Below are 48,497 nucleotides of genomic sequence, written 5' to 3' on the forward strand. Positions count from 1 at the left end.
ACGGGGACGGAGAGAATTGGACTCGCGGAGAGTCCCCCTCACCCGGAATTCAAGCGAAGCTTGAATTCCGACCTCTCCCCGCAAGCGGGGAGAGGTGAAGACAGAGAAACACTGGAGCCACCACCATGAACATCCAAGCGCCGGTTAAAGTGGACAAGGCCGAACGCATGCGCAGGGCCCGCGAGGAGGCCTATGCGACGCCGCTTGCGCAATTCCACCCCGGCGCGCCCAGGCTGTTCCAGGACGACACGCTGTGGCCGTGGTTCGAACGGCTGCGCAAGGAAGAGCCGGTGCATTACTGCACCAATGCGCCAATCGATCCGTACTGGTCGGTGGTGAAATACAACGACATCATGCATGTCGACACCAGTCACGGCGTCTTCTCCTCGGACTCGACGCTCGGCGGCATCGGGATTCGCGACGTGCCGCAGGGCTATGACTGGCCGAGCTTCATCGCGATGGACCAGCCCACGCATTCGTCGCAGCGCAAGACGGTGTCGCCGATGTTCACGCCGACGCATCTGGACGAGCTGGCAAAACTGATCCGCCAGCGCGCGCAGGCCGTGCTGGACAATCTGCCGCGCAACGAGACCTTCAATTTCGTCGAGCGCGTCTCGATCGAGCTGACGACGCAGATGCTGGCGACCCTGTTCGATTTCCCCTGGGAAGAGCGGCGCAAGCTGACACGCTGGTCGGATGTCGCGACCGCGCTGCCCAAGAGCGGCATCGTTGCGTCGGCCGAAGAGCGCCGCCGCGAGATGGACGAATGCTACGCCTACATGTCGAAGCTGTGGAACGAGCGCGTCAATTCCGCGCCGCGCAACGATCTCTTGTCGCTGATGGCGCATAACGATGCCACGCGCTTCATGGATCCCGACAATTTGATGGGCAACATCATCCTGCTCATCGTCGGCGGCAACGACACCACCCGCAACACCATGACCGGCTCGGTGCTGGCGCTGAACGAGAATCCGGACCAGTACGAGATGCTGCGCGCCAATCCGGAGCTGATCGATTCCATGGTGCCGGAGGTGATCCGCTGGCAGACGCCGCTGGCGCACATGCGACGCACGGCGCTTGCCGACACCGAGATCGGCGGCAAGCAGATCAAGAAAGGCGACCGCGTCGTGATGTGGTACGTCTCCGGCAATCGCGACGACGAGATGTTCGAGCAGCCGAACGACTTCATCATCGACCGCCCGCGGCCACGCACCCATCTTTCATTCGGCTTCGGCATCCACCGCTGCGTCGGCATGCGGCTGGCCGAGCTTCAGTTGAAGATCGTCTGGGAGGAGATGCTGAAGCGCTTCGACCGGATCGAGGTGGTCGGCGAGCCCAAGCGGATCTATTCGAGTTTCATCAAGGGATATGAGTCGCTGCCGGTGCGGATTCCGGGCTGAGCTCTATCCTCCGTCATTGCGAGGAGCCCTTGCGACGAAGCAATCCAGACTGCCACCGCGGAGGGCTTCTGGATTGCTTCGCTACGCCCGCAATGACGAGTTATTGGATGCGCATGCGCGTCACGGCCGCATCGGCAAGCGCGGCGATGGACCAGCTATAAAATTCCGGCATGACAGGTCGCGCAAGATGCGAAGGCAAACTCGCGCGCGATTGTTCTACCACACGGCATCTAACTCAACTTGATGTCCCAAACCCCTTCCTTGCGGCAGGCGGCGACCTCCTCGCGCAAGAGCGTTGTGACCGCCAGCGAGGCCGTCGAGGCCGGGCGGTCGATCGGAGAGGCGAAAATGAGCTCGCGCGTCATCGGCTTCGAGACGACAGCGGTTTCCAGCCGTCCGTCCGCGACCTCGCCATGGACCGACGAGGGCGGCAACAGCGCAAAGCCGAGGCCTTCCTCGACCAGGCTCGTCAGCACGCGAAACGAATCTGCTTCCAGCTGGACGTTGAGCTTGATCTTGCGCTGCGCGGCGGCGTGCTCGATCAACGCGCGGAGGCCGTGGGAATGACTGGGCAGCACCAGCCGCTGCCGCAGCAGCCAGCCAATGTCGACGTTCTTCTTGCGCGCGAGACCGCAGCCACGCGGGCCGACCGCGACGATGTTGTCGCGGCCGAGGCTCTGTACGTTGAGATGCAGATCGGCGGAACGGCCGTAGAGGATGGCGAGATCCATCTCGCCGCGATGCAGCCATTCGACGATATGACCGCTGTAGCTCTCGACGATGCGCAGCGAGATGCCGGGATATTTTTCGACGCAGCGCCGCGCGAAGCGCGCCGACAGCACGCAGCTCACGGTTGGAACGAGGCCAAGCACGACCTGGCCCGACGGCGGCCCCTTGGCCGACTGGATGTCATCGCGGATCTGGTCGAGTTGCCGCACGATGCCGGAGGTGCGCGCCAGCAGCAGGTGCCCGGCCTCGGTCAGCACCATGCCGCGGCCGTTGCGTGTGAACAGCTCCACGCGCAGCTCGTGTTCCAAAAGCTTGATCTGCCGGCTCAGCGCCGGCTGCGCCACGCGCAACGTGTCGGACGCCTTGCTCAGACTGCCGAGCTCCGCCACGCAACTGAAGGTCCTGAGCTGCCGGAAATCCATGCTTGCCAATCCTGGAAGGCTACTTCATACGCTATAGCAAATGAGCATAGGGGGCTGGCGATGTTTTCACAACGCCAGAGGATTGGCCGGCGTTATCTTGACTGCCGCCATCGATGGGAAACGCCATGAGTGAAGACCACCACACCGAAGATCATTCCGACATCCGCGAAGCCGTCGCAAAGCTTTGCGCGCAGTTTCCCGGCGAATATTGGCGCAAACTCGATCGCGAGATGGCCTACCCCAAGGCCTTCGTCGACGCGCTGACTGAGGCCGGCTATCTCTCGGTGCTGATCCCCGAGGAATATGGCGGCGCGGGCCTGAAGCTTTCGGCCGCGGCGGCGATCCTCGAAGAGATCCAGCGCGCCGGCTGCAATGGCGGCGGCTGCCACGCCCAGATGTACACGATGGGCACGGTGCTGCGGCACGGCAGCGACGAGCAGAAGGCAAAATATCTGCCGAAGGTCGCGAGCGGCGAATTGCGGCTTCAGGCGTTCGGCGTCACCGAGCCGACCAGCGGCACCGACACGACCTCGCTCAAAACGTTTGCACGCAAGGACGGCAATGCCGGCTACATCGTCAACGGCCAGAAGATCTGGACGAGCCGCGCCGAGCATTCCGACCTGATGCTCCTGCTGGCGCGCACCACGCCGAAGGACGAGGTCAAGAAGCGCACGGATGGACTCTCCGTGTTCATCGTCGACATGCGCGAGGCCAAGAACAAGGGCCTCGAGATCCGCCCGATCCGCACCATGATGAACCATGCTACCACCGAAGTGTTTTTTACCGACATGAAGGTGCCGGCGGAGAATCTGATCGGCGAGGAAGGCAAGGGCTTTCGTTACATCCTCTCCGGCATGAATGCCGAGCGCATTTTGATCGCGGCCGAATGCGTCGGCGATGCAAAATGGTTCATCGCGAAGGCGACGAACTATGCCAAGGAGCGCGCAGTGTTCGGCCGGCCGATCGGGCAGAACCAGGGCATTCAATTCCCGATCGCCAAGGCTTACGCCGCGATGCGCGCGGCCGAATTGATGGTGAAGGAAGCGACGCGCAAATACGAAGCTGGCCTGGACTGCGGCGCGGAGGCCAACATGGCCAAGATGTTGGCGGCGGATGCGTCATGGGAAGCGGCGAATGCCTGCGTCCAGACCCATGGTGGCTTCGGCTTCGCGGAGGAATACGACGTCGAGCGCAAATTCCGCGAGACGCGGCTCTATCAGGTGGCGCCGATCTCGACCAACCTGGTGCTGTCCTTCATCGCCGAGCATGTGCTCGGCATGCCCCGCTCGTACTGAGGTCGCACCATGGGAGCACTTGACGGGATCAGGGTGATCGCGGTCGAGCAGGCGGTGGCGGCGCCGTTCTGCTCCTCGCGGCTGGCGGATGCAGGCGCGGAGGTGATCAAGATCGAGCGGCCCGAGGGCGATTTCGCCCGCGGCTATGACGCGGCGGCCAAGGGGCAGAGCAGCTATTTCGTCTGGCTCAACCGCGGCAAGCAATCCGCCGTGGTCGATCTCGCCACGAAAGAAGGCTGCGCCGAGCTGGAGAAGCTGATCGCCAGCGCCGACGTGCTGATCCAGAACCTCAAGCCGGGCTCGATGGACAAGCTCGGCTTTTCGCGCGAGCGTTTGCTAAAGGACTATCCGAAGCTGATCTCGTGCACGATCACCGGCTATGGCGATGAAGGTCCTTATGCGCATCGCAAGGCCTATGATCTCTTGATCCAGGCCGAGAGCGGCCTTGCCTCGATCACCGGCAATCCGGATGGCGCCTCGCGCGTCGGCATGTCGATCGTCGACGTCGCGACCGGCGCGACTGCGCATGCGGCGATTCTGGAGGCGCTGATCGGCCGCGGCCGCACCGGCAAGGGTGCCGACATCCGCATTTCCATGTTCGACGTGATGGCCGACTGGTGCACGGTGCCGCTGCTCAACTCCGAGGCCGGCAATCCGCCCAAGCGCATGGGCCTGCGGCATCCCTCGATCGCGCCCTATGGCGTGTTCACCTCCAGCGACGGCAAGGACATCCTGATCTCGATCCAGAGCGAGCGCGAGTGGAAGACACTTTGCGTGAAGGTTCTGGACCAGCCCGATCTTCCGGCCGATCCGCGCGTCGCCAATATGGTCGAGCGCGTGCGCAATCGCGACTTCACCGACACGACGGTCGCGGATGCCTTCGGCAAGATGACGCGCGACGAGCTGCTGAAGCGGCTGTCGGATGCCGACATCGCCTTTGCCGAGGTCAACACCATGGCCGACCTCTCCAACCATCCGCATCTGCGCCGCATCGAGGTCGACACGCCGCAGGGGCGTGTCAGCTATCCCGCGCCGGCGCCGATCATCGTCGGCGAGACCCGCGCCTACGGCGCCGTGCCCGCCATCGGCGAACGTCCCAAGAAGTAACAGAGCGAGGCGTCATGACCGAGAAGCTCGACATCGATCATCTCAGGCAATGGATCGGCCGCAGCACCGAGGCCACCGACATCGTCACCGCGCAGCTCGTCATGGGTCTGCGCGCGACACTGTTCCAGGACGTCGGCGAACCCAAAAAGGGCGATGCCGCGCCGCTTACGGTGCACTGGTGCCTGGCGCAGCCGGTGTTTCCGATGTCGATGCTCGGCCCCGACGGCCATCCGACCCGCGGCGGCTTCCTGCCGCCGGTGCCGCTGCCGCGCCGGATGTGGGCCGGCGGCGAGATCGAGTTCTTGCAGCCATTACAGGTTGGCGATGAATCGACGCGGACCTCGCGGATCGCCGATGTGCAGGTGAAATCAGGCTCGACCGGCACGCTGTGCTTCGTCTCGGTCGAGCACAGCATCTCCTCGCCGCGCGGCACAGCCATCCGCGAACGGCAGGATATCGTCTATCGCGAGATGACGAGCAGTGCGCCCGCCGGCGGCAAGGCCCCGCCACCGCCGCCAACGGCGCAGCACCGCGAGACGCATGTGTCGGACCCCGTGCTGCTGTTTCGTTATTCGGCGCTGACCTTCAACGGCCACCGCATCCATTACGACCGCGATTACGTGACCAAGGTGGAGGGCTATCCGGGCCTGATCTTCCACGGGCCGTTGCAGGCGGCGCTGATCATCGAGATGGCCGCGAAGCTGCATGGCGGCGAGGCGCCGAGGAAGTTTACCTATCGCGGCTTGCAGCCGCTGTTCGAGGGCACGGAGTTCTCCGTCAACGCCAACGAGACCGAGGCGGGCATGGAACTGTGGACCGCGAACGCGGAAGGACAGCCGACGATGAAGGGCACGGCGGTGTGGTGACGCTCTCTCCTCGTCATTGCGAGGAGCTCTTGCGACGAAGCAATCCAGACTGTCACCGCGGTGACACTCTGGATTGCTTCGCTGCGCTCGCAATGACGGGGTGGGGCTGATAGCGTCGATACACAACAGGGGACGGAAACCATGTCAAAGAACGGCAAGACCGGCAGCAAGTCCGTCACCGTCAAGCAGGCGACTCTCGACCTGCTGCGCTCCTTCGGCATCAAACGCGTGTTCGGCAATCCCGGCTCGACCGAGCTGCCGTTCCTGAGCGACTGGCCCGACGACATCGACTACGTGCTGGCGCTCCAGGAAGCCTCCGCGGTCGGCATGGCCGATGGCTACGCGCAAGCGACGCGCAATGCGGGCTTCGTCAATCTGCATTCGGCGGCCGGCGTCGGCAATGCGCTCGGCAACATCTACACCGCGCATCGCAACCAGACGCCGCTCGTGATCACCGCGGGCCAGCAGGCGCGCTCGATCCTGCCGCTGCAGGCCTTCCTCTATGCCGAGCGGGCCTCGGAGTTTCCGCGGCCTTACGTCAAATATAGCGTCGAGCCAGCGCGGCCCGAGGACGTGCCTGCGGCGATCGCGCGGGCCTATTACACCGCGATGCAGCCGCCCTGCGGGCCGACCTTCGTGTCAGTGCCGATCGACGATTGGGCGCATGCCACGGTGCCGGTCGAAGCACGCAAGGTCAGCCGCGAGATCGGGCCGGAGCCGGACGCGATGAAAGCGCTGGTCGCAGCGCTCGGCTCCGCAAAACACCCTGCGCTCGTCGTCGGCCCCGGAATCGACCGCGCCGGCGCGGTCGATTTGATGGTGTGCGTCGCCGAGAAGACGAAGGCCAGCGTCTGGGTCAGCCCGTTCTCGGCGCGCTGCTCCTTCCCCGAGCGGCATCCGCAATTCGCGGGCTTCCTGCACGCTTCACCCGCGCAACTGTCCGATGCGCTACGCGAGCACGATGTGGTCGTCGTCATCGGCGCGCCGGTGTTTACGTTCCACGTCGAAGGCCATGCGGCGATCTTCGACGGCGGCGCGACGATTTTCCAGATCACGGATGATCCGGATGCGGCGGCGGTCACGCCGGTCGGCACCAGCATCATCGCCACCATGAAGCCCGCACTGAGCATGCTGCTCGACCTGCTGCCGGAGAGCAAACGCACGACGCCAAAAGGCCGCACGCTTCCGCCGGCACCGCAGGCCGCCGATCCGTTGCCGGTCGACTTCCTGCTGCATTCCCTCTCGCAGGCGATGCCGGATGGTAGCTCGCTGGTCGAGGAAGTGCCCTCCCACCGTCCGGCGATGCAAAAGTTCATGCCGATGCGCGGCCAGGACAGTTTCTACACGATGTCGAGCGGCGGCCTCGGCTACTCCCTGCCCGCCGCCGTCGGCATGGCGCTGGGCAAGCCGAACAGCCGCACAGTCTGCCTGATCGGCGACGGCTCGGCGATGTACTCGATCCAGGCACTGTGGACCGCAGTCCAACGAAAGCTGCCACTCACGATCGTCGTCATCAACAATTCCGGCTACGGCGCGATGCGCTCGTTCAGCCAGGTGATGCAGGTGAGGAACGTGCCGGGACTGGAACTGCCGGGGATCGATTTCGTGCGGCTGGCCGAGGGCATGGGCTGCGATGCGGTGCGGGTGAGCAAGGCCGCGGAACTCGGCGAGGCGCTTAAGCGCGGGATGGCGTTCAAGGGGACGAGCCTCGTGGAGGTCGTGGTGGATTCGGCGGTGCCGGTGCTTTACGGACAGAAGCATTAGGGCATTACGACGCCAAAAACCCCCCGTCCGCCGCGAGCACGTGTCCGACGATGTAAGACGACGCGTCGGACGTCAGCCACACCACGGCCTCCGCGACCTCCTCCGGGCTCCCCATGCGCCGCAGCGGCAGGCCGGCGCTCACCGTCGCGATGTCGCCGACGCCGGCGCGCAGCATCATGTCGGTGACGACGCGGCCCGGCGCGATCGCATTGATGCGGATGCCGCGCGGCGCGTTCTCCATCGCCGCCGACCGTGTCAGCGAGATCGCGGCGGCCTTCGAGGCCGAATAGAGCGAAAAGCCGGGATTGGGATTGCGCACGCCGCTGACCGAGGCATTGACGACGATGCTGCCGCGTCCCTGCGCCAGCATCGCCGGCAATTGGTGGCGCAGGCACAGGAATAGCGCGCGGACATTGGTGTCGAACACGCTGTCATAGATATCCATGCCCTGCTCTTCCAGCGGCGCACGGCGCTCCTGGAAGCCGGCATTATTGAAGGCGACGTCGAGCCGGCCGCAACGCTCAACCGCCGTGCCGACGAGGCGCGCGACGTCGTCCTCGCGCGTGATGTCGGTCCTGATCGCAATCGCTTCAGCACCAAGTTCGCGGCACGCCGCGGCGGCAGTCTCGATCTCGGCCTCGCGGCGGCCCGCGACGATGATCGCGTCCGCGCCTTCCGATGCCATTCGAAGCGCCGTGGCGCGGCCGATACCGCTGCCGCCGCCCGTGACGAGGCAGACCTTGCCCCTCATCCGCTGACCGGCCGGCAATGTTCCGCTCATGACCCACTCCAAAACGCTTGCGCGCGGCGTTGCGTGCATATAGTTGTATGATACAACTATATGCCTGGAGTCAAGATGGCCGAGCTTTCGCTGATCGACGACATCCGCGCCGCCTCGCGCCTGATGGTGCGCGAGCTTGGCTTCATGGATGCGACGGTGGCGGCCTCGGACTATCCGCCATCGGCCGTGCATACCATTCTGGAGATCGGCATTCGCGGACCGTTGACCTCGGGCGAGCTCGGTGATTTCCTGCGGCTGGAGAAATCCAGCGTCAGCCGCTTGGTGCGCAAGCTGGTCGATTGCGGCGAGCTCAGGGAGACGCCGGACGAGCTTGATGCCCGCAGTAAGCTGCTGTCGCTGACGGCGAAGGGGCGCCGCACGCTGGAGGCGCTGCACACATTTGGCCGGCAGCAGGTGAGCGGTGCGTTGGCCGTGCTGTCGGACGCGGAGCAGCTCACGGTGCGCGAGGGGATGATGCTCTATGCGCGGGCGTTGCGGCAACGCCGCGACGAGAACGAAGCGGAGGCGGCGGCTTAGTCACACTCTCGGTGTCATCGCCCGCGAAGGCGGGCGATCCAGTACTCCGAAACGGTTGTGGTTGAACCGACAGGCCGCGGCGTACTGGATGCCCCGCCTTCGCGGGGCATGACAGGGTCAATCGCGGAAACTACGTCGGCTACTTCCCAAACTCCTCCCGCATCCTGGCCTGGATCTTCGCCATGCCGCCGATCCAGCGGTCGTAATTTTCGGTCTTCTTGCGCATGTAGCCGAGCACTTGCGGGTGCGGCAGGATCAAAAACGTCTCCTGCTCGAGGCCGGCGAGCACGTCTTTCGCGACCTGCTCGGGCGTGAGATCGCCGTCGCCGGATTGCGGGCCCTTGGGGATCGAGCGCAGCATGTTGGTGTCGACGCCCTGCGGGCACAGGACCGAGACACGGATGTTGTGCGCCTTGTGCGAGATCGCGAGATTCTCCGCAAAGCCCACCGCGGCGTGCTTGGTGGTGGAATAAGCGGGACTGCCGACCTGCGACAGCAGGCCTGCCGCCGAAATCGTATTGAGGAAATAGCCGCCGCCGCGTGCCTTCATGCGGGGGATGAGATGCCGCGCGGCGTAGACATGCGCCATAACGTGAATCGCCCAGCTACGCTGCCACGGCTCGTCCGAGGCGCCGCCGGCATTGACCGACATCGGATCGAAGCCGCCGCCGATGCCGGCATTGGAGCAAAACAGGGCGATCGGGCCGAACTGCCGCTCGGTCTCCTCGATGACATGGGCGATCTCTTTTTCCTGCGCGACGTCGCATCTGAAAGCGGCGCCATCGACCGTGGCCGCGACCGCCCTCGCGTTGGCGGCGTCCATGTCGGCGACGACGATTTTGGCGGCACCCGCTCTATGAAACGCTTCGCACAGCGCCTTGCCGATGCCGTTAGCGCCGCCCGTGACGACCACGACCTTGCCGGTCACCTGCATGCGACGTCTCCCCTCTTTTCATACAGCGCTTCGCTTGTATGCCGCTTGCTTATGCCGCTTCGCGGAACTTAGCTCAGCTCAACACGAGGTCGAGCACCGCGGTATAATGGCATGCGGCGCCGGCCAAGACAAAGCCGTGCCAGATCGCATTCTGGAAGCGCAGCCGCCGCCAGGCGTGGAAGATCACACCAAAACTGTAGAGCAGACCGCCCGCAACGATGAAGTCCAGCACCAGCGCAGGCAGCGCCTTGACCACGCTGTCGTAAAGCATGACGCCGCTCCAGCCCATGGCGAGGTAGATGCCGACGGCAACGCGGTCGAACCGCCCGGGATAGCGAAGCTTCAGCACGATGCCCAGGATCGCCACGCACCAAACGCAGACCAGCAGCGCCAGCGCGAACACGCTGTCCTTCAGCTCCAGGATGAACGGCGTGTAGGTCGCGGCGATCAGGAGATAGATGGCGGAATGGTCGAACCGCCGTAGCGCCCATTTGACGGGCGAGACCGGCCAGAGATTATAGGTCGCCGACAGCACCAGCATCGAGAGCAGGCCCGCGACATAGATCGAGACGCCGACGATGTCGGTGGCGTCGGCATAGACCACCGCCAACACCACCAGCACGGTCGCGGCGACGATGCCCGAGAGCACGCCGATGGCGTGGATGACACCGTCGGCGACCAGTTCCGCGCGGTCGTAATGCCAGGCCACCGCGTCGGCCGCGGCGTGGACGGAATGGGATGCGAGTTGTTTCAATCTGAAGACGGTCATGGCAATCCACAAGGCAAATACAAGGCCACTCTTCTATCGGTCTCCGCAGACCGCCGCGTCGTTCAATCGGCTGATTTACCGACAAAGGCGGTGGAAGTATGAAGCTTGATTTTCCCGATGCAATTGCCACTTTTGTGAACAGTCTCACATTTCCGCCCGCCCCGGGATCCTCAGCGTTCACATGGCATTCACTTTCCAGGATATGGTCGAAGAAGCGCGCCTGTCGGCCCGGGCGCTGATCGACTATGGCGAGCACTTCTTCAACCCGACGGTGCGGCTTGGCGTCACCGGCCTGTCGCGGGCCGGTAAGACCGTATTCATCACCGCGCTGATCCATGGCCTGACGCGCGGCGGCCGGTTTCCGGTGTTCGAGGCCTATGCCTCGGGCCGGATCGCGCGGGCAAATCTGGCACCGCAGCCCGACGATGCCGTGCCGCGCTTTGCCTATGAGAACCATCTGCGCGCGCTGATCGAGGAGCGGCGCTGGCCGAACTCGACGGTCGACATCAGCGAGCTGCGCCTCGTCATCGACTACCAGCGCCCGAACGGCGCCGACCGCACCCTGACGCTCGACATCGTCGACTATCCCGGCGAATGGCTGCTCGACCTGCCGCTGCTGCAAAAGAGTTTTGAGCAATGGTCCGCTGAAAGCCTGGCGCTGTCGCGCGAGACGCCGCGCGCGCATCTTGCCGCCGACTGGCACGCGCACCTTGCAACGCTGAAGCCCGAGGCGCGCGAGGACGAGCAGGCGACGCTGACGGCCGCAAAGCTGTTCAGGGACTATTTGCAAGCCTGCCGCGACGAGCGTTTTGCGATGAGCCTGCTGCCGCCCGGCCGCTTCCTGATGCCCGGCAATCTCAAAGACACACCGGCGCTGACCTTTGCGCCGCTCGACGTCCCCCCAGGCGGCCAGGCACCGGAGGGATCGTTATGGGCGATGATGGTGCGCCGCTATGAGGCCTACAAGGACGTCGTGGTGCGGCCGTTCTTCAGGGATCATTTTGCGCGGCTCGATCGCCAGATCGTGCTGGCCGATGCGCTCGCCGCGTTCAACTCCGGCCCCGAGGCGCTGCACGATCTCGAAGCCGCGCTTGCCGGCATTCTCGATTCCTTCCGCATCGGCCGCAGCACCTTTCTCTCCAGCATGTTCAAGCCGCGCATTGACCGCGTCCTGTTCGCGGCGACCAAGGCGGACCATCTGCACCATTCGAGCCACGACCGGCTCGAGGCCGTACTGCGCCGGGCTGTGACCCGCGCTGTTGCGCGCGCGGAAGATACCGGTGCGCAGATCGACGTCGTCGCGCTCGCCGCCGTCCGCGCCACCCGCGAAGCGCAGGTCGCGCATGGCGGCGACAAATTGCCGTCGATCCTGGGAACGCCGGCGGCCGGCGAAAGCGCCGGCGGCGCATTCTTCGACGGCAACACCGAGGTGGCGACCTTTCCGGGCGACCTGCCGCTGGATCCCGAACCGCTGTTCAACGGCACCGATGCATTCCGCGGGTTGTCGACTGAAGCCGCCGAGAAGAGCGATTTCCGCTTCCTGCGCTTCCGCCCGCCAAAGCTCGAACGCGAGGGCAATGACGAGCCGACGCTGCCACACATCCGCCTCGACCGTGCCTTGCAGTTCCTGATCGGAGACAGGCTGTCATGAACGACCGATCAAAGCCACGGCGGCCGGCGACGTTCCGGCTCGACGATCCCGGCGTCGTCGTCACCGAGGTTGACGAGGCGGCCCGGCTCGGCCGTACCACCATCCAGATCACGCCGGAGCACGATCCATCAACGCTGCCGGTGCCGATCGATCCCGCGCTTCCGGCGCGGCGCGGCTTTCCCTGGGGCGCGCTGTTCTGGTGCGGGCTCGCCGGGCTAACGCTGCTCGGCACCGGGCTTGGCGTCGTGCATCTGATCGAGGATCTGTTTGCGCGCAGCGAAAGCCTCGGCTTCGTGGGCGTTGCCTTCGCCTTCGTCACCGCGCTCGCACTCGCGGTGGTAATCGGACGCGAGGCGTTTGGGCTGGCGCGCCTTGCCACCATCGAAAAACTGCATCAGCGCGCGGCCGCCGTCCTGGCCAGCGACGAGCGCAGGGAGAGCCGGATCATCGTGCAGGACCTGCTCAAGATCGCGCACCAGAATCCGCAGCTCGCGCGCGCCCGCGCCACGCTGGAGAGCCACGCCGGCGAGATCATCGACGGCGCCGACATGATCCGGCTCGCGGAGCGCGAGTTGATGTCACCGCTGGATGCGGAGGCGCGGCGGCTGGTATCGTCAGCCGCGCAAAAAGTCTCGATCGTAACCGCGGTGTCGCCGCGCGCGCTGATCGACGTGCTGTTCGTGTTCGTGGCGTCGCTCCGCCTGATCCGCCAGCTCGCCTTTCTCTATGGCGGCCGCCCCGGCGCGCTCGGCATGATCCGCCTGCTCCGCCACGTCATCGCCCATCTCGCCATCACCGGCGGCATGGCCGCGAGCGACAGCCTGGTGCAGCAGATGCTCGGGCATGGGATCGTGGCGAAGCTGTCGCAGCGGCTGGGCGAAGGCGTGCTGAACGGATTGCTGACGGCGCGGCTGGGTTTGGCTGCGATCGACGTAACACGGCCGCTGCCCTTCGCGGCGTTGCCGCCGCCAAAACTGTCGGATCTCGCGACGGATTTGTTGCGGAAGAAGGACGAGGAGGAGTAGCGGACGCCACGCGCTCGCTGCACCCTCGCCCCTTGTGGGAAAGGGTGGCCCGCCGCATAGCGGCGAGACGGGTGAGGGGTCTCTCTCCGCGAATACAGATCTATCCGTATGGATAGATACCCCTCATCCGGCGCTTCGCGCCACCTCTCCCGCAAGGGGAGAAGGAAGAAGCGCGCCGCGCTAGGCGAGCGAACGCCCTTCAATCTCCCCCGCCAGCACGCGCCACCAAAACAGCGGCGAGTCCTTCGGCGGTGACAGCTCCGGGGTCCAGCCGGTGAGCTTTTCAATCACATAGGTATCGGTCAGAACGCCGCGCCAGCGGCGCTCGACCTGGCCGAGCTGCGCGCGCTTGGCGGGGATGTTCTCCCACACAGACGCGCGATTGTCCGGCTCGCGGCCGACATAGATTCCGGCGTGCTCCTTGATCCGATCCATGCCGGGATCGCCAAACTCCTGGAAGCGGCCCCGTTCGCTGATCTCGATGACGGGCACCCGGCCCCGGAACAGCCAGCGCATCATGGCGTAGGTGCGATAGTCCGTGGTGGCGATCCAGGTCGCGCCGGTCTCATCCAGTGCCGCCTGCGCACGCGCCGCGACCTGCTCGTAGCCGGCTTCGGCGCCTACGGGATCGATCTTGCCGAGGAAATTCCAGGGCGCGGCGACGTAATATAGGAACACGATGACGACGAAGGCGATGCCCGACACGACGGCCGTGTTGAGCCAGAACAGGCTCGACCGGATCAGCCGCGCCGGCCAGTTTTCACGTGACAGCATGACGAGGTTCACGGCCGCAGCGGCAAAACCGACCGGCCACATGAACATCGGCCAGGTGTCGCCGACCCTGAGCGTCAGCGACTTGAAGAGGAAATAGAGAAACGGCACCAGCACCGCGGTCGACAACAGGATCGCGACCGGCTCGCGCGTGCGATAGCCGCGCCATGCCGTCAGCACCAGCCCTGTCAGCACCACCGGCAGCATCACGAATCCGACCAGGCCGAACTGCAGGCCAATGTAGTCGCCGACAGTCCGCCATGAGATGCCGTAATTGGCGGTGGCGCGCACGCCCTGAAAACGGAACGAGGCCCAGTCGTGCTGCGCGTTCCAGATCAGCACCGGCGAGAACATAGCGATCGCGACCAGCACTGCGAGATAAGGATACGGGCTGCGCAGCCAGCGCCAGCGCCAATCCGGCACCAGCAAAAAAGCAGCCACCGCGGGCGCGAACATGATGGCGGTGAATTTCGACAGCATCGACAGCCCGGCGAACAGACCGGCCGCGAGCCACCAGCGTCCGTCGCCGCTCTGCGCGAGCCGCACCAGCGACCACATCATCGCCACCGCGAACGGGATCATGGCGACGTCGGGCGCGACCTTGGCCATCAGCAGGCCGTAATAGAGCGCAGCCTCCGGCATCAGCACCGCAAACATCACCGCGCGTGCATCATGGGTGAGGCGGCGGACGATGTCGGCAAGCAGCAGCTGCGTCACCAGCATCGCGACGATGCCGCCAAAGCGCACGCCAAGCACGGTGTCGCCGAAGATCGCGGTGCCGAAGCGGATGAACCAGGCGATCATGGGGGGATGATCGAGGAAGCTCAGCGCCGTCTCTTTCGACCAGGTCCAGTAATAGGCCTCGTCGGTGCGCAGCTCGAGTCCCGAGGCGTAGACGATGCGCAGCAGCGTCATCGCGGCGATGACCAGCACGGCGATGACGAGGGGCCGGCGCGCGGCGCCGCCGGGGGGCATGGTGATGTCAGGAACTGTCGTCACGGCCGCGCTTTTCGCCAACCTGGGAGGGGGAGTCAATGTCGGGGGCTCCACATGCGATGTCGTCCCGGGCAAGCGAAGCGCAGACCCGGGACGACGGCGGGGGCTTGCCGCGCATGTGATCCCCGAACCTGTCCACCCCCGGAATTAAACGCTAGGCTGGCTGTTCTCCTTCTTGAACTGATACAAGCGAATCATGGCCGCCACCGCATCCTCACGCTTCTCCGAACTGTCCCGCGCCACCAGCGTGCGGCAGGTGCGGCTGGTCTGCGGAATCATCCTGTTCGCCTATGTGGTCAGCCATTTCCTCAACCATGCGCTCGGCAACATCTCGGTCGATGCCATGGAGATCGGGGTCTACTACCACACGCTGTTCTGGCAGTTCCTCCCCGTCGCGATCGTGTTCTACGCGGCCGCGCTCACCCACATGGGGCTCGGCGTCTACGCGTTGTATCAGCGCCGGCAGTTCCGCTGGCGGACGGTCGAACCGCTCCAGCTGGTGCTGGGCTTGAGCATCCCCGCCCTCGTCATGGCGCATGTGATCGGCGTGCGGCTCGGCCAGACGCTGTACGGGCACCAGAAGCTCTATCCGCAGGAGCTCTATCTGTTCTTTGTCGCGTCGAACCGCATCTGGACCATGACGATCCTGCTGATCATCGCTTGGGTGCACGGCTGCATCGGCATCTATTTCTGGCTTCGCCTGAAACCGTTCTTCAAGCGCGCGGCGCCCTATCTGCTCGCGGCCGCGGTGCTGATCCCGACCCTGGCGCTGCTCGGCGTCTACCAGGGCGGCCGCAGTGTCCAGATCGAGGCCGACGACGGAGAGTGGCGTACGCACAATCTCACCCGCCGCCAGCTCGGCACGACGGCTGAGGCCGAGACGCTCGACCGCATCACCGGCGGCCTCACCATCGGCTATGTCGGCCTGCTCGCTTTGGTGCTGGCGGCGCGCGGCGTGCGTGCCTGGCGCGAACGGCGCGGCGGCATGATCGCGCTGTCCTACGGCAACGGCAAAACGTTGCGGGTCCCCAAGGGCCTCTCCGTGCTGGAAGCGAGCCTGCGCCACAACGTTCCCCATGCCAGCGTCTGCGGCGGCCGCGCCCGCTGCTCGACCTGCCGCATCCGCATCATCGGCGATCATGGCGCCCTGCCCGAGCCCTCGCAGCGCGAGGCCTTCGTGCTGACCCGCGTCGGCACCACCGATCCCTCGATCCGGCTTGCCTGCCAGCTCCGGCCGGATTCCGATCTCTCGTTCTTCCAGCTGTTCACGCCGCAGACGCTGTCGGCGGACGGGCAGGCCTCGACATCAGCCAGGATCGGCCAGGAGCGCTATCTCGTTAGCCTGTTCGTGGACATGCGCGGCTCGACGCAGCTTGCCGAGAAGCGGCTGCCGTTCGACACCGTCTTCATCGTCAACCGCTTCCTCGGCGCGGTCTCGCAGGCCGTGATCGAGAATGGCGGCCAGCCGAACCAGTTCGTCGGCGACGGCATGCTGGCGCTGTTTGGGCTCACGGCCGATCCGCAAGACGCCTGCCAGCAGGCGCTGAAGGCTGCCGGCAGCATCGCCGTGCATATCGACGAGCTCAATGAGCTCCTGAGCCACGATCTGCGCCAGCCGATCCGCTTCGGCATCGGCATTCACGGCGGCGAGGTCATCATCGGCGATATCGGCTATCGCGATCACATCGTGTTTACGGCGCTCGGCGATGCCGTCAATGTCGCCGCCCGGCTCCAGGACATGACCAAGACGCTGGCCTGCGAGGCCATCGTCTCCGAGGAAGTCCGCCGTACCGCCGGCCTTGCCGACGATTCGCTGCCGCAACAGGAGGTCGCGATCCGCGGCCGCGACGAACCGATGGCCGTGCGTGTGGTGGCGGACGCGAGGGGGCTGGCGGCGCTGGTCGATCACGGCGCGCGCGTCGCGGCATGAGGCGCGAACCAGGTAAGAGGTGCGCTCCCTCTCCCGCTTGCGGGCGAGGGAGCGGCGAGTCTGCCGCGCCATTGATCCGCCGCACGAGAGTAATCATCGCGCAACACCGGCTTGCTGCAATGCAACGGCATGGGCCTGCTGCGAAAGCACGAATTGACTTCAACTGAGTCGTTGCGACAGATGGACACAGGATCGCGGTGATGACCGCTGGTCCAACGAAAAGCTCCGGGAGGAGAACCAATGTTCGATCGACGCGACCTGCTCAAAGGGGCGGGCCTGGCCACACTTGGGGCCACACTGAATTCCAGAAAGGCGCTGGCACTCGACACCGTGACGCTGCCCTTCGCCAATGGCGAACGGCCGTTGGTGAAATTTCCGCAGAAGCGGCCGATGATCGGGCTGACCAGCCGGCCGCCGCAGCTCGAGACGCCGTTTGCGATCTTCAACGACGGCCCGCTGACGCCGAACAATGCGTTCTTCGTGCGCTATCATCTGTCCGACTTGCCCTACAATCTCGACCCCGACACGTTCACGCTTCAGGTCAAGGGCAAGGTCGACAAGCCGCTCAAGCTGTCGCTCAAGGACATCAGGAAGATGAAGGCGACGGAGATCGTCGCCGTCAACCAGTGCTCCGGCAACAGCCGTGGCCTCGTAGAGCCGCGCGTTGCCGGCGGCCAGCTCGCCAATGGCGCGATGGGCAATGCGCGCTGGCGCGGCGTGCCGCTGAAGACGGTGTTGGAAATGGCGGGCGTGCAGAGCGGCGCCAAACAGGTGACGTTCGGCGGCATGGATGGTCCGGTCAGCGACAAGACGCCCGACTTCGTCAAGGCGCTCGATCTCGATCACGCCACCGACGGCGAGGTGATGCTCGCCTATGGCATGAATGGCGAGGATTTGCCGTTCCTCAACGGCTTCCCGCTCCGCCTGGTCGTGCCCGGCTATTACGGCACCTACTGGGTCAAGCACCTCAACGAGATCACCGTCGTCGATAACGTGTTCGATGGCTTCTGGATGAAGTCGGCCTACCGGATTCCCGATACGCCGAACAATGCGATCGAGCCGGGCACTGCGCCAAAGGCGACGATCCCGATCAACCGCTTCACCATCCGCTCCTTCATCACCAACGTGCCCGACGGCGCCAAGCTGAAGGCGGGACGCACGACCTTGCGCGGCATCGCGTTCGACGGCGGCAAGGGCATCAAGGATGTCCAGGTCTCGACCGATAGCGGCAAGACCTGGACGAGCGCCAAGCTCGGCAAGGATCTCGGCAAATACTCCTTCCGCGAATGGATGCTGCCGGTGAAGCTCGCGGCCGGCCAGGCCGAGCTGAAGGTTCGCGCCACCGGCAATGGCGGCGAGACGCAGCCGGATACGCCGCGCTGGAATCCGGCGGGTTATCTGCGCAACGTCGTCGAAACCGTCCGCGTCAGCGTGGCCTGAGGGAGAATGATCATGCAGCGCACCGTTCTCCTCGCCAGCACGCTCGCCTTCGCCGCCTGGTCAAGTTCAGCACTCGCGGCACCGGTCAATTACAAGACCCCCGATGAGGTCGCGGCGTTCAAGCCCGGGCCCAATCTCGAAATCGTGCAGGGCAATTGCACCGCCTGCCACTCGTCCGACTACATCAACACGCAGCCGCCGATGAAGGACAAGAAGGCCTTCTGGCAGGCCGAGGTGACCAAGATGATCAAGGTCTATGGCGCACCGATCGACGATGCCGATGTCGGCAAGATTGTCGATTATCTGGCCACGACGTATTGACGGATGGCGCGCTTTCTTACCCTCCCCTGGAGGGGGAGGGTCGATCGCGCGTAGCGCGAGCGGGGTGGGGTGATCTCTCCACTCGGGCAGTGCTCACCGCGGATAGACCGTCACCCCACCCCGCTGCGCATTGCGCTTCGCTCCATGCGCAGCGACCCTCCCCCTCCAGGGGAGGGTAAGGAAGAACCGCGACTCTCGTCCTACAGCACTGCGCGTGCCGTCTCGGTCAATTGACCGCGAAACGGGCAAAACCGGTAGAAACGCCGCGAAGTTGAGCGGAATTCGGCGAAAGGCAGATGTGGTTTGAGCTACCAAGCCGACCACAATCCGCGTATCCTGTTAGGACCGAACCGGCCGGTTGGCGGGGACTGGCGGTTCGAGATCTCGGAGGAAGACCCGCGGAGAAGACGTGATGCCCAAAGGTACGGTCAAGTGGTTCAACCCGACGAAGGGTTATGGATTTATCCAGCCTGCGTCGGGCGGCAAGGATGTGTTCGTGCATATCTCGGCAGTTCAGAAAGCCGGTCTGTCGTCCCTGAACGAAGGACAGACGGTGGAATACGAAGAGATCGCTAACCGAGGCAAGAGCTCCGCAGAGAACCTCAAAGTATAAGCCCATCGGCTTTTGCCGCCTCCCGGATCGATCCGCGAGCAGGGCCAAGAAAATTTTAAAAGACGGTCAGTGCATTCGACGACAGGCGTTGCGACTGCACACGGAGAGGTATTTTGTCCGCGAAGACCGCCCGTTCAACGCCACGGCAATGACAATCGCGACGGCATTTCCCTAGCCCACCGGCAACGGTGCGTCGCGCTTGATCTCTTCCATCACCGCATAGGTCCGCGTCTCGCGCACACCCGGCATCGACAGCAGGGTCTCGCCGAGGAAGCGTCGATACGCCGTCATGTCCGCGAGCCGCGCCTTCACAAGATAGTCGAAGCCGCCGGCAACCATGTGACACTCCAGCACTTCGGGCGCGAGTTTCACCGCGCGCGCGAAACGCTCGAAATTATCCGGCGTGGTCTTGTCGAGCAGCACCTCGACGAACACCAGAAGACCGAGGCCAAGCCGGTGCGGATTGAGCCGCGCGCCGTAGCCCTCAATAAAGCCCTCCCGCTGCAACCGCTTCAGCCGCTCGCCGATCGAGGTCGGCGACAGCCCGATGCGTTCGGCGAGCTCGACATTGGCGATGCGCCCATCTTCCTGCAAAATAGAGAGGATTCTCCGGTCGATGCGATCGAGTTCCATATTTTATCTGGCTGGAGCGATGTCTATCTTCATTTCCTAAGGCAAACCGGCTAATTTGTCTATCGAACTACGGTCACACGGGCTTTATCCTGCGTTTCGATCACAGGACACGCCATGCCGAACATCCCGCCGCCCTTCACCGCCGCTTACGCGCCCGATGATGCCGAGATTGCCGCGCGCCTGCTGCCGGCCTCGCATCTCGGCCCGCCGCAGGAGGCGCGGATCGACAAGACCGCGACGCGGCTGATCGAGGCGATCCGCAAGCGCGACGATCGCTTCGGTGGGGTCGAGGACATGCTGCGGGAGTTCGCACTCTCGACCAAGGAAGGACTGGCACTGATGGTGCTGGCCGAGGCGCTGCTGCGCGTCCCGGACGCGCGCACCGCCGACCAGTTCATCGAGGACAAGCTCGGCGAGGGCGATTTCATCCATCACGAGACCAAGTCCACCGCGTTCCTGGTCAACGCATCGGCCTGGGCGCTCGGCCTGTCGGCGCGGGTGATACAGCCCGGCGAGACACCCGACGGCACCATCGGCCGGCTGGTGAAGCGGCTGGGCGCACCCGCGGTGCGCACCGCCACGCGCCAGGCCATGCGGCTGATGGGCAATCATTTCGTGCTGGGCGAGACCATCGCGCAGGCACTGGAGCGGGGTAAGCCGCGCTCGGGTGAAAGGCCGCGCTATTCCTTCGACATGCTAGGCGAAGGCGCGCGCACGGCCGCGGACGCCAAGCGTTACTTCGACGCCTATGCGAGCGCGATCGAGACCATCGGCAAGGCGGCAGGCAACCATCCCCTGCCCGACCGGCCCGGCATCTCGGTCAAGCTCTCGGCACTGCATCCTCGCTTCGAGGCGATCAGCCACCACCGCGTGATGGCCGAGCTGGTGCCGCAACTGCTGGACCTCGCGCAACGCGCCAAGGCCTATGACCTCAACTTCACCGTCGATGCCGAGGAAGCCGACCGGCTGGAGCTGTCGCTCGACGTGATCGCGGCAACGCTCGCCGATCCCTCGCTGAGAGGCTGGGATGGATTTGGGCTGGCGATCCAGGCCTATCAGAAGCGCGCCAGCGCGGTGATCGACTATGTCGATGCGCTCGCCCGCGCACATGACCGCAAGCTGATGGTGCGGCTGGTCAAGGGCGCCTATTGGGACACCGAGATCAAGCGCGCGCAGGAGCGCGGGCTCGACGGCTATCCCGTGTTCACGCGCAAGGCGATGACGGATCTGAATTACGTCGCCTGCGCGTCAAAACTACTGGCCTTGCGACCGCGCATCTTCCCGCAATTCGCCACCCACAATGCGCTGACGGTCGCGACCGTGCTGGAGCTTGCCGGGAACGACGGCGGTTTCGAATTCCAGCGCCTGCACGGCATGGGCGAAGCGCTCTACGAGCAGCTTGCCAAGGATCACCCTGAGATCGCCTACCGCACCTATGCGCCGGTCGGCAGCCATCGCGATTTGCTCGCCTATCTGGTGCGGCGGCTGCTTGAGAACGGCGCCAATTCATCGTTCGTGGCGCAGGCGGCCGATTATCGCGTCCCGCTCCCGGCGCTGCTGCAGCGCCCGGCGGATGCCATCGTCCGGCCGCAAGCGGCGGCGCATTCGAAGATTCCGCTGCCGGGCGATCTGTTCGCGCCGGAGCGGCGCAATTCACGCGGCGTTGAATTCGGAGCCCGCACCGCGCTCGATCAGTTGCTGGCAGACGTCAAAGCCGAGACGGCCGACCTCAAGCCGGTCGCCGATGCAACGCCGGATCAGGCCAATGCGGCGGTGACCGCAGCACGCGCAGGCTTTGCCGCCTGGAGCCGGACGCCGGCAGCCGTACGTGCGGCGGCGCTGGAGCAGGCCGCGCATCTGCTGGAGAACCGCAGCGCCCATTTCATCGCGCTGCTGCAGGCCGAGGGCGGCAAGACGCTCGACGATGCGCTGTCGGAGCTGCGCGAAGCCGCCGACTTCTGCCGCTATTATGCCGCGCAGGGCCGAACACTGTTCGGCAGCGAGACGGCGATGCCGGGACCGACCGGCGAGAGCAATGCGCTCGCCATGCGCGGCCGCGGCGTCTTCGTGGCGATCTCGCCCTGGAATTTTCCGTTGGCGATTTTCCTCGGCCAGGTCACGGCGGCGCTGATGGCCGGCAACAGCGTGGTGGCAAAACCCGCCGAGCAGACGCCGCGCATCGCGCGCGAAGCGGTAGCCCTGCTGCACGAGGCCGGCATCCCCAAAAGCGCGCTGCATCTCGTCACCGGCGACGGCCGCATCGGCGCTGTCCTGACCGCGCACGCTGACATCGCCGGAATCGTCTTTACCGGCTCGACCGAGGTCGCGCGCCTGATCAACCGGACGCTCGCCGCCAAGGACGGGCCGATCGTGCCGCTGATCGCGGAGACCGGCGGCATCAACGCCATGATCGCAGATGCGACCGCACTGCCCGAGCAGGTCGCCGATGATGTCGTGACGTCCGCATTTCGTTCCGCCGGCCAGCGCTGCTCGGCACTACGGCTGCTGTTCGTGCAGGAAGATGTTGCCGACCGCATGATCGAGATGATCGCGGGCGCGGCGCGTGAGTTGAAGATTGGCGATCCCTCTGACGTCGCAGCCCATGTCGGCCCGGTGATCGACGTTGAGGCCAAGCAGCGGCTCGATGCGCACATCGCGCGGATGACGAGCGAAGCGCGACTGCATTTTGCAGGCTCCGCGCCGGAGGGCTGCTTCGTCGCGCCGCATATCTTCGAGCTCAGGGATGCCGCAGAGCTCACCGAGGAGGTGTTTGGCCCGATCCTGCATGTGGTGCGCTACCGTGCCGAGAATCTCGAACGCGTGCTGCAAGCGATCGAGCGCACCGGCTACGGTCTCACGCTCGGAATCCACTCCCGCATCGACGACACGGTCGAGGCCATCATCGACCGCGTTCAGGTCGGCAATATCTACGTCAACCGCAACATGATCGGCGCCGTGGTCGGTGTGCAGCCATTCGGCGGGAACGGCCTATCCGGAACGGGCCCCAAGGCCGGCGGCCCGCATTACCTCGCGCGCTTTGCCACCGAGCAGATCGTGACGATCAACACCGCCGCAGCCGGCGGCAACGCCGCACTGCTCGCGGGCGAGGAATAGCTCACAGACAGGTATCGTCCTTGCCGCCGCCCCCGGAACTTCCGCAGGGGGTGCGCTTCGAAAGCTGCTGGATCTTCAGCTTGGATTGGGTCTGGGCCGCGATATCGAACACGTTCGCCGGCGTCATCTGGATCGCGCTGCGATAATCGTCCGCGGCCTTGTCGAGATCGCCCTTGGCCTCATAAGCCGTGGCGCGCGCGACATAGCGCTCGATCATCGGCTTCTGCGTGATCGCCTTGCCGAGATCGTCCAGCGCCTTGTCGTATTGCTTCATCGAGGTGAAGGCCATCCCGCGCAGGCTGAGCGCATCCGGATCGTTCGGCCGCGCCCCCAGCACCAGATTGAGATCGGTCATGGCGCCGGCCGCGTCTTTCTTGCCGAGATAGGCGCGCGCACGCAGCGTGCGCACGAAAGCGTCGGAGGCGAGCGTCTTGCCGACGAGCTGATCGAGCGCCACGATCGCGCGGTCATATTGTCCTGATAGCAGCATCGCCAATCCCTGGCCGAGCTCGGCGACTTGATTGTTCGGATTGCGATCGAGCGCGTTCTTGACGTCGACCAGGCCTTCGGCGCTATTGCCCTTCAGCAGCAACACGAGCCCGCGCGAGGCACGCGCCGTGTCGTTGACGGGATTGAGCACCAGCGAACGGTCGAAATCGACGACGGCCTTGTCGTTCTGGCTCAGTCCCATATAGGCTTGGCCGCGCTCGGAATACGCCAGGTAATCCTTGTCGTTGAGCGAGATCGCACGGTCGAAATCGGCAATGGCGTCCTGGAATTTTCCGGTCAGCCGGTACGCCATGCCACGGCAGACATAGGCCCCTTCATTGTTCGGATTGGCCTTGAGCGCCTGATTGGCGTCGATCATGCCCTGGTCGAGCTGCTTCATGCCGATCGAAGCCACGGACCGCGAGGCCAGCAATGGCGAGTCGTTCGGCTTCATCCTGAGCAGCGCATCGAGGTCGTTCCGCGCCTCCGCAAACCGGGCCGTCGACAGCAGTGCAGCGACGCGCAGCTTGAGTGCGGGCTCGTTACGCGGATTGCCGGACAGGATGGTGTTCAGCTTCGGGATCGCTTCTGCGTACTTCTTCTGTGTCACCAATTGCTGCGCCCCGCCCAGGCCCGGAGGCGGCGCCGAGAATGTCCCTTGCGGTATCGTCGCCATCGGCACCGTGGCCGGTGGGATCGCAGGTGCCGGAGCTGCCGGTGGCGGCGCTGCGACGGCCTGCCTGGGCGCGACAGGCGCAGGCACAGGTGCAGGTGTCGGTGCGCCTTGCACTTTCGCAAGCTCGGCCTGCATCGCAACCGCAGCCTGCCGCTGCTGCTGGGCCATCTGGTCGTTCGGAGCGATCGACAGCACCTTGTCGAAATCCGCGATCGCACGCGCATAATCGCCCTTGGAGCTGAAGCTCTGCCCCCGCGCGAAATAGCTGCCGCGATCGGGGTGCGGCGCCTGCGCGATCGCGCGCGAGAAGTCCTCGATGGCGTGGTCGAGGTCGCCCTTGCGGCGATAGACCTGGCCGCGCCAGAAAAAGGCGCCGGGCAGGCTCGCATTCAGCGAGATCGCCGTGTTGACGTCGGTCATGGCCGGATCGAGCTGCGAGGTCTCGATGGAGGCACGCGCGCGCCCGACATAGGCCATGGCATAATCCTGCTTCAGGCCGATCGCCTTGGTGAAATCCGCGGCCGCTTCGGTCCATTGCTTCCGGTCGAGCTTCAGGCCGCCCCGCGCCGCATAGGCGTTCGGACTGTTGGGATCGAGCTCGATCGCGTGGTTCATGTCGGCGAGCCCCCCGTCGAAATTTCCCTTGCGCTGCCGCGCATAGCCGCGCGCCACCAGGGCCGGCACGGATTTCTCGTCGAGCTGGACCGCCGCATCCGCATCCGCCAGACCGGCGTCGAGATTGGACCGGCTCATGAACAGGCGCGATCTGCTCACATAGGCACGCAGCCGTTCATCGGCGGCGCGCGACTGGTCGTTGATGATGGCGGTGCAGGCGGGCTCTATTTTCGCGGGCAGCGGGCCATTGCAGTCTTCGAGGTCGCCTGCCCGGGCTGAACCTGGCACGCCGCATGACATCATGAACGCGGTTGCGGCCATCAGGCGGACGAACGGCATCGACATGGCCGGCAGATCCTTCGAAACGAAAATGCGCCGGCCCGGGACGATCTGGCAGGCGGAGAAGCTGTACAACCGGGACGAGCGGATTGCCATAACCGTCTGGCATGCCGCTCCCGGGAAAGCGCCGGCCGGAAGCCGTTGCATCCCGCCGAAACATCGGTCAAATGGCTGTGCCGTCAGGGATTATGAAATTCCAGCCAACGGAAACAACAAGAGCGAGGGAGTAACGCCGCGATGGAAAAAGGCATTTTTGCAGGCCTGAAGGTTCTGGACTGCGCGAGCTTCATCGCCGCCCCCGCCGCCGCGACCGTGCTGTCGGATTTCGGCGCCGATGTCATCAAGATCGAGCCGCCCGGCGCCGGCGACCCCTACCGCAATCTGCCCAACATTCCGGGCTATCCGAGCAGCGAGCACAATTTCGCCTGGCTGCTGGAGGCCCGCAACAAGAAGAGCATCGCGCTGGACCTCGCAAAGCCCGAGGCGCAGGCCGTGCTCTACAAGCTCGTGGAAGAGGCCGACGTCTTCATCACCAACATGCCGCCGCCGGTGCGCAACAAGCTCGGCATCACCTATGACCACCTCGCCCATCTCAACGACCGCCTGATCTACGCCTCCTTCACCGGCTACGGGGAAAAGGGCGAGGAGGCCAACAAGCCCGGCTTCGACAGCAATGCCTATTGGGCGCGCTCGGGCCTGATGGACCTCGTCCGCGCCGACACCAACACCACGCCGGCCCGCTCGGTCGCCGGCATGGGCGACCATCCCTGCGCCATGGCGTTCTACGGCGCCATCGTCACCGCGCTCTATCAGCGCGAGAAGACCGGCAAGGGCTCGCATGTCGCCTCCAATTTGATGGCGAACGGGGTGTGGGCGGCGAGCGTGCTGGCGCAGGCAAAACTCTGCGGCGCCAAATTCGCCGAGCGGCGTCCGCGCGAACGCGCGCTCAATGCGGTCGCCAACCACTATCAGTGTAAGGACGGCCGCTGGCTGATCCTGTCGCTGCTGAGCGAGGAGAAGCAGTTTCCGACGCTGGCCAAATGCCTCGGGCGCGAGGATCTGATCACCGATCCGCGTTTCGCCACCAAGCCCGACCGCCACGCCCGCTCGATCGAGCTGATCAAGATCTTCGACGAGACTTTTGCCACCAAGGACCTCGCCGAATGGCGGAAAATCCTCGACGGCAACGGCCTCGTGTTCGGCATCGTCGGCATTCTGGACGACATCCCGAACGACAAGCAGATGCTCGACAACGAGGTGCTGGTGCCGTTCGAGAACGACACCATGCTCACCATCTCCAGCCCGATCTGGATCGATGGCGCCAAGAAGGTCCAGCCGCGCAAGCCGCCTGGCGTCGGCGAGCACAGTGACGAGATTTTGCGCGGGGCGGGATACGACGAGAAGGCGATCAAGCAGCTGCGGTCGTCGGGGGCGGTCGGTTAGAAGCGCCCGCTCTAACCCCGTCATTGCGAGCGCAGCGAAGCAATCCAGAGTCCCTCCGCGGATGCATTTCTGGATTGCTTCGCTGCGCTCGCGATGACGAGGTGGGACGATCTCGCTATAAGCTCACAGCAACATCCGTGAGGTCCCATGCCCAGCTACCGCCTGCACTACTTCCCCGAATCCGGCAACAGCTACAAGCTGGCGCTGATCCTGACGCTGTGCGGCGAGACGTTCGAGCCGGTCTGGACCGATTTCGGCGGCGGCGTCACGCGCACGGCGGAGTGGCGCAAGGCCGTCAACGAGATGGGCGAGATTCCCGTGCTCGAGGTCGACGGCGTGAAGATGACGCAGACCGCACCCCTTCTGCTGAAGCTCGCCGAACAATACGGGCGCTTCGGCGCCGAGACCGCGGAGGAAAAGTTCGAGCTGCTGCGTTGGTTGTTCTGGGACAACCACAAGCTCACCGGCTACATGGCGACTTATCGCTTCATGCGCGCCTTCACCGAGAAGAACGATCCGCAGGTGCTGAAACATTTCCGGCGCAGGCTCGAGGATTTTCTCGGCATTCTCGACGAGCATCTCCGGCACAATGAATTCGCCATCGGCAAGAGGCCAACGGTCGCCGATGTCTCGATGATGGCCTATCTGCACTATCCGAGCGACGAGCACGGTTTTGATTTCGCGCAGAGCCATTCGGCCATCCACGCCTGGCTCGGCCGCATGGCCGCCCTGCCCGGCTGGAAACCGGCGTATGAGCTGCTGCCGGGAAAGCGGATGACGAATTACGCGAAGTGAGGGTGCCCGCTACTTCAGCGCCAGCCATCCCAACGTGAACAAGATCCCCCCGACGATCACGACCACCGCGACCGCCCAGGTGCTGACACGGATGCTGCCGGTGACTTGTTTGGCTTCCTCATTGCGCGCGATCTCGCGATTGCGCTCCTTGTCGGCTTCGCTCGTGTCCGTCATTGGTCATCCAAATCGGCTGGAGGCGGCCTAACGCGTCTTGATGAAGCACATGCCGATGCGGCTCGAGGCCGCGGCAGCCTGACAGGTCAGACCTTTAGCACAGCTCCATGACGTAAAACTCTTGTCCCGCGTTTCCGATCCCGCATTTTGCAGGGAACAATGCGCGCCCCAGCCGTCCTGATATTCGGTGCCGGCGAGCTCCGCGCTGCCGCGGGTCTGCGGCCGGCTGGCAAATCCGCGTGAGAAATCAGGGCGTTTGCCCGCGGCGAACGCGGCCAGGATGTCGCGGCGGCGGACCTGGTCGCCAAGGAAATGCGGCGAGGCCGGCACGATGGTGGAATTCGACGGCTTGTCGGCCAGCCAGTCCACGCCCGGGAAATGGAAGCCGCCGATGCCGCGGGTCTGGTGGCAGCCGGCACAGGTGACGTCGTTGAGACGGCGCTGGAAGCCTGCGACCGAGCGGATGTTCTGCATGTCACCACGCGCCGCGGCCGACTTCAGCGCGCCGATCACGTCATTGTCGGTGAAGACGGGATTGTCCTTCCCCTCCACTTTTCCCTCCCCCTGCATCATGCCGAACTCCGGCTGCAGGGAGGAAGCATCGAGGCCGGCCGGCGTGGGCACCACCGCGACCTTGGCCAGAAATTTCTCCGGGATCAGTACCGTGCCGCGATCGAACTCGCGAAGATTCTCCGGCGCAAGCAGCCAATCCTTGAAGTCGCGCCGAAGATCATTGTCCGCAAGGATCCTGTTACGGTCGATCTGGTTCTCCAGCGTCGATTCCTCGAAGGTCTTCGTGGCAGCGTCATACTTGAACACCTTGAGCAGATAGTCGGAACGGAAATCGTGCAGCGCCGATTTCGGCGCGATGGAGATCTGGATGTTGGTCTCGATGCGGTCGAGCATGGCATCGTAGGGAGAGAAGGGGCTGCCGATCAGCCCCTGCCAGTCGCCATTGTCGAGCCAGCGCCGGGCGATCTCGGCGCAGGTGACCGGCTTTCCGTTCGCATCCATCTGGCGTGCATCACGCGCCTTCATCACCAGATTGAACGTCATCGGCAGACGCGTTGCGCTGCTGCCGCCATCCGGCTTGGTCTCGAAACGCGCGAGACGGTAGATCAGCCGGATCTCGCCGCAGGAGTCTTCCGAGACGTAGGCGCGGTCCATGCGGTTGACGATGCCGGCCAGCACGAAACGGGTGTCGCGTGATTTCAGATTGGCCCGATCGAACAATTGCACGTCAAAGCCCTCGCCGATACCGATGGTCTCGGTTGGCGAAGCCGCCTCGTGCTCTGCGATGTAGCGATCAATTTCGGCGTCGATTGCCCTCGGGATTTCCTTGAGCTGCGACAGCCACGAGAACATCAGGTCGGTCGTCAGCGGAAAATTCGCGTTCCGCTCCGGCCACAACAGACGCGAGATCGTGAACGCGTCATTCTGATCGAGCTTGCGCAGGAGATCGGGATCGGTGATCGCCGTGCCGCGCGCGAGCTGTGCGTTCTCCGTCGCCGATAGCGACACGACGCCGCCGAACAATACGACGACAGCAACGAGAATTCGCAACGCGCGGCTCATGCCTTCAGTAACACCGCGCGGGGACACCTATTCAAGTAAAAAGGCGCCTCACATGGTGGTGAAGCGCCTCTTTGGAAGTCGGATATCGAACGCTCAGCGCGAGACGATCAGGCCCTTGCTGGTGACGACCACCCAGCGGCCGTCCTGGCGGCGGATGGCGTCGACGCGGCCAACGCCTGGGATCGGGTCGCCGGCGTAGACCTCGTAGAGACCGTCGCGGCCCTCGATCAGCGCACCGCCATTGGCGACGTCGCGCAGCCTCCAGCCTTCGAGCGTCGGCAACCGGCCGATTTCGGTCTTGGGCGCGGCGGGCACGGGAGCCGGTGCGGCAGCAGCGGTCGCAACCTGGGTCGGTGCGATCGAGCCGGTGGTCTCCTTCGCGGGCGCTGCCGCAGCCTGCACGGGGGCGGCCGGCGGCGTGGCACGGAGCTTGTCGACGCTCTCGGACAGCTTTGCGATTTTGGCCATCGGCTCGGCCTGCGCCTTCTCGAGCTTGTCGAGACGATCGTTGGCGCGGTTGGACTGGCTGAGCCCGGTTTTGGAGGTGTGCTCGACATTCGCCTTGAGCGCGACCAGATCGGCATCGATCCGGGCAACGGAGGCGTCCAGCGCGCTGGTATCGGCGACCTGTGCCGGCGCGGCAGCCGGGGCTGCAAAGTGCATCATGCCCGCAGTCGCAAGCGCACCGCTGATCGCGCCGACGCTGGCCGCAATCGCCACCACCGCGGCCATCGCCGACAGGCGGCGCTTGCTGCCGGTCTCGCGCGGCTCGTCCGCCTTCACGTGCGGGGCGAACTCTTCGCGCTTCCAGGAGCCCTCTGACGGCGCCATGACGATGAGCTTGCCGAGCTTTGGCTCGGGCTTGGTCTCGGTCTTCGGCACCGCGATCGGGGGCGGCTCGACCTTGGGGGCATCTGCTTTCACCGGATCCGGTTTGGGCATCGTCTCGTGGTCCGGGGCAATCGAGGGGGCCTCGATGCCGGCAGCCTCGACGGCCTGCGGCGCGGTCGCGGCAGCTTCGACGACGCTCGTCTGCTCACCGGTCTTTTGGGCAGCCTGCTCAGCCATTGGTTCGCTCACGGTTCGAATACTCCACTCTGGATTGACCTTTTGGTAACTTTCATTGCTTGCGAAATCCTTACCTCGGGACCCGCTTACCGAAATTTTAGGAACTCGTCCGAGGCCGAATTGGGTCGGGAAAATGGAACCGGTGTGGCGGCGTGCAACAAATTGTCAGCTCATGCTGCCCTGCGGTAGCCGCCCGGCTCAGCCGAAGGGGTTGTTTGCCCGTCACGGATCCCCCGCTAACATGGCTTGGCCCGTCAGTCAGAAGGCCTTTTGGGGGTGTCATGACGATCGAGAAATGCATCAACGCGTTTGGCGTCGATGACGTCATCTTCGAAGAGGGCTCGACCGGCCGCGAGCTGTTCGTCGTGCTCGACGGCGAGGTCGAGATCGCCAAGATGAACGGCGCCAGCAAGACCAGCATCATCAAGCTCGGCAAGGGCGAGTTCTTCGGCGAGATGGCCGTGATCGACGGCTCGGCGCGCTCGGCAACCGCGATCGCTTCGGCGCCGAATACCAGGGTGATGCGGATCAACCACGCCCGCTTCGTCTATCTCGTCAGCCAGCAGCCGGCGTTCGCGCTGATGGTGATGGACGCGCTTTCCAAGCGGCTGCGCGTATCCAACGCCGTCACCTATGGGGCGGCACAGTCATGAGCGAGCGCAAGCCCACTTCGTTTCCGATCCTGATGAAGAACGACATTTGTTCGCTGATCCAGGCCGCGGACGACGTCTTCCAGCTGCGCTTCTCCAATCGCGCCGCCAACGCTTACCTCGTGCGCGGCTCTGCGCGCACGATCCTGATCGATGTCGGCCTGTCCTCGAACTATCCGGCGATGGTGGAATGCCTGAACTTCGCCGAGTGCCCGCCGGAAAAAATCGACATGGTGGTGCTGAGCCACGAGCACCTCGACCATATCGGCGCCGCCTGGCACTTCAACGAGCGCCGCACCTTCGTCGCTGCCCATCGCCTCGCCGCCAACAAGATCATGCTGCGCGACGATTTCTCGATGCTGCGAAAAATGTTCAACGAGCCGAACGTTCCGATCAATATCGACATCTGGCTCGAGGAAGGCAATCTGATCGATCTCGGCAATTTCCGTCTCAACGTGATGTACACCCCGGGCCACACCTCGGCCTGCATCACGCTGTTCGAGCCGGACAAGGGCCTGCTGTTCGCCGCCGACACCTTGATGCCCGGCGGCGTGATGGGCGGCGTGTTCGGCTCGGGCAGCATCTCCGACTACATCCAGTCGCTGGAGCGATTGAAGGGGCTGGATTCGAAAATCCTGCTGTCAGGCCACGGGCGGCTGTCCGACACGCCGCAGGAAGACGTCCGCACCGCGATCGCGAGGTCGCATGGCCTGTTGGAAGACACCGCGCAATTGTTCGACGCGCTGGACGCGCGCTCGAACTTCGAGCCGATCATGCAGTCGGTGCGGGATTTGAACAAGCTGGATGATTGAGGGCGCAGGCGCCTCCACCGGCGGAGAGAGCGCGGCTACATCACCACCGGCGCATCCGGCAGCTCGTTGCGATGTGGCCCGCTCGGCGGAAAGTGCTTGGCCAGCTCGCGCGACACCGCTGCGATGCCGCCGATCACGCCGTGCTCGAACTGGCCGGACCTGAATTCAGCCTCCATGGCGCGGCAGATAGTCTCCCAGCCTTGGGCCCCCACCTTCGCATCGATGCCGCGATCGGCGATGATCTCGACGTCGCGGTCGGCGAGCAGCAGGTAGATGAGCACACCGTTGTTGTGCGCGGTGTCCCATATCCGCAGATGCGCGAACATGTCGAGCGCGCGCTCGCGCGCCGGCTGGTTGCGGAACAGGGGGCGGCCATCGAGTGCGCCTTCGACGACGAAGCGGACCTGGCCCGAATGCGTGGCCTCGCCCTGCCGGATCGCGTGCTCGATGCGAGCAAGAACGGCTTGCGGAAATATCTGCTTTGCCCGCCAATGATGCTGCACGAGATGTCTGGCAATGCGCTTGATGCTCATGACCGCTACCAGCTCCCCGAGGCGCCGCCGCCGCCAAAACTGCCACCACCGCCGCTGAAACTGCCGCTGTCGCTGGAGGACGATCCGCTGCTCCAGCCGCCGCCCGATGACGAGCCCCCCGACCAGGAACCGCCACGCGAGGATCCACGACCTGGGCCGGCAGTAGAAAAGATGTCACCGATGAACGCCAGAACGAAGCCGATGACACCAACGATCGCGGCAACACCGAGAGATCCGATGAATAGCCATGCCACGCCGGCGAGCACACCGCCGCTGGCAACGGAGCCGAGCAACCGCCCCAATATCGTTCGCAGGATCCCGCCCAGGAACAGCGCCCCAAGCAGGGCGAATGGGATAGCTGGCCCAAGATCGTTCCAGTCGTCGGCCATGCTCACACTTCGTGCAGGCGTCGGCAACGGCTCACCGTCGATCACGCGGATCATGCGATCGACGCCATCCGAGATGCCGCCGCCGAAGTCGCTCGTCCTGAATTTCGGCGTGATGATCTCGTCGATGATCCGCCGCGACACGACGTCGGTGAGTGCGCCTTCGATGCCGTAGCCGACCTCGATGCGCAAATGGCGGTCGTTCTTGGCAACGACCAGGATCGCGCCGTCGTCGACCTTCTTGCGCCCGATCTTCCAGGCTTCCGCGACGCGGATCGAGAATTGCTCGATCGTCTCCGGCTGCGTGGTCGGCACGATCAGTACGGCGATCTGGCTGCCCTTGCGCGTCTCGAAGTCGCGCAGCTTTTGCGTGAGTGCGGCGATGTCACCGCTGGAGAGCGTGCCGGTCTGGTCGACCACGCGGCCGGTGAGTTGCGGGACGGCGACGTCGGCGAAGGTGGGGAACGACCAACAAAGCAACAGCGCGCATACTATGATCGTTTGCCACAACCTCGCTGTCATCGCCCGGCTCGACCGGGCGATCCAGTATTCCAGAGACGCCCGCGGGATGCGGGAAAGCCGCGGCGCACTGGATTCCCGGCTTTCGCGGGGAATGACGGCGGTGGGTGGGGCTGGGCGCATTCGCAAAACGACGCGCGCTTATTTCGACGGCGCCGGGTTGAAATCGACCTTCGGCGCGGTCGAGATCTCCTTCTCGTTCTCCACCGAGAAATTCGGCTTCTCCTTGTAGCCGAACATCATCGCGGTGAAATTGGTCGGGACCGAGCGGATGGTGACGTTATAGTCCTGCACCGCCTTGATGTAGCGGTTGCGCGCCACCGTGATGCGGTTCTCGGTGCCTTCGAGCTGCGACATCAAATCCCTAAACAACGCATCCGACTTGAGCTGCGGATAGTTTTCGGTGACCACGAGGAGCCGCGACAGTGCGCTGGAGAGCTCGCCCTGGGCAGCCTGGAACTTCTGGAAGGCCGCGGGGTCGTTCAGCACCTCCGGCGTCGCCTGGATGCTACCGACCTTGGCGCGGGCATTGGTGACCCCGAGCAGCACGTCCTTTTCCTGCTGCGCAAAGCCCTTCACCGAATTGACGAGGTTGGGCACGAGATCGGCGCGGCGCTGATACTGGTTCACGACCTCGGACCAGTTGGCCTTGATCTGCTCGTCCTCGCCCTGGATCGCGTTGTAGCCGCAATTGGTCAGGCTCAGCGAGGCCAGCGCCGCCAGCACGGTCAGGATCTTGCGCATCAAATTTCTCCCGGTGGAATCGGGCGCAAACTATCAGATTGAGCGCGAAAAGCAGCCGATTTACGCAAGCCTCTTGCCTATCCTCTTGCCTATCCCGGGCCGACATAGTCAACTTGACCAAACAATAAGATCAAACTGGAAACGCCGGAGGAAACGCGATGTCCTCGTTCGAGACCATCCTCGTGGAGCGGTCGGAGCCGGCCATCACCAGGATCGTGATGAACCGGCCCGAGGCGCGCAACGCGCAGAACCTGCAGATGACCTACGAACTCAACGCCGCCTTCGATGCGGCGGTGCAGGACGATTCGATCAAGGTCATCATCCTCGCCGGCAATGGGCCACACTTCTCATCCGGTCATGATCTACGCCCCGGCGGGAAGAATGCGGCCGGCGTCGATTTTCCGCCGATTGGAAATTGGGGTGGCTTCACTGAGGCCAATGCCCACGGCCGCTTCGCGCGCGAGCAGGAAATCTATCTCCAGATCACACGGCGCTGGCGCAATCTGGCAAAACCGACCATTGCCGAGGTGCACGGCAAATGTATCGCCGGCGGTCTGATGCTGGCCTGGGCCTGCGACCTCATCGTCGCCAGCGACGATGCGCAGTTCTGCGATCCCGTCGTCACCATGGGCGTCTGCGGCGTCGAATGGTTCGTGCATCCCTGGGAGCTCGGGCCGCGCCAGGCGAAAGAATTCCTGTTCACGGCCGACAGCTGGAGTGCGCAGGAGGCGCATCAGCTCGGCATGGTCAATCGCGTCGTACCGCGCGCTGATCTCTCGGCGTCCGTGATGGAGCTGGCGCGTCGGATCGCATCAAAGCCGTCGTTTGCGCTAAAACTGACCAAGGAGGCGGTGAACCGCTCGGTCGACGTGATGGGCCAGCCCGCCGCGATCGACCAGGCCTTTGCGCTGCATCAGCTCTGTCACGCCCATAATCTTCAGGAGTTCGGCATGGTGGTCGATCCGTCCGGACTGCATCCCTCCGTGCGCAAGCCGCCGGCGGCCGCGGAGTAGAACCATGGACCTCGATCTCAGTGACGAGCAACGGCTGCTGCGCGAGAGCGCGGAACGTTTTGTGGGCGAAAGCTACGATGCCGACCATCGCCGCAAGATGGCGAAGGATCCGCTCGGCTTCAGCCCTGATGTGTGGAAGCAGTTCGCCGAACTCGGCTGGCTGGCGCTGCCGATCGCGGAGGAGTTTGACGGGCTCGGCGGCGGCGCAGTCGAGGTTGGCATCTTGATGGAAGCGTTTGGCCGGGGTCTGGTGTCCGAGCCGTATCTCGCAACGGTCGTGCTCGGGGCTGGATTGATCGGAAAGTGCGGCAGCGTAGCGCAGAAGCAGGCGCGGCTGCCGAAGGTGGCTGATGGATCGCTGAAGCTGGCGTTCGCGCATTCCGAGCGCGCAGCGCGCTTCGATCTCGCCAAGGTCGCGACCACCGCGCATAAGACGGCGCAGGGCTGGCGCCTCGCCGGCAGCAAGATCGCCGTGCTCGACGGCCACGCTGCCGACGAGATCATCGTCTCCGCGCATGTTCACGATCACCAGGGGCCGTCCGGGCGCATCGGCCTGTTCGCAGTAGCAGCGACGACGCCGAGCGTTGCGATCAGCGACTATGAACGCCTCGGCGGCGGCCGCGCCTGCAACATCGAGCTGTCCGGCGTCGAGCTGCCGCAGGACGCTCTGCTCGGTGACGGCAGCGACGCACTGCCTGCGATCGAATGGGCCGTCGATCGCGCCATGGCCGCGCTCGGGGCGGAGGCCGTCGGCATCATGCAGACGCTGCTCGACACCACGCTCGAATATACCAATATCCGAAAGCAGTTCGGCCGGCCGCTCTCCGCCAACCAGGTGATCCGTCATCGCCTCGCCGACATGGCGATGCAGGTGGACGAGTCACGCTCGATGGCGTTGCGCGCTGCGTTGAAGGCGGATAGTTCGCCGGTCGAGCGCGCCCGCGCCGCATCGGGCGCGAAAGCAAAAATCGGCAAATGCGCGCGTTTCGTCGGCGAGCAGTCGATCCAGCTCCACGGCGGCATGGGCGTCACCGAGGAGCTCGAGGTCGGCGCCTATTTCAAGCGGCTGGTCGCCTTCGACACGCTGTTCGGCGGCAGCGCGCACCATTATCGCCGCCATGCCGAGCTTGGCCGCACCACTGTTCCGGCCTGAAGGGAGCGCATCGATGGACTTGTCGTTCAATGCCGAGGAGCGCGCCTTTCAGGATGAGGTGCGCGGCTTCATCGCAAAAAATCTCACCGACGAGATGAAGCGCGCGACGGCGCTGACGCCGTCGGTGTTCTCCGATCCTGATATCGGCATGGCCTGGCAGCGCACGCTGCACAAGCAGGGCTGGGGCGCGCCGGGCTGGCCGGTCGACCATGGCGGCCCGAACTGGACGCCGGCGCAGCGCTGGATCTTCGAGACCGAGAGCGCGCGGGCCGGCGTGCCCAATGTCAACGTGATGGGCGTGAAGATGGTCGGGCCCGTCATCATCGGCTTCGGCTCGCCGGAGCAGAAGAATTTTTACCTGCCGCGGATTCTCTCCGGCGAAGACTACTGGTGCCAAGGCTATTCCGAACCGGGCTCCGGCTCCGACCTCTCTTCGCTGAAGACGCGCGCGGTGCGCGATGGCGACGACTATATCATCAATGGCACCAAGATCTGGACCACGCACGCCCATCACGCCAACCGCATGTTCGCGCTGGTGCGCACCAGCGACGGGCCGCGGCAGCAGGACGGCATCAGTTTTATACTCATCGACATGACAACGCCGGGCATCACCACGCGCCCCATTCTCACCATCGGCGGCGACCACGAGGTCAACCAGGTGTTCTTCGACGACGTGCGCGTGCCCGTGGCGAACCGCGTCGGCGAGGAAGGCAAGGGCTGGACCTACGGCAAATATCTGCTCGAGTTCGAGCGCGGCTCCGGCATTGCGTCTGCAAAACTGCGCGAGGGGTTGAAGGCGATCACGGAGCTTGCCGAGTCCGATCTGACAGGGCGCGCCATCGACAGCCCCGATATCGCAACGCGCATCTCGGAGGTCGAGGTCGACATCGACGCGCTGGAGATGACGGAGTTGCGCGTGCTCTCGGCGCTCCAGACCGGACAAAATCCCGGCGCAGTGTCGTCGATCCTGAAGCTGCGCAACAGCGAGATCCGCCAGGCCGTGACACGGCTCGGCGTCGACGTGATCGGTCACGACGCCCTCGCGGTCGAGCCGATGCGCCCGCTCTACAAGCTCAACCACGAGCCGGCGACGCCTGAGGGCATGCTGACAATGGTGCCGGAATATCTCAACGGGCGAGCGTACACGATCTTCGGCGGCACCTCGGAGATCCAGCGCGACATCATTGCGAAGATGATGCTGGGGATTTAGCGCGCGTCTCTCTCATCCGTCATTGCGAGGAGCCCTTGCGACGAAGCAATCCAGACGCTTCCGCGGAGGGACTCTGGATTGCTTCGCTGCGCTCGCAATGACGGCGTGATTGAAAGTCTTAGCCCACCCTCGCGTCCTTGATCGCCTTCCAGATCTTCTGCGGCGTCAGCGGCGTGTTCAACTGGGTGATGCCGAGCTCGGCGAGCGCGTCCATCACGCCGTTGGTGACGCAGGGCGGGCCACCGATGGCTCCGGATTCGCCGCAGCCCTTGGCGCCGAGCGGATTGGTGCGGCAGGGTGCGGAATCATCCAGCGTCACTACGATCGGCGGCACGTCGTCCGCGCGCGGGATGCAGTAATCCTGGTAGCTCGCGGTCAGGAGCTGGCCGTCGGCATCATACGACACGCCCTCATAGAGCGCTTGGCCGATGCCCTGCGCGACGCCGCCATGGATCTGGCCGGTGACCAGCATCGGGTTCACGGCAACGCCGACGTCGTCGACGGTGGTGTAGCGCACGACCTTGGAGACGCCGGTCTCGGGATCGATCTCGACCTCGCATATATGCGTGCCGTTCGGCCAACTCGGTCCGTCGACCTCACCTTCGGAATCGACGCTGAGCTTGGCGCCGCCTTCCTTCTCGGCGATGTCGAACAGGCTGATGCGGCGGTCGGTGCCGACCACGGTGAGCATGCCGCCCTGATATTCGATGTCCTCGACCGAGGTCTCCAGCACGTTCGCCGCCTTCTCGCGTGCCTTCTGGATCAGATCGTTGGAGGAGACCGCCACGGCCGTGCCGCCGACGAACAGCGAGCGCGAGCCGACGCTGCCAAAGCCCATCGCCAAGTCAGTGTCGCCCTGGACGACGTCGATCTTGTCCATGGCAATGCCGAGCGTGTCGGAGATCATCTGCGTGTAGGTGGTCTGCAGCCCCTGCCCCATCGCCATGGTGCCGGAATGCAGGACGACGCGGCCCTGCGAGGTCGCATGCAGGCTGACTTTTTCGGTGTGGGCGCGGCCGCCGGTCCATTCGATGTAGGAGGTAAGCCCGCGGCCGTAGAGCAGGCCCTTCTTCTTCGCGGCCTTCTTGCGCGCGGCAAAGCCGTCCCAGTCGGCGAGCTTCACGGCGCGGTCCAGCATGTGCGCAAAGGCGCCGGAATCGTAAACCTGTCCCGCCGCATTGGTGTAGGGCAGCTGCGTCGGCTTGATGTAGTTGGCTTTGCGGATCGCGCGCGGATCCATGCCGATTTTTCGCGCGGCGGCGTCGAACAGGCGTTCGACGATGAAGACGGCTTCCGGCCGCCCCGCCCCGCGATAGGCCCCGACCGGCGCCGTGTGGGTCATCACCGACTGCACCTCGAAATGCACCAGCGGCAGGTCGTAGACGCCGGTCTGCACGAACGGCCCGAGCACGAGCGGGATGATGTTCGCAGCACCCGAGGAGTAGGCGCCGGTGCAGCCGATCGACTTGACACGATAAGCCAGCACCTTGCCCTTCTCGTCCAGCGCGAAAGAAGCGGTCGAGGTCAGATCGCGGCCATGGGTGCCACCGACGAATTCGTCGGTGCGGTCGCCGCGCCAGCGGATTTTTTTGTTCAGCTTGGTTGCCGCGTAAGCGACGATACCATCTTCCGGATAGAGGTTGGTCTTCTGGCCGAAGCCGCCGCCGATGTCGCCGACCAGCACGCGCACGCTGTCCTTGGGACGCTTGAGCACGGCTTCGGCCAGCACGTCGCGGGTCGAGGCCGGGGTCTGCGACTGCACATGCAGCAGGAGACGTCCGGTCTTCTTGTCGATCTCGGCAATGGTCGAGCGCGGCTCCATCGCCGACGGCACGAGACGCTGGCTGACGATGTCGAGCTCGACCGTGTGCGCGGCTTTGGAAAAGGCCTCATCCACCTTGGCGGCATCGCCGTAAGCCATCGCACCGACGATGTTGTCGGGCGCCTCCGGCCACACCAATGGCGCGCCGGGCTTGATGGCCTCGACCGGATCGACCACCGCGGGCTGCACATCGTATTCGACCGCGATCGCTTCGGCTGCGCTCTGGGCCTCTGCACGCGAGGACGCCACCACCGCGGCCACTGCCTCGCCGGTGTAACGCACGATCTCATGGGCGAGCAGGCGCCGCGGCGGCACCGTCATCGGCTTGCCGTCGGGGCGCTTGAAGATGCTCAGCGTCGGGATGGTGCCGACATCATCCTTGATCAGATCGGCGCCGGTATAGATCGCAGTGACGCCGGGCATGCCGGCCGCCGCGCTGATGTCGATCGAGACGATCTTCGCGTGCGCGTGCGGCGAGCGCAGCACATGCAACCACAGCGCGCCCTCCTCCGGCTTATCGTCGATGAACTGCCCCTTCCCGGTGAGCAGCCGCTGGTCTTCCAAACGCTTGACGGGCTGGCCCGCTCCGAAACGCAAATTGCCGGGAAGAATGTTCATTCCGCTGGGTCCTCAGGGTCTTTTCGAAACTGCGGGCTGCCTTTTAGCGGATCAATCAAGGGCATGCCAGCCGCGGTTTTGGGCGGCGAACCCATGGATTCATCATGCCGGGGATGGCGGCTCGCTAATCAAGCTCCCGCAGCGCCGCTTCCACGGCCTTGCGCGCATCGGCCGTCAGCGGCGCCTGTGGCGGGACGGGATCGCCGACGTCATAGCCCTGGATCGCCAGCCCGGCCTTGATGCAGGCCGCGAGATTGAAGCGGGCGAAGGCTTCGTTGATCCGCCACAGCCTGCGCTGGAGCACCACGGCCTCGTCCCAGCGGCCGGCCTTGCAGAGGTCATAGAGCGCGACGCTCTGGCGCGGAATGATGCAGGCGGGCCCCGCCATCCAGCCTTGGCCGCCAATCAGCATCACCGCGGCCGGGATATGGGCGGAGGCCGAGAACACGCGCAAGGCATCGCCGCAGCGGTTCATGATCGAGAGCAACCGGCCGGTATTGGTCGAGGCGTCCTTGATGTAGCCGATGCGCGGATGCTCGGCGAGGCGCGCGATCACGTCCAACGTCAGATCGGAGCGCTGGAATTGCGGATTGGTGTAGATGACGACAGGAATGTCCACGGCATCCGCAATAGCGCGGAAATAGGATTCAACCTGGGCATCCGCGAGCGGAAAATAAGCCTCCAGAATCGCCAGAATGCCGTTGGCTCCGAGCTTCTGATAAGCCTTCGCCTGCGCCACAGCATCCGCCGTCGCTGTGGAGGCGACGCCGGCCACCACGGGCACGCGGCCCCTTGCGGCCTCGATCGTGGTCTGCACGATCGCGTTGCGCTGCGCGGCATTGAGATAGGCGAACTCGCCGGTCGAGCCCAGCGGCGTCAGCCCGTGCACGCCGGCGCCAATCAGATCGTCGCAGAGTTTCGCGAGCACGTTGGTGCGGACCGCGCCATCGGCATCGACGGGCGAGACGAGGTAGGGGAAGACGCCGTGGAAATCAGCCATGTCAGGTGTGCCCCGTACTGGACAGTCCGACAGGTCTTACCAACGCCCGCGCCGTCGATCAAACCCTGAGCAGCCGCACCCGCGTTCCCCAGGGATCGATCGCCTCCACGCCATCCGCAAGTGCCGTGACCTTCGCACCGCCCTTGCGCAGGCGCTCCTCCTGGGCGGCGAGAATATCCTGCTTCTCCGTCACCAGCGAGAACCAGGCAAGGCCCGTCGTCGAATCGTCGCGCTGGCCGGCGCCCTCGCTCTGCCAGACATTCATGCCGAGGTGATGGTGATAGCGGCCCGACGAGAGGAACGCGGCGCCATTGCGCTTGCGGGTCGGGTCGAGGCCGACCGTGCCGTGATAGAAGCGCTCGGCTTCCGTGAGATCGCCGACGCGCAGATGCATGTGGCCGATGCGCATTCCGTCCGGCGCCTTGGCATAGTCGGCGATGCGCGTATTGGTCAGCGACAGCAGATCGGGAATGTTGAGCTCGTCGCTCGCCATCTTCACGGTGCCCTCGCTCCACTGCCATTGCGAGGGGGCGCGGTCGGCATAGACCTCGATGCCGTTGCCCTCGGGGTCATCGAGATAGACGGATTCGCTGACGAGGTGATCGGCAAAGCCTGACAGCTTCACGCGATGCGAGGCGGCTGCTACCAGCCAGCGCGCGAGATCCTTGCGGGTCGGCATCAGGAAGGCGGTGTGGTAGAGGCCTGCGGCATTGCGCGGCTCAATCGCGGCATTGGGGCGCGCGTCGAGCACCAGCAGCGTGATGCCGGCCGTGCCAAGCTTCGCGGCGGTGGCCGAACGCTCCATCACGGCGAGCCCGATCACGTCGCGGTAGTAGTCCGCCACCGTGTCGAGGTTCTTGACCCGGAGCGTCACCATGCCGACATGCATCGGTGTCCGGCTGGCATAGGTGGGCCCGCCGCCTTGCGGAATGCCCTCGGCACGCGCGGCGGCGGCGGCCGCCATCGCAAGCGACGTCGCGCCGGCGAGTTGAAGCAGGGTGCGGCGGGTGAGGTCGATGGTCATTGGTCGGGTCTCGCTAAATCCTTGAGGCCATAGGGCGCAATTTCTGGATTGCTACACGTTCCCGTGAGCGCCTCCCAATCACATGTTCGTCGGCCGTGGTCCTACGGAAGGCCTTTCCTGGCCACCCGGCCAGTTTCGCAATCGCCTGCGACGTCCCAGATTGAGGACAGCTTACAGGAGCCTGCCATGCCCGACTTCACCGCCCTGTCTTCACTGTCGTCCGAGCTCGCGGACATCGTGGCGCGCACCGCGCCGTCCGTCGTCTCGGTGCACTCGCATCGCTCCCGCTCAAGCGGCTTCGTCTGGAAACCCGGCCTGATCGTCACCGCCGACGAGGCGCTGGCCGACGAGGGCGAGGTCGAGATCGGCCTCCCCGACGGCAGCCGCGTGGTCGCCGCGATCGTCGGCCGCGACCACACCACCGACATCGCGCTGCTGCGTACCGAGGCCGCCGTCGCGCCGGTCAAGCTCGCCGCGACGGTCCCGCCGCTCGGCGCGTTGTCGGTCGTCATTGCCACCAACCGCGAGACGCCGAGCGCCGCACTCGGCATGGTCTCGGCGTCAGGCAAGGGCTGGCGCTCCCTACGCGGCGGCGACATCGACGCGCGGATCGAGCTCGATATTCGCCTGCGTCCGAGCCAGGAGGGCGGCCTTGCACTCGATGCGTCCGGCGAAGCCTTCGGCATGGCGGTGCTCGGACCGCGGCGCGTGCTCGTCATTCCGACGGCGACGATCGAGCGCGTCGCGCCGCAGCTCGAGGCGCGCGGCCGCATCGCGCGCGGATATCTCGGCCTCGGGCTCCAGCCGGTGCGGCTCGACGACGGCATTGGCGCGATGGTGATGAATGTCGACAAGACAGGTCCTTCGGCGGCGGCCGGCATCCGCCAGGGCGACGTGATCGTGGCGGTCAACGATCAGAAACTCTCCGGCGTGCGCGCACTGTCGCGGACGCTGGGACCGGCAAGCGTCGGCGCAATCGTCGATGTCGCGGTGCGCCGCGGCGGCGAGCCGGTCAGCTTCAAGGTCACGGTCGGCGAGAGGCCGGAGGCGTGAGCGAGGACAAGACGGCCGAAATCGTCCTGTCGCTGGAGATCGACGATCCCGCGCTGGCCGATCGCCTGGCGACGCTGCTCGGCAATGTCGCCGGGCTTCGCCTCGCCGCGCCTGGTGAGCAGGCCGCGGCAACAATCGTTGCCCGCGATCCGCGCAGCATGCCCGGGGACATTACGCTGACGCAGCGCGAGCTCGACGTGCTGGCGCTGATGGCCGAAGGCGGCTCCAACAAGATGATTGCGCGTCAGCTTGGCATCTCCGTGCACACGGTGAAATTCCACGTCGGCTCGCTGCTCGACAAGCTGGATGCCACCGGCCGCACCGACGCGGTGGCGCATGCGGCACGCCGCGGCGTGATCGAGCTATGATGGGTTCTATAGTGCTGAAGTCTTGGGGAAGCTGAGCCGGACCGTGAGGCCCGGCGCATTGTCGCGCAACGCGACCTCGGCGCCATGGAGGCCGGCGACCGCCGCGACGAGGCTCAGGCCCAAACCGTTGCCCGGCGTGTAGCGGCTCTGCTCGAGCCGGTAGAAGCGCTTGAACACGTGATCGCGCTGATCAGCCGGAATTCCTGGTCCATCGTCGGCGATGGAAATCACTGCGCCTCCATCGTCGCTGCGGCAGGTCACCGTCACCTGCCCGCCCTTGCGGCCGTGCTTGATCGCGTTGTCGACGAGATTGGCGATGGCGTCGAACAGGAGGTCGCGATCACCAGTAATCGCAACCTCGCGGTCGCCGTTGAGGCTGAGGCGCGTCGCGACCTGCTCGGCGGCGGCATCATAGAGCTCGACGACCTCACAGGCAATTTCCGTCAGGTTCAGCGCACGAAACGCGCTCCTGCGGGCGCGGGTCTCGATCTCCGAGATCCGCGTGATCGAGGCGAACATGCCGAGCACGGCGTCGAGATCGGCGATGGTGTCGCCGATCAGCGCCGCATCGGCCTCGCTGTTGCGCGGTGTGTGGTAGGCCTTTTCCAGCCGGCCGCGCATCCGCGTCAGCGGCGTGCGCAGATCGTGCGCGACGTTGTCGCTGACCTGCTTGACCTCGCCCATCAGCGTCTCGATACGGTCGAGCATCTGGTTGAGGTTTTCGGCGACGCGGTCCCACTCGTCGTGGCTGCCACGCAGGGGAATGCGCCGGTCGAGGCCGGACAGCATGATGGCGCGGCTGGCGGCGTTGATCTCCTCGATCCGTCCGACCGTGCGCCGCGTCACCAGCACCGCGGCGAGCCCTGCCAGCACCGCAAGCAGCACGCCGGCAGCGATCATCGCAAGCTCGATCATCGCGGTGAAGCCGCTGTGATCGCCGGCGTCGCCGACCCGGCTTTCCACGTAGGCTATCGTACCAAAATAGACATACGCCATGATCGCCGCGACGATCAGCCCGAATACGGCGATCGCGAACAGCGCCAGCCGGAAGGTCGAGGAGCGAAGCGTGTTAGCCAGGAGCACGGAGACAATATCCGATGCCGCGAATGGTATGGATCAGCGGATAGGCCTGGGCATCGTCGACCTTGCGTCGGACGCGGCCGACATAGACGTCGATGATGTTGGTGGAGGGATCGAAATGCAGGTCCCAGACGTGCTGGAGCAGCATCGCGCGGGAGACGACGCGCCCCTCGTTGCGAACGAGATATTCGAGCAGCTGGAATTCCCGCGGCAGCAGCGGAATCTTCCGACCATGCCGGCTGGCGTTGCGCGCGATCAGGTCGATGGCGAGATCGCCGACGCGCAGGATGGTTTCCTTGGCGATGGTCTCGCTGCGGCGGCCGAGGGCCTCGAGCCGCGCCAGGAGCTCGACGAAGGAAAACGGCTTGACGAGATAGTCGTCGCCGCCGGCGCGCAGGCCGCGCACGCGGTCGTCGACCTCGCCGAGCGCGGAGATGATCAGGAAGGGCGCCGCGACACCGTCATCGCGCAATTGCCGCATCACGGCGATGCCGTCGATGTCGGGCAGCATGCGATCGATGGTGATCACGGCATAGTCGCGCGAGGCGCCGTGGCTCAGGGCTTCGCGGCCCGTGGCAGCGAGATCGACGTCATAGCCAGAGGTCGTCAACTCCTCGACGAGCTGGCCTGCGGTTTCCGGATCGTCCTCGACGACCAGGATGCGGCGGTGACCTCCGGTCATGCAAAACTCCGCGCGACGATCGCCATCAGACTATCCCGTTCCGGGGCGTGGCGGAACAGCCCAATGGCGATCGCGACAATGGTGCGGTACGGCGATGCGACTACCAATAGTCTCCGCACACATTGACCCATTGCCAGCCATAAGGCGTCAAGCTCCTGCGCCAGCAGCCGTCGTAATAGCCAGCGTAGACAAAGGGCGCGCCGAAGAAGAAGCGGTGGTGGTGCCGGAAGAAGGCGTGGCGGCCGATGAAGGACCTGCCGTGCCAGCCGGCGCCGGCGAAGCGCGGCCCGATCGCCGCATGCGCGAAACGTGCGCCGCCGAAGCCCGGGCCTCCAGCAAAGCGTGCGCCACCCATGCCGCCGAAACCGCCCGCGCGCATGCCGCCAAAACCGCCCGCATGCATCCCACCACCGAAATGCCCGCCGCCGCCGAAGCCGCCGTGACCACCGCCACCGAAGCCGCCGCCATGACCGCCTCCGCCTCCTCCGCCGCCGCCCCGGGCGAGCACCGGTGAAGCGACCGCCATCATCGCTGCGATCGCCGCCGCGGTGAGGCTTTTGAGAAGCCTGTTGTTCATCGAAGCATCCTCCTTGCAGTGCGGCGGTCTCCGCGCCGCAGGAGGAGGATCAGATGAGGAGAACGGACCTTCAACTTACAAATGCGCCAGATTCTGACGCCGGTGTTAGGGAAGCGGAGCCCCGCTCTCTCCTCGTCCTTGCGAGGAGCCCTTGCGACGAAGCAATCCAGACTGTCCCGGCGGAGGTTAAGATGTCACGCCCGCTTGCCGCCGTTCTTTTCGGCTGCGCGACGCAAGGCTTCGGCGAGGGCGCCGCCGCCGCCGGAGGAAGACTCCTGCTTCCGCGGCGCGGAAGAAGTCATGCGCGACGGATTGCGCGAGCTGTTGTCGCGCTGCATCCCGGGCGCGTCCTTCTTGTCACCGACCTCGTCATCGAGGCGCAAGGTCAGCGAGATGCGCTTGCGGGCGACCTCGAAGTCCAGCACCTTGACCTTGACGATGTCACCGGGCTTCACCACCTCGCGCGGATCCTTGATGTAGGTCTTGGACATCGCGGAGATGTGAACGAGGCCGTCCTGGTGCACCCCGATGTCGACGAAGGCGCCGAAGGCGGCAACGTTGGTCACGGTGCCCTCGAGGATCATGCCTTTCTTGAGATGCTTGATCTCCTCGACGCCGTCCATGAACACCGCGGCCTTGAACGCCGGACGCGGGTCGCGGCCCGGCTTCTCGAGCTCGCGCAGAATGTCGGTGACGGTCGGCAAACCAAACGTCTCGTCGACAAAGTCCTTCGGCTTCAGCGTGCGCACGATCTCGCTGCTGCCGATCAGCGCCTTGATGTCGCTCTTGGTGGCCGCGAGGATCCGGCGCACCACCGGATAGGCTTCCGGATGCACGCCGGAGGCATCGAGCGGGTCCTCGCCGCCGAGGATGCGCAGGAAGCCCGCGCACTGCTCGAACGCCTTCGGCCCGAGCCGCGGCACGTCCTTCAGCGCCTTGCGCGACTTGAACGGGCCGTTGGCGTCACGGTGGGCCACGATGCTCTGGGCGAGGCCGGAGCCGACGCCCGACACGCGGGCGAGCAGCGGTGCCGAGGCAGTGTTGACGTCGACGCCGACCGCGTTCACGCAATCTTCGACCACGGCATCCAGCGACTTCGCGAGCTTGGCCTGGCCGAGGTCGTGCTGGTACTGGCCGACGCCGATCGCCTTGGGCTCGATCTTGACGAGCTCGGCGAGCGGATCCTGGAGGCGGCGGCCGATCGAGACCGCGCCGCGCAGGGTGACGTCGAGGCCGGGCAATTCCTCCGAGGCGAAGGCCGAGGCCGAATAGACCGACGCACCGGCTTCCGACACCACGATCTTGGTCATCTTCAGCTCGGGCAGCCCCTTGACGAGATCGCCGGCGAGCTTGTCGGTTTCGCGCGAGGCGGTGCCGTTGCCGATCGCGATCAGCTCGACGCGATGCTTGAGCGCGAGCTTGCCGAGGATCGCCAGCGCCTCGTTCCACTGCCGCTGCGGCTCGTGCGGATAGATCACGGCGGTATCGACCACCTTGCCGGTCGCGTCGGTGACGGCGACCTTGACGCCGGTGCGGAAGCCGGGATCGAGCCCCATGGTGACGCGGGTGCCGGCGGGCGCGGCCAGCAGGAGGTCGCGCAGATTGGAGGCGAACACGCGGACGGCCTCGGTCTCGGCCGCATTCCACAGCCGCATGCGCAAATCGATGTTGAGATGCACCTGGATTTTTGTGCGCCAGGCCCAGCGCACGGTATCGATCAGCCAGCGGTCGCCGGCGCGCTTGAGGTCGGCAATGCCGAACCGCTTCATGATCTTCAGCTCATAGACGCCCGGCACACCCGGCGGCGGAGCCTCGGCTTCGGCCTGCATTTGCAGGTCGAGGATCTCTTCCTTCTCGCCGCGGAACATCGCGAGGATCCGGTGCGACGGCAGCTTGGTCAGCGGCTCGGAGAATTCAAAATAGTCGGCGAACTTTTCGCCTTCGGTCTTTTTGCCCTCGCGCACCTTGGAGGCCATGCGCGCATTGGTCCACATCTCCTCGCGCAACGCGCCGATCAGGTCGGCGTCTTCGTCAAAACGCTCGACCAGGATGGCGCGGGCGCCGTCGAGCGCAGCGGCGGCATCCGCGACGCCCTTCTCGGCGTTGACGAAAGTTTCGGCGACCATTTTCGGATCGTTCGTGGGCTCTGCCATCAGCTGGTTGGCGAGCGGCTCGAGGCCGGCCTCCTTGGCGATCTCGGCCTTGGTGCGGCGCTTCGGCTTGAACGGGAGGTAGATGTCTTCGAGGCGCGCCTTGCTGTCGGCGGCGAGAATGGAGGCTTCCAGCGCGGCATCGAGCTTGCCCTGCTCGCGAACCGATTCGAGGATGGCCTTGCGGCGGTCTTCGAGCTCGCGCAGGTAACCCAGGCGCTCCTCCAGGGTGCGCAATTGCGCGTCGTCGAGCGCACCGGTCGCTTCCTTGCGGTAGCGGGCGATGAAGGGAACCGTGGCGCCGCCGTCGAGCAGCGTCACCGTCGCCTCGACCTGCTCCGTCCGTACCCCAAGCTCCTGCGCAATTTTCTGGTTGATATTGGCCACGCGAGAATTCCCTCCAGATACGCGACGCGGGGGCGAACCACCGGCTGCGGGACGCCGCTTATGGACCAACCGAGGTTGATTCATCAAGGTGCGGCGTGCAACCGTCGACAGAGGATTTTTTGTCGAACCGATGCGTTCTCGCCATAATCGTCGATTTGCCGCTGCATTCGTGTCCCGGACGCGCTGCAGCGCGCAAGCGATGCGGCGCAGAGCCGGGACCCAGAAGGCGGCGCCATGCAGGCCGATAGATGGGCCCCGGCTCTGCAGCGCACCGTCCCGGACGATGCTTTGCATCGCCGGGGACGCTGCGCTGCGTCCGGGGCACGAGAGCGGAGTGTGGCGCGCGGTCTCTCAACACCGTCATTGCGAGGAGCCCTTGCGACGAAGCAATCCAGAAACCCTCCGCGGAAAGACTCTGGATTGCTTCGCTGCGCTCGCAATGAC

42 protein-coding genes are annotated in these 48,497 nt (G+C 65.0%); 22 read left to right on the forward strand and 20 right to left on the reverse strand.

The features are described 5' to 3' along the window. Positions 1-125 precede the first annotated feature (125 nt). Positions 126-1,400 (forward strand): cytochrome P450, encoded by a 1,275-nt coding sequence (locus IVB29_RS12520; RefSeq protein ID WP_247503676.1) that lies wholly within the window; start codon positions 126-128, stop codon positions 1,398-1,400. Between the two features lie 230 nt (positions 1,401-1,630). Here the strand turns inward: IVB29_RS12520 and IVB29_RS12525 are convergent, their stop codons facing one another. Then, positions 1,631-2,551 carry a LysR substrate-binding domain-containing protein gene (locus IVB29_RS12525; protein WP_247503677.1) on the reverse strand — a complete coding sequence of 307 codons (921 nt, stop codon included), beginning with the start codon at positions 2,549-2,551 and terminating at the stop codon, positions 1,631-1,633. 125 nt (positions 2,552-2,676) lie between these two features. Between IVB29_RS12525 and IVB29_RS12530 the strand changes: the two genes are divergently transcribed. The 4 genes from IVB29_RS12530 (at position 2,677) to mdlC (ending at position 7,583) form a co-directional block, all read left to right on the forward strand. Then, a complete protein-coding gene (locus tag IVB29_RS12530; protein ID WP_247503678.1) occupies positions 2,677-3,846 on the forward strand; it encodes an acyl-CoA dehydrogenase family protein in 1,170 nt (389 codons plus the stop codon). Between the two features lie 9 nt (positions 3,847-3,855). Next, on the forward strand, positions 3,856-4,953 hold the full coding sequence (locus IVB29_RS12535) for a CaiB/BaiF CoA-transferase family protein (protein WP_247503679.1): 1,098 nt from the start codon (positions 3,856-3,858) through the stop codon (positions 4,951-4,953). A 14-nt stretch (positions 4,954-4,967) separates the two neighbouring features. After that, on the forward strand, positions 4,968-5,819 hold the full coding sequence (locus tag IVB29_RS12540) for a MaoC family dehydratase N-terminal domain-containing protein (RefSeq protein WP_247503680.1): 852 nt from the start codon (positions 4,968-4,970) through the stop codon (positions 5,817-5,819). A 141-nt stretch (positions 5,820-5,960) separates the two neighbouring features. Next, on the forward strand, positions 5,961-7,583 hold the full coding sequence (gene mdlC, locus IVB29_RS12545) for a benzoylformate decarboxylase (RefSeq protein ID WP_247503681.1): 1,623 nt from the start codon (positions 5,961-5,963) through the stop codon (positions 7,581-7,583). Between the two features lie 4 nt (positions 7,584-7,587). Here mdlC and IVB29_RS12550 read toward each other — a convergent pair whose 3' ends face one another. Then, positions 7,588-8,364, reverse strand: coding sequence for a glucose 1-dehydrogenase (locus tag IVB29_RS12550; protein ID WP_247503682.1), 777 nt, complete (start codon positions 8,362-8,364; stop codon positions 7,588-7,590). 75 nt (positions 8,365-8,439) lie between these two features. Between IVB29_RS12550 and IVB29_RS12555 the strand changes: the two genes are divergently transcribed. After that, positions 8,440-8,901: a MarR family transcriptional regulator gene (locus IVB29_RS12555; RefSeq protein WP_247503683.1), complete on the forward strand. Its 462-nt coding sequence runs from the start codon at positions 8,440-8,442 to the stop codon at positions 8,899-8,901. Between the two features lie 139 nt (positions 8,902-9,040). Here the strand turns inward: IVB29_RS12555 and IVB29_RS12560 are convergent, their stop codons facing one another. Further along, positions 9,041-9,835: an SDR family oxidoreductase gene (locus IVB29_RS12560; RefSeq protein WP_247503685.1), complete on the reverse strand. Its 795-nt coding sequence runs from the start codon at positions 9,833-9,835 to the stop codon at positions 9,041-9,043. Positions 9,836-9,908: 73 nt separating this feature from the next. After that, on the reverse strand, positions 9,909-10,604 hold the full coding sequence (locus IVB29_RS12565; RefSeq protein ID WP_247503686.1) for a hemolysin III family protein: 696 nt from the start codon (positions 10,602-10,604) through the stop codon (positions 9,909-9,911). A 181-nt stretch (positions 10,605-10,785) separates the two neighbouring features. Between IVB29_RS12565 and IVB29_RS12570 the strand changes: the two genes are divergently transcribed. After that, a complete protein-coding gene (locus tag IVB29_RS12570) occupies positions 10,786-12,255 on the forward strand; it encodes a YcjX family protein (RefSeq protein ID WP_247503687.1) in 1,470 nt (489 codons plus the stop codon). After that, positions 12,252-13,280: a TIGR01620 family protein gene (locus tag IVB29_RS12575; RefSeq protein ID WP_247503688.1), complete on the forward strand. Its 1,029-nt coding sequence runs from the start codon at positions 12,252-12,254 to the stop codon at positions 13,278-13,280. The genes IVB29_RS12570 and IVB29_RS12575 overlap by 4 nt, the downstream gene beginning before the upstream one ends. 180 nt (positions 13,281-13,460) lie before the next feature. On the opposite strand, the gene IVB29_RS12580 is transcribed toward IVB29_RS12575, so the two are convergent. Further along, positions 13,461-15,026 (reverse strand): glycosyltransferase family 39 protein, encoded by a 1,566-nt coding sequence (locus tag IVB29_RS12580; protein ID WP_247504300.1) that lies wholly within the window; start codon positions 15,024-15,026, stop codon positions 13,461-13,463. Positions 15,027-15,243: 217 nt separating this feature from the next. On the opposite strand from IVB29_RS12580, the gene IVB29_RS12585 reads away from it, so the two are divergent. From IVB29_RS12585 to IVB29_RS12600, 4 genes are all read left to right on the forward strand, one after another. Continuing rightward, a complete protein-coding gene (locus IVB29_RS12585) occupies positions 15,244-16,977 on the forward strand; it encodes an adenylate/guanylate cyclase domain-containing protein (protein ID WP_247503689.1) in 1,734 nt (577 codons plus the stop codon). A 240-nt stretch (positions 16,978-17,217) separates the two neighbouring features. Beyond that, positions 17,218-18,417 carry a molybdopterin-dependent oxidoreductase gene (locus tag IVB29_RS12590; protein ID WP_247503690.1) on the forward strand — a complete coding sequence of 400 codons (1,200 nt, stop codon included), beginning with the start codon at positions 17,218-17,220 and terminating at the stop codon, positions 18,415-18,417. Positions 18,418-18,429: 12 nt separating this feature from the next. After that, positions 18,430-18,738 (forward strand): cytochrome c, encoded by a 309-nt coding sequence (locus tag IVB29_RS12595; protein ID WP_247503691.1) that lies wholly within the window; start codon positions 18,430-18,432, stop codon positions 18,736-18,738. A 412-nt stretch (positions 18,739-19,150) separates the two neighbouring features. Beyond that, positions 19,151-19,351, forward strand: a complete 201-nt coding sequence (locus IVB29_RS12600; RefSeq protein ID WP_247503692.1) for a cold-shock protein — start codon at positions 19,151-19,153, stop codon at positions 19,349-19,351. Positions 19,352-19,522: 171 nt separating this feature from the next. On the opposite strand, the gene IVB29_RS12605 is transcribed toward IVB29_RS12600, so the two are convergent. Then, positions 19,523-19,984 carry an Lrp/AsnC ligand binding domain-containing protein gene (locus IVB29_RS12605; protein ID WP_247503693.1) on the reverse strand — a complete coding sequence of 154 codons (462 nt, stop codon included), beginning with the start codon at positions 19,982-19,984 and terminating at the stop codon, positions 19,523-19,525. A gap of 114 nt (positions 19,985-20,098) precedes the next feature. On the opposite strand from IVB29_RS12605, the gene putA reads away from it, so the two are divergent. Next, the gene (putA, locus tag IVB29_RS12610; protein WP_247503694.1) at positions 20,099-23,098 is read left to right on the forward strand and encodes a bifunctional proline dehydrogenase/L-glutamate gamma-semialdehyde dehydrogenase PutA; all 3,000 of its coding nucleotides are present in this window, start codon (positions 20,099-20,101) and stop codon (positions 23,096-23,098) included. A gap of 1 nt (position 23,099) precedes the next feature. Here putA and IVB29_RS12615 read toward each other — a convergent pair whose 3' ends face one another. Then, positions 23,100-25,223, reverse strand: coding sequence for a tetratricopeptide repeat protein (locus IVB29_RS12615; RefSeq protein ID WP_247503695.1), 2,124 nt, complete (start codon positions 25,221-25,223; stop codon positions 23,100-23,102). A gap of 231 nt (positions 25,224-25,454) precedes the next feature. Here IVB29_RS12615 and IVB29_RS12620 point away from each other — a divergent pair, with 231 nt between their 5' ends. Together IVB29_RS12620 and IVB29_RS12625 are read left to right on the forward strand one after the other, a co-directional pair. Further along, positions 25,455-26,660, forward strand: a complete 1,206-nt coding sequence (locus tag IVB29_RS12620; protein WP_247503696.1) for a CoA transferase — start codon at positions 25,455-25,457, stop codon at positions 26,658-26,660. 147 nt (positions 26,661-26,807) lie between these two features. Beyond that, positions 26,808-27,455 carry a glutathione S-transferase family protein gene (locus IVB29_RS12625; RefSeq protein WP_247503697.1) on the forward strand — a complete coding sequence of 216 codons (648 nt, stop codon included), beginning with the start codon at positions 26,808-26,810 and terminating at the stop codon, positions 27,453-27,455. Positions 27,456-27,464: 9 nt separating this feature from the next. Here the strand turns inward: IVB29_RS12625 and IVB29_RS12630 are convergent, their stop codons facing one another. The 3 genes from IVB29_RS12630 to IVB29_RS12640 form a co-directional block, all read right to left on the reverse strand. Then, positions 27,465-27,629 carry a hypothetical protein gene (locus tag IVB29_RS12630; protein WP_247503698.1) on the reverse strand — a complete coding sequence of 55 codons (165 nt, stop codon included), beginning with the start codon at positions 27,627-27,629 and terminating at the stop codon, positions 27,465-27,467. A gap of 27 nt (positions 27,630-27,656) precedes the next feature. Beyond that, a complete protein-coding gene (locus IVB29_RS12635; protein ID WP_247503699.1) occupies positions 27,657-29,204 on the reverse strand; it encodes a hypothetical protein in 1,548 nt (515 codons plus the stop codon). 93 nt (positions 29,205-29,297) lie between these two features. Beyond that, a complete protein-coding gene (locus tag IVB29_RS12640; protein WP_247503700.1) occupies positions 29,298-30,272 on the reverse strand; it encodes a hypothetical protein in 975 nt (324 codons plus the stop codon). A 281-nt stretch (positions 30,273-30,553) separates the two neighbouring features. Here IVB29_RS12640 and IVB29_RS12645 point away from each other — a divergent pair, with 281 nt between their 5' ends. Continuing rightward, complete coding sequence (locus IVB29_RS12645; RefSeq protein WP_247503701.1) at positions 30,554-30,925, forward strand: cyclic nucleotide-binding domain-containing protein; 372 nt, start codon at positions 30,554-30,556, stop codon at positions 30,923-30,925. Continuing rightward, the gene (locus IVB29_RS12650) at positions 30,922-31,734 is read left to right on the forward strand and encodes an MBL fold metallo-hydrolase (protein WP_247503702.1); all 813 of its coding nucleotides are present in this window, start codon (positions 30,922-30,924) and stop codon (positions 31,732-31,734) included. Before IVB29_RS12645 ends, IVB29_RS12650 begins: the two co-directional genes overlap by 4 nt. 35 nt (positions 31,735-31,769) lie before the next feature. On the opposite strand, the gene IVB29_RS12655 is transcribed toward IVB29_RS12650, so the two are convergent. The 3 genes from IVB29_RS12655 to IVB29_RS12665 form a co-directional block, all read right to left on the reverse strand. Then, positions 31,770-32,267: a TPM domain-containing protein gene (locus IVB29_RS12655; protein ID WP_247503703.1), complete on the reverse strand. Its 498-nt coding sequence runs from the start codon at positions 32,265-32,267 to the stop codon at positions 31,770-31,772. A gap of 5 nt (positions 32,268-32,272) precedes the next feature. After that, the gene (locus IVB29_RS12660; RefSeq protein ID WP_247503704.1) at positions 32,273-33,175 is read right to left on the reverse strand and encodes a YgcG family protein; all 903 of its coding nucleotides are present in this window, start codon (positions 33,173-33,175) and stop codon (positions 32,273-32,275) included. Positions 33,176-33,313: 138 nt separating this feature from the next. Next, positions 33,314-33,916, reverse strand: coding sequence for a LemA family protein (locus IVB29_RS12665; protein ID WP_247503705.1), 603 nt, complete (start codon positions 33,914-33,916; stop codon positions 33,314-33,316). Positions 33,917-34,074: 158 nt separating this feature from the next. On the opposite strand from IVB29_RS12665, the gene IVB29_RS12670 reads away from it, so the two are divergent. The 3 genes from IVB29_RS12670 to IVB29_RS12680 are packed head-to-tail and all read left to right on the forward strand — an operon-like array spanning position 34,075 to position 37,292. After that, a complete protein-coding gene (locus IVB29_RS12670) occupies positions 34,075-34,929 on the forward strand; it encodes an enoyl-CoA hydratase (RefSeq protein WP_247503706.1) in 855 nt (284 codons plus the stop codon). A gap of 4 nt (positions 34,930-34,933) precedes the next feature. Next, a complete protein-coding gene (locus IVB29_RS12675) occupies positions 34,934-36,082 on the forward strand; it encodes an acyl-CoA dehydrogenase (RefSeq protein WP_247503707.1) in 1,149 nt (382 codons plus the stop codon). A gap of 13 nt (positions 36,083-36,095) precedes the next feature. After that, complete coding sequence (locus tag IVB29_RS12680) at positions 36,096-37,292, forward strand: acyl-CoA dehydrogenase family protein (RefSeq protein WP_247503708.1); 1,197 nt, start codon at positions 36,096-36,098, stop codon at positions 37,290-37,292. Between the two features lie 118 nt (positions 37,293-37,410). Here IVB29_RS12680 and IVB29_RS12685 read toward each other — a convergent pair whose 3' ends face one another. The 3 genes from IVB29_RS12685 to IVB29_RS12695 all read right to left on the reverse strand — a co-directional run bounded on the left by IVB29_RS12685 (position 37,411) and on the right by IVB29_RS12695 (position 41,756). Next, positions 37,411-39,732, reverse strand: coding sequence for a xanthine dehydrogenase family protein molybdopterin-binding subunit (locus IVB29_RS12685; RefSeq protein WP_247503709.1), 2,322 nt, complete (start codon positions 39,730-39,732; stop codon positions 37,411-37,413). A gap of 124 nt (positions 39,733-39,856) precedes the next feature. Then, positions 39,857-40,732: a dihydrodipicolinate synthase family protein gene (locus IVB29_RS12690; RefSeq protein ID WP_247503710.1), complete on the reverse strand. Its 876-nt coding sequence runs from the start codon at positions 40,730-40,732 to the stop codon at positions 39,857-39,859. Between the two features lie 58 nt (positions 40,733-40,790). Continuing rightward, positions 40,791-41,756 (reverse strand): VOC family protein, encoded by a 966-nt coding sequence (locus IVB29_RS12695; protein WP_247503711.1) that lies wholly within the window; start codon positions 41,754-41,756, stop codon positions 40,791-40,793. A 186-nt stretch (positions 41,757-41,942) separates the two neighbouring features. On the opposite strand from IVB29_RS12695, the gene IVB29_RS12700 reads away from it, so the two are divergent. Further along, positions 41,943-42,809: a S1C family serine protease gene (locus IVB29_RS12700; protein WP_247503713.1), complete on the forward strand. Its 867-nt coding sequence runs from the start codon at positions 41,943-41,945 to the stop codon at positions 42,807-42,809. Further along, positions 42,806-43,177 carry a helix-turn-helix transcriptional regulator gene (locus IVB29_RS12705; RefSeq protein WP_247503714.1) on the forward strand — a complete coding sequence of 124 codons (372 nt, stop codon included), beginning with the start codon at positions 42,806-42,808 and terminating at the stop codon, positions 43,175-43,177. Before IVB29_RS12700 ends, IVB29_RS12705 begins: the two co-directional genes overlap by 4 nt. Before the next feature lie 6 nt (positions 43,178-43,183). On the opposite strand, the gene IVB29_RS12710 is transcribed toward IVB29_RS12705, so the two are convergent. The 4 genes from IVB29_RS12710 to IVB29_RS12725 form a co-directional block, all read right to left on the reverse strand. Continuing rightward, a complete protein-coding gene (locus IVB29_RS12710; protein ID WP_247503715.1) occupies positions 43,184-44,260 on the reverse strand; it encodes a HAMP domain-containing sensor histidine kinase in 1,077 nt (358 codons plus the stop codon). Next, complete coding sequence (locus IVB29_RS12715) at positions 44,247-44,939, reverse strand: response regulator transcription factor (protein ID WP_247503716.1); 693 nt, start codon at positions 44,937-44,939, stop codon at positions 44,247-44,249. Before IVB29_RS12715 ends, IVB29_RS12710 begins: the two co-directional genes overlap by 14 nt. A 100-nt stretch (positions 44,940-45,039) precedes the next feature. Then, on the reverse strand, positions 45,040-45,516 hold the full coding sequence (locus IVB29_RS12720) for a hypothetical protein (RefSeq protein WP_247503717.1): 477 nt from the start codon (positions 45,514-45,516) through the stop codon (positions 45,040-45,042). 194 nt (positions 45,517-45,710) lie between these two features. Continuing rightward, positions 45,711-48,053: a Tex family protein gene (locus IVB29_RS12725; RefSeq protein WP_247503718.1), complete on the reverse strand. Its 2,343-nt coding sequence runs from the start codon at positions 48,051-48,053 to the stop codon at positions 45,711-45,713. Positions 48,054-48,497 lie beyond the last annotated feature (444 nt).

It is taken from the genome of Bradyrhizobium sp. 1 (assembly GCF_023073315.1).
Lineage (GTDB): Bacteria > Pseudomonadota > Alphaproteobacteria > Rhizobiales > Xanthobacteraceae > Bradyrhizobium.

Coding starts and splice junctions, on each gene's coding strand:
- IVB29_RS12665 (WP_247503705.1), bottom strand. CDS start 33,916: ATGCGCAAGATCCTGACCGTGCTGGCGGCGCTGGCCTCGCTGAGCCTG.
- IVB29_RS12685 (WP_247503709.1), bottom strand. CDS start 39,732: ATGAACATTCTTCCCGGCAATTTGCGTTTCGGAGCGGGCCAGCCCGTC.
- IVB29_RS12605 (WP_247503693.1), bottom strand. CDS start 19,984: ATGGAACTCGATCGCATCGACCGGAGAATCCTCTCTATTTTGCAGGAA.
- IVB29_RS12560 (WP_247503685.1), bottom strand. CDS start 9,835: ATGCAGGTGACCGGCAAGGTCGTGGTCGTCACGGGCGGCGCTAACGGC.
- IVB29_RS12585 (WP_247503689.1), top strand. CDS start 15,244: ATGGCCGCCACCGCATCCTCACGCTTCTCCGAACTGTCCCGCGCCACC.
- IVB29_RS12670 (WP_247503706.1), top strand. CDS start 34,075: ATGTCCTCGTTCGAGACCATCCTCGTGGAGCGGTCGGAGCCGGCCATC.
- IVB29_RS12720 (WP_247503717.1), bottom strand. CDS start 45,516: ATGAACAACAGGCTTCTCAAAAGCCTCACCGCGGCGGCGATCGCAGCG.
- IVB29_RS12535 (WP_247503679.1), top strand. CDS start 3,856: ATGGGAGCACTTGACGGGATCAGGGTGATCGCGGTCGAGCAGGCGGTG.
- IVB29_RS12675 (WP_247503707.1), top strand. CDS start 34,934: ATGGACCTCGATCTCAGTGACGAGCAACGGCTGCTGCGCGAGAGCGCG.
- putA (WP_247503694.1), top strand. CDS start 20,099: ATGCCGAACATCCCGCCGCCCTTCACCGCCGCTTACGCGCCCGATGAT.
- IVB29_RS12635 (WP_247503699.1), bottom strand. CDS start 29,204: ATGAGCCGCGCGTTGCGAATTCTCGTTGCTGTCGTCGTATTGTTCGGC.
- IVB29_RS12575 (WP_247503688.1), top strand. CDS start 12,252: ATGAACGACCGATCAAAGCCACGGCGGCCGGCGACGTTCCGGCTCGAC.
- IVB29_RS12640 (WP_247503700.1), bottom strand. CDS start 30,272: ATGGCTGAGCAGGCTGCCCAAAAGACCGGTGAGCAGACGAGCGTCGTC.
- IVB29_RS12615 (WP_247503695.1), bottom strand. CDS start 25,223: ATGTCGATGCCGTTCGTCCGCCTGATGGCCGCAACCGCGTTCATGATG.
- IVB29_RS12630 (WP_247503698.1), bottom strand. CDS start 27,629: ATGACGGACACGAGCGAAGCCGACAAGGAGCGCAATCGCGAGATCGCG.
- IVB29_RS12595 (WP_247503691.1), top strand. CDS start 18,430: ATGCAGCGCACCGTTCTCCTCGCCAGCACGCTCGCCTTCGCCGCCTGG.
- mdlC (WP_247503681.1), top strand. CDS start 5,961: ATGTCAAAGAACGGCAAGACCGGCAGCAAGTCCGTCACCGTCAAGCAG.
- IVB29_RS12520 (WP_247503676.1), top strand. CDS start 126: ATGAACATCCAAGCGCCGGTTAAAGTGGACAAGGCCGAACGCATGCGC.
- IVB29_RS12625 (WP_247503697.1), top strand. CDS start 26,808: ATGCCCAGCTACCGCCTGCACTACTTCCCCGAATCCGGCAACAGCTAC.
- IVB29_RS12540 (WP_247503680.1), top strand. CDS start 4,968: ATGACCGAGAAGCTCGACATCGATCATCTCAGGCAATGGATCGGCCGC.
- IVB29_RS12715 (WP_247503716.1), bottom strand. CDS start 44,939: ATGACCGGAGGTCACCGCCGCATCCTGGTCGTCGAGGACGATCCGGAA.
- IVB29_RS12690 (WP_247503710.1), bottom strand. CDS start 40,732: ATGGCTGATTTCCACGGCGTCTTCCCCTACCTCGTCTCGCCCGTCGAT.
- IVB29_RS12590 (WP_247503690.1), top strand. CDS start 17,218: ATGTTCGATCGACGCGACCTGCTCAAAGGGGCGGGCCTGGCCACACTT.
- IVB29_RS12530 (WP_247503678.1), top strand. CDS start 2,677: ATGAGTGAAGACCACCACACCGAAGATCATTCCGACATCCGCGAAGCC.
- IVB29_RS12555 (WP_247503683.1), top strand. CDS start 8,440: ATGGCCGAGCTTTCGCTGATCGACGACATCCGCGCCGCCTCGCGCCTG.
- IVB29_RS12680 (WP_247503708.1), top strand. CDS start 36,096: ATGGACTTGTCGTTCAATGCCGAGGAGCGCGCCTTTCAGGATGAGGTG.
- IVB29_RS12525 (WP_247503677.1), bottom strand. CDS start 2,551: ATGGATTTCCGGCAGCTCAGGACCTTCAGTTGCGTGGCGGAGCTCGGC.
- IVB29_RS12700 (WP_247503713.1), top strand. CDS start 41,943: ATGCCCGACTTCACCGCCCTGTCTTCACTGTCGTCCGAGCTCGCGGAC.
- IVB29_RS12655 (WP_247503703.1), bottom strand. CDS start 32,267: ATGAGCATCAAGCGCATTGCCAGACATCTCGTGCAGCATCATTGGCGG.
- IVB29_RS12550 (WP_247503682.1), bottom strand. CDS start 8,364: ATGAGCGGAACATTGCCGGCCGGTCAGCGGATGAGGGGCAAGGTCTGC.
- IVB29_RS12565 (WP_247503686.1), bottom strand. CDS start 10,604: ATGACCGTCTTCAGATTGAAACAACTCGCATCCCATTCCGTCCACGCC.
- IVB29_RS12695 (WP_247503711.1), bottom strand. CDS start 41,756: ATGACCATCGACCTCACCCGCCGCACCCTGCTTCAACTCGCCGGCGCG.
- IVB29_RS12645 (WP_247503701.1), top strand. CDS start 30,554: ATGACGATCGAGAAATGCATCAACGCGTTTGGCGTCGATGACGTCATC.
- IVB29_RS12600 (WP_247503692.1), top strand. CDS start 19,151: ATGCCCAAAGGTACGGTCAAGTGGTTCAACCCGACGAAGGGTTATGGA.
- IVB29_RS12650 (WP_247503702.1), top strand. CDS start 30,922: ATGAGCGAGCGCAAGCCCACTTCGTTTCCGATCCTGATGAAGAACGAC.
- IVB29_RS12580 (WP_247504300.1), bottom strand. CDS start 15,026: ATGCCCCCCGGCGGCGCCGCGCGCCGGCCCCTCGTCATCGCCGTGCTG.
- IVB29_RS12660 (WP_247503704.1), bottom strand. CDS start 33,175: ATGACAGCGAGGTTGTGGCAAACGATCATAGTATGCGCGCTGTTGCTT.
- IVB29_RS12620 (WP_247503696.1), top strand. CDS start 25,455: ATGGAAAAAGGCATTTTTGCAGGCCTGAAGGTTCTGGACTGCGCGAGC.
- IVB29_RS12570 (WP_247503687.1), top strand. CDS start 10,786: ATGGCATTCACTTTCCAGGATATGGTCGAAGAAGCGCGCCTGTCGGCC.